The sequence below is a fragment of the uncultured Amphritea sp. genome (genome assembly GCF_937127095.1).
Classification (GTDB): Bacteria; Pseudomonadota; Gammaproteobacteria; order Pseudomonadales; family Balneatricaceae; genus Amphritea.
Genome location: NZ_CAKZLP010000077.1, coordinates 57,672 through 112,308 on the forward strand (window position 1 = coordinate 57,672; position 54,637 = coordinate 112,308).

General features: G+C 48.8%; 69 protein-coding genes and 4 tRNA genes (2 of these 73 only partly in view). 28 read left to right on the plus strand and 45 right to left on the minus strand.

The annotated features are described in order from the left end of the window. Positions 1 to 926 carry the 5' portion of an acetyl-CoA carboxylase biotin carboxylase subunit gene (locus Q0499_RS19630; RefSeq protein WP_299203233.1) on the minus strand. It extends 490 nt beyond the left edge of the window, so 926 of the gene's 1,416 nt are visible here — the first part of the coding sequence; the start codon lies at positions 924 to 926; the stop codon falls past the left edge of the window. Positions 927 to 1,064: 138 nt separating this feature from the next. Here Q0499_RS19630 and Q0499_RS19635 point away from each other — a divergent pair, with 138 nt between their 5' ends. The 3 genes from Q0499_RS19635 to Q0499_RS19645 all read left to right on the plus strand — a co-directional run bounded on the left by Q0499_RS19635 (position 1,065) and on the right by Q0499_RS19645 (position 4,559). Continuing rightward, positions 1,065 to 2,006 carry a LysR family transcriptional regulator gene (locus Q0499_RS19635; protein ID WP_299203236.1) on the plus strand — a complete coding sequence of 314 codons (942 nt, stop codon included), beginning with the start codon at positions 1,065 to 1,067 and terminating at the stop codon, positions 2,004 to 2,006. Between the two features lie 289 nt (positions 2,007 to 2,295). Then, positions 2,296 to 3,753 carry an ATP-binding protein gene (locus tag Q0499_RS19640; RefSeq protein ID WP_299203238.1) on the plus strand — a complete coding sequence of 486 codons (1,458 nt, stop codon included), beginning with the start codon at positions 2,296 to 2,298 and terminating at the stop codon, positions 3,751 to 3,753. Between the two features lie 29 nt (positions 3,754 to 3,782). Then, positions 3,783 to 4,559, plus strand: a complete 777-nt coding sequence (locus Q0499_RS19645) for a DUF3465 domain-containing protein (RefSeq protein WP_299203241.1) — start codon at positions 3,783 to 3,785, stop codon at positions 4,557 to 4,559. A gap of 360 nt (positions 4,560 to 4,919) precedes the next feature. Here Q0499_RS19645 and Q0499_RS19650 read toward each other — a convergent pair whose 3' ends face one another. After that, positions 4,920 to 5,960, minus strand: coding sequence for a hypothetical protein (locus Q0499_RS19650; protein ID WP_299203244.1), 1,041 nt, complete (start codon positions 5,958 to 5,960; stop codon positions 4,920 to 4,922). 414 nt (positions 5,961 to 6,374) lie between these two features. On the opposite strand from Q0499_RS19650, the gene Q0499_RS19655 reads away from it, so the two are divergent. From Q0499_RS19655 to Q0499_RS19665, 3 genes are all read left to right on the plus strand, one after another. Next, positions 6,375 to 8,018, plus strand: a complete 1,644-nt coding sequence (locus Q0499_RS19655) for a fatty acid--CoA ligase (RefSeq protein ID WP_299203246.1) — start codon at positions 6,375 to 6,377, stop codon at positions 8,016 to 8,018. 159 nt (positions 8,019 to 8,177) lie between these two features. Continuing rightward, positions 8,178 to 9,488, plus strand: a complete 1,311-nt coding sequence (locus Q0499_RS19660) for a sulfite oxidase (protein WP_299203249.1) — start codon at positions 8,178 to 8,180, stop codon at positions 9,486 to 9,488. A gap of 11 nt (positions 9,489 to 9,499) precedes the next feature. After that, the gene (locus Q0499_RS19665) at positions 9,500 to 10,138 is read left to right on the plus strand and encodes a c-type cytochrome (RefSeq protein WP_299203252.1); all 639 of its coding nucleotides are present in this window, start codon (positions 9,500 to 9,502) and stop codon (positions 10,136 to 10,138) included. 16 nt (positions 10,139 to 10,154) lie between these two features. On the opposite strand, the gene Q0499_RS19670 is transcribed toward Q0499_RS19665, so the two are convergent. After that, positions 10,155 to 10,637: a DUF1294 domain-containing protein gene (locus Q0499_RS19670; RefSeq protein WP_299203255.1), complete on the minus strand. Its 483-nt coding sequence runs from the start codon at positions 10,635 to 10,637 to the stop codon at positions 10,155 to 10,157. A gap of 214 nt (positions 10,638 to 10,851) precedes the next feature. Here Q0499_RS19670 and Q0499_RS19675 point away from each other — a divergent pair, with 214 nt between their 5' ends. Both Q0499_RS19675 and Q0499_RS19680 read left to right on the plus strand, forming a co-directional pair. After that, the gene (locus tag Q0499_RS19675; protein ID WP_299203257.1) at positions 10,852 to 11,277 is read left to right on the plus strand and encodes a hypothetical protein; all 426 of its coding nucleotides are present in this window, start codon (positions 10,852 to 10,854) and stop codon (positions 11,275 to 11,277) included. Beyond that, positions 11,267 to 11,848, plus strand: a complete 582-nt coding sequence (locus Q0499_RS19680; RefSeq protein WP_299203260.1) for an AAA family ATPase — start codon at positions 11,267 to 11,269, stop codon at positions 11,846 to 11,848. The genes Q0499_RS19675 and Q0499_RS19680 overlap by 11 nt, the downstream gene beginning before the upstream one ends. 33 nt (positions 11,849 to 11,881) lie before the next feature. Here Q0499_RS19680 and Q0499_RS19685 read toward each other — a convergent pair whose 3' ends face one another. Further along, positions 11,882 to 12,688: an ion transporter gene (locus Q0499_RS19685; RefSeq protein WP_299203263.1), complete on the minus strand. Its 807-nt coding sequence runs from the start codon at positions 12,686 to 12,688 to the stop codon at positions 11,882 to 11,884. Positions 12,689 to 13,195: 507 nt separating this feature from the next. Here Q0499_RS19685 and Q0499_RS19690 point away from each other — a divergent pair. The 6 genes from Q0499_RS19690 (at position 13,196) to Q0499_RS19715 (ending at position 19,798) form a co-directional block, all read left to right on the plus strand. After that, on the plus strand, positions 13,196 to 15,499 hold the full coding sequence (locus Q0499_RS19690) for a diguanylate cyclase (RefSeq protein WP_299203266.1): 2,304 nt from the start codon (positions 13,196 to 13,198) through the stop codon (positions 15,497 to 15,499). Between the two features lie 144 nt (positions 15,500 to 15,643). Continuing rightward, positions 15,644 to 17,929 (plus strand): EAL domain-containing protein, encoded by a 2,286-nt coding sequence (locus Q0499_RS19695; RefSeq protein WP_299203269.1) that lies wholly within the window; start codon positions 15,644 to 15,646, stop codon positions 17,927 to 17,929. 459 nt (positions 17,930 to 18,388) lie between these two features. Then, positions 18,389 to 18,607, plus strand: coding sequence for a hypothetical protein (locus Q0499_RS19700; RefSeq protein ID WP_299203272.1), 219 nt, complete (start codon positions 18,389 to 18,391; stop codon positions 18,605 to 18,607). Continuing rightward, the gene (locus tag Q0499_RS19705) at positions 18,600 to 18,848 is read left to right on the plus strand and encodes a hypothetical protein (RefSeq protein WP_299203275.1); all 249 of its coding nucleotides are present in this window, start codon (positions 18,600 to 18,602) and stop codon (positions 18,846 to 18,848) included. Before Q0499_RS19700 ends, Q0499_RS19705 begins: the two co-directional genes overlap by 8 nt. A gap of 262 nt (positions 18,849 to 19,110) precedes the next feature. Then, a complete protein-coding gene (locus Q0499_RS19710) occupies positions 19,111 to 19,497 on the plus strand; it encodes a type II toxin-antitoxin system RelE/ParE family toxin (RefSeq protein WP_299203278.1) in 387 nt (128 codons plus the stop codon). Further along, positions 19,490 to 19,798 carry a helix-turn-helix domain-containing protein gene (locus Q0499_RS19715; protein WP_299203281.1) on the plus strand — a complete coding sequence of 103 codons (309 nt, stop codon included), beginning with the start codon at positions 19,490 to 19,492 and terminating at the stop codon, positions 19,796 to 19,798. Before Q0499_RS19710 ends, Q0499_RS19715 begins: the two co-directional genes overlap by 8 nt. Before the next feature lie 67 nt (positions 19,799 to 19,865). Here the strand turns inward: Q0499_RS19715 and Q0499_RS19720 are convergent, their stop codons facing one another. Further along, positions 19,866 to 21,092 (minus strand): site-specific integrase, encoded by a 1,227-nt coding sequence (locus Q0499_RS19720; RefSeq protein ID WP_299203284.1) that lies wholly within the window; start codon positions 21,090 to 21,092, stop codon positions 19,866 to 19,868. 1,224 nt (positions 21,093 to 22,316) lie between these two features. On the opposite strand from Q0499_RS19720, the gene Q0499_RS19725 reads away from it, so the two are divergent. After that, on the plus strand, positions 22,317 to 22,850 hold the full coding sequence (locus Q0499_RS19725; protein WP_299203287.1) for a DUF3653 domain-containing protein: 534 nt from the start codon (positions 22,317 to 22,319) through the stop codon (positions 22,848 to 22,850). Positions 22,851 to 23,052: 202 nt separating this feature from the next. Here the strand turns inward: Q0499_RS19725 and Q0499_RS19730 are convergent, their stop codons facing one another. The 19 genes from Q0499_RS19730 to Q0499_RS19820 all read right to left on the minus strand — a co-directional run bounded on the left by Q0499_RS19730 (position 23,053) and on the right by Q0499_RS19820 (position 32,058). Beyond that, entirely contained in the window at positions 23,053 to 23,280 is a 228-nt protein-coding gene (locus Q0499_RS19730) for a hypothetical protein (protein WP_299203290.1), read from the minus strand. Beyond that, a complete protein-coding gene (locus tag Q0499_RS19735) occupies positions 23,277 to 23,615 on the minus strand; it encodes a hypothetical protein (RefSeq protein ID WP_299203292.1) in 339 nt (112 codons plus the stop codon). Before Q0499_RS19735 ends, Q0499_RS19730 begins: the two co-directional genes overlap by 4 nt. After that, positions 23,615 to 24,211 (minus strand): hypothetical protein, encoded by a 597-nt coding sequence (locus Q0499_RS19740; protein ID WP_299203295.1) that lies wholly within the window; start codon positions 24,209 to 24,211, stop codon positions 23,615 to 23,617. The genes Q0499_RS19735 and Q0499_RS19740 overlap by 1 nt, the downstream gene beginning before the upstream one ends. Continuing rightward, entirely contained in the window at positions 24,180 to 24,491 is a 312-nt protein-coding gene (locus Q0499_RS19745) for a hypothetical protein (protein ID WP_299203298.1), read from the minus strand. The genes Q0499_RS19740 and Q0499_RS19745 overlap by 32 nt, the downstream gene beginning before the upstream one ends. Continuing rightward, positions 24,488 to 25,195, minus strand: coding sequence for a hypothetical protein (locus Q0499_RS19750; RefSeq protein ID WP_299203301.1), 708 nt, complete (start codon positions 25,193 to 25,195; stop codon positions 24,488 to 24,490). The genes Q0499_RS19745 and Q0499_RS19750 overlap by 4 nt, the downstream gene beginning before the upstream one ends. Position 25,196: 1 nt before the next feature. Further along, positions 25,197 to 25,580 (minus strand): hypothetical protein, encoded by a 384-nt coding sequence (locus Q0499_RS19755; protein ID WP_299203304.1) that lies wholly within the window; start codon positions 25,578 to 25,580, stop codon positions 25,197 to 25,199. Next, positions 25,580 to 25,831 (minus strand): hypothetical protein, encoded by a 252-nt coding sequence (locus Q0499_RS19760; protein ID WP_299203307.1) that lies wholly within the window; start codon positions 25,829 to 25,831, stop codon positions 25,580 to 25,582. Before Q0499_RS19760 ends, Q0499_RS19755 begins: the two co-directional genes overlap by 1 nt. Positions 25,832 to 25,839: 8 nt before the next feature. Then, entirely contained in the window at positions 25,840 to 26,121 is a 282-nt protein-coding gene (locus Q0499_RS19765; RefSeq protein WP_299203310.1) for a hypothetical protein, read from the minus strand. 44 nt (positions 26,122 to 26,165) lie between these two features. Beyond that, positions 26,166 to 27,014 carry a major capsid protein P2 gene (locus Q0499_RS19770; protein ID WP_299203313.1) on the minus strand — a complete coding sequence of 283 codons (849 nt, stop codon included), beginning with the start codon at positions 27,012 to 27,014 and terminating at the stop codon, positions 26,166 to 26,168. Positions 27,015 to 27,025: 11 nt separating this feature from the next. After that, positions 27,026 to 27,193: a hypothetical protein gene (locus tag Q0499_RS19775; protein WP_299203316.1), complete on the minus strand. Its 168-nt coding sequence runs from the start codon at positions 27,191 to 27,193 to the stop codon at positions 27,026 to 27,028. A 117-nt stretch (positions 27,194 to 27,310) separates the two neighbouring features. Then, a complete protein-coding gene (locus tag Q0499_RS19780; protein ID WP_299203319.1) occupies positions 27,311 to 28,054 on the minus strand; it encodes a hypothetical protein in 744 nt (247 codons plus the stop codon). Next, a complete protein-coding gene (locus Q0499_RS19785; protein WP_299203322.1) occupies positions 28,044 to 28,529 on the minus strand; it encodes a hypothetical protein in 486 nt (161 codons plus the stop codon). Before Q0499_RS19785 ends, Q0499_RS19780 begins: the two co-directional genes overlap by 11 nt. Further along, positions 28,526 to 28,951: a hypothetical protein gene (locus Q0499_RS19790; protein WP_299203325.1), complete on the minus strand. Its 426-nt coding sequence runs from the start codon at positions 28,949 to 28,951 to the stop codon at positions 28,526 to 28,528. The genes Q0499_RS19785 and Q0499_RS19790 overlap by 4 nt, the downstream gene beginning before the upstream one ends. After that, the gene (locus tag Q0499_RS19795) at positions 28,935 to 29,117 is read right to left on the minus strand and encodes a hypothetical protein (protein WP_299203328.1); all 183 of its coding nucleotides are present in this window, start codon (positions 29,115 to 29,117) and stop codon (positions 28,935 to 28,937) included. Before Q0499_RS19795 ends, Q0499_RS19790 begins: the two co-directional genes overlap by 17 nt. After that, complete coding sequence (locus Q0499_RS19800; protein WP_299203331.1) at positions 29,089 to 30,840, minus strand: hypothetical protein; 1,752 nt, start codon at positions 30,838 to 30,840, stop codon at positions 29,089 to 29,091. The genes Q0499_RS19795 and Q0499_RS19800 overlap by 29 nt, the downstream gene beginning before the upstream one ends. Positions 30,841 to 30,993: 153 nt before the next feature. Further along, a complete protein-coding gene (locus Q0499_RS19805; RefSeq protein WP_299203334.1) occupies positions 30,994 to 31,341 on the minus strand; it encodes a hypothetical protein in 348 nt (115 codons plus the stop codon). Beyond that, positions 31,338 to 31,502 carry a hypothetical protein gene (locus tag Q0499_RS19810; protein WP_299203337.1) on the minus strand — a complete coding sequence of 55 codons (165 nt, stop codon included), beginning with the start codon at positions 31,500 to 31,502 and terminating at the stop codon, positions 31,338 to 31,340. The genes Q0499_RS19805 and Q0499_RS19810 overlap by 4 nt, the downstream gene beginning before the upstream one ends. Continuing rightward, complete coding sequence (locus Q0499_RS19815; RefSeq protein WP_299203341.1) at positions 31,499 to 31,747, minus strand: DUF2829 domain-containing protein; 249 nt, start codon at positions 31,745 to 31,747, stop codon at positions 31,499 to 31,501. The genes Q0499_RS19810 and Q0499_RS19815 overlap by 4 nt, the downstream gene beginning before the upstream one ends. Beyond that, entirely contained in the window at positions 31,744 to 32,058 is a 315-nt protein-coding gene (locus Q0499_RS19820) for a hypothetical protein (RefSeq protein WP_299203344.1), read from the minus strand. The genes Q0499_RS19815 and Q0499_RS19820 overlap by 4 nt, the downstream gene beginning before the upstream one ends. Before the next feature lie 262 nt (positions 32,059 to 32,320). Between Q0499_RS19820 and Q0499_RS19825 the strand changes: the two genes are divergently transcribed. After that, positions 32,321 to 32,653, plus strand: a complete 333-nt coding sequence (locus tag Q0499_RS19825; protein WP_299203347.1) for a hypothetical protein — start codon at positions 32,321 to 32,323, stop codon at positions 32,651 to 32,653. Positions 32,654 to 32,938: 285 nt separating this feature from the next. On the opposite strand, the gene Q0499_RS19830 is transcribed toward Q0499_RS19825, so the two are convergent. The 11 genes from Q0499_RS19830 to Q0499_RS19880 all read right to left on the minus strand — a co-directional run bounded on the left by Q0499_RS19830 (position 32,939) and on the right by Q0499_RS19880 (position 39,300). After that, the gene (locus tag Q0499_RS19830; RefSeq protein ID WP_299203350.1) at positions 32,939 to 33,217 is read right to left on the minus strand and encodes a hypothetical protein; all 279 of its coding nucleotides are present in this window, start codon (positions 33,215 to 33,217) and stop codon (positions 32,939 to 32,941) included. Positions 33,218 to 33,268: 51 nt separating this feature from the next. After that, on the minus strand, positions 33,269 to 33,934 hold the full coding sequence (locus Q0499_RS19835) for a response regulator transcription factor (RefSeq protein WP_299203353.1): 666 nt from the start codon (positions 33,932 to 33,934) through the stop codon (positions 33,269 to 33,271). A gap of 77 nt (positions 33,935 to 34,011) precedes the next feature. Beyond that, positions 34,012 to 34,467 carry a response regulator gene (locus Q0499_RS19840; protein ID WP_299203355.1) on the minus strand — a complete coding sequence of 152 codons (456 nt, stop codon included), beginning with the start codon at positions 34,465 to 34,467 and terminating at the stop codon, positions 34,012 to 34,014. A gap of 20 nt (positions 34,468 to 34,487) precedes the next feature. Continuing rightward, entirely contained in the window at positions 34,488 to 35,360 is an 873-nt protein-coding gene (locus Q0499_RS19845) for a DNA-binding protein (protein ID WP_299203358.1), read from the minus strand. Between the two features lie 487 nt (positions 35,361 to 35,847). Continuing rightward, positions 35,848 to 35,923, minus strand: a tRNA-Gly gene (locus Q0499_RS19850). Positions 35,924 to 35,963: 40 nt separating this feature from the next. Next, a tRNA-Leu gene (locus tag Q0499_RS19855) sits at positions 35,964 to 36,050 on the minus strand. A gap of 10 nt (positions 36,051 to 36,060) precedes the next feature. Continuing rightward, positions 36,061 to 36,134 (minus strand) — tRNA-Cys (locus tag Q0499_RS19860). A 57-nt stretch (positions 36,135 to 36,191) separates the two neighbouring features. Beyond that, a tRNA-Gly gene (locus Q0499_RS19865) sits at positions 36,192 to 36,267 on the minus strand. 112 nt (positions 36,268 to 36,379) lie between these two features. Further along, on the minus strand, positions 36,380 to 36,928 hold the full coding sequence (pgsA, locus tag Q0499_RS19870; protein WP_299203361.1) for a CDP-diacylglycerol--glycerol-3-phosphate 3-phosphatidyltransferase: 549 nt from the start codon (positions 36,926 to 36,928) through the stop codon (positions 36,380 to 36,382). A 55-nt stretch (positions 36,929 to 36,983) separates the two neighbouring features. After that, positions 36,984 to 38,960: an excinuclease ABC subunit UvrC gene (gene uvrC / locus Q0499_RS19875; RefSeq protein ID WP_299203364.1), complete on the minus strand. Its 1,977-nt coding sequence runs from the start codon at positions 38,958 to 38,960 to the stop codon at positions 36,984 to 36,986. Between the two features lie 25 nt (positions 38,961 to 38,985). Then, positions 38,986 to 39,300 (minus strand): excinuclease ABC subunit C, encoded by a 315-nt coding sequence (locus Q0499_RS19880; protein WP_299203367.1) that lies wholly within the window; start codon positions 39,298 to 39,300, stop codon positions 38,986 to 38,988. 83 nt (positions 39,301 to 39,383) lie between these two features. Here Q0499_RS19880 and Q0499_RS19885 point away from each other — a divergent pair, with 83 nt between their 5' ends. Next, a complete protein-coding gene (locus tag Q0499_RS19885) occupies positions 39,384 to 40,379 on the plus strand; it encodes a DUF1853 family protein (RefSeq protein ID WP_299203371.1) in 996 nt (331 codons plus the stop codon). Positions 40,380 to 40,471: 92 nt separating this feature from the next. On the opposite strand, the gene Q0499_RS19890 is transcribed toward Q0499_RS19885, so the two are convergent. Together Q0499_RS19890 and Q0499_RS19895 are read right to left on the minus strand one after the other, a co-directional pair. After that, a complete protein-coding gene (locus tag Q0499_RS19890; RefSeq protein WP_299203374.1) occupies positions 40,472 to 40,615 on the minus strand; it encodes a hypothetical protein in 144 nt (47 codons plus the stop codon). 203 nt (positions 40,616 to 40,818) lie between these two features. Then, positions 40,819 to 41,682: an NAD(P)-dependent oxidoreductase gene (locus Q0499_RS19895; protein ID WP_299203377.1), complete on the minus strand. Its 864-nt coding sequence runs from the start codon at positions 41,680 to 41,682 to the stop codon at positions 40,819 to 40,821. Between the two features lie 98 nt (positions 41,683 to 41,780). On the opposite strand from Q0499_RS19895, the gene Q0499_RS19900 reads away from it, so the two are divergent. After that, positions 41,781 to 42,311, plus strand: a complete 531-nt coding sequence (locus Q0499_RS19900; RefSeq protein ID WP_299203379.1) for a TlpA disulfide reductase family protein — start codon at positions 41,781 to 41,783, stop codon at positions 42,309 to 42,311. 77 nt (positions 42,312 to 42,388) lie between these two features. Here Q0499_RS19900 and Q0499_RS19905 read toward each other — a convergent pair whose 3' ends face one another. Together Q0499_RS19905 and mtnN are read right to left on the minus strand one after the other, a co-directional pair. Continuing rightward, entirely contained in the window at positions 42,389 to 43,570 is a 1,182-nt protein-coding gene (locus tag Q0499_RS19905) for an alanine--glyoxylate aminotransferase family protein (protein WP_299203381.1), read from the minus strand. Positions 43,571 to 43,628: 58 nt separating this feature from the next. After that, a complete protein-coding gene (mtnN, locus tag Q0499_RS19910) occupies positions 43,629 to 44,387 on the minus strand; it encodes a 5'-methylthioadenosine/S-adenosylhomocysteine nucleosidase (RefSeq protein WP_299203382.1) in 759 nt (252 codons plus the stop codon). A gap of 68 nt (positions 44,388 to 44,455) precedes the next feature. Between mtnN and Q0499_RS19915 the strand changes: the two genes are divergently transcribed. Further along, a complete protein-coding gene (locus Q0499_RS19915; protein WP_299203384.1) occupies positions 44,456 to 44,632 on the plus strand; it encodes a hypothetical protein in 177 nt (58 codons plus the stop codon). Here Q0499_RS19915 and Q0499_RS19920 read toward each other — a convergent pair. Then, positions 44,611 to 45,381 carry a pseudouridine synthase gene (locus Q0499_RS19920; RefSeq protein WP_299203386.1) on the minus strand — a complete coding sequence of 257 codons (771 nt, stop codon included), beginning with the start codon at positions 45,379 to 45,381 and terminating at the stop codon, positions 44,611 to 44,613. The two genes, Q0499_RS19915 and Q0499_RS19920, sit on opposite strands and share 22 nt — an antisense overlap. Positions 45,382 to 45,581: 200 nt before the next feature. On the opposite strand from Q0499_RS19920, the gene Q0499_RS19925 reads away from it, so the two are divergent. From Q0499_RS19925 to Q0499_RS19960, 8 genes are all read left to right on the plus strand, one after another. Beyond that, complete coding sequence (locus Q0499_RS19925) at positions 45,582 to 46,265, plus strand: Bax inhibitor-1/YccA family protein (protein WP_299203388.1); 684 nt, start codon at positions 45,582 to 45,584, stop codon at positions 46,263 to 46,265. 93 nt (positions 46,266 to 46,358) lie between these two features. Continuing rightward, entirely contained in the window at positions 46,359 to 46,751 is a 393-nt protein-coding gene (gene tusD, locus Q0499_RS19930; protein WP_299203391.1) for a sulfurtransferase complex subunit TusD, read from the plus strand. Between the two features lie 2 nt (positions 46,752 to 46,753). Beyond that, positions 46,754 to 47,122, plus strand: a complete 369-nt coding sequence (gene tusC, locus Q0499_RS19935; protein ID WP_299203393.1) for a sulfurtransferase complex subunit TusC — start codon at positions 46,754 to 46,756, stop codon at positions 47,120 to 47,122. A gap of 2 nt (positions 47,123 to 47,124) precedes the next feature. Beyond that, entirely contained in the window at positions 47,125 to 47,418 is a 294-nt protein-coding gene (tusB, locus tag Q0499_RS19940) for a sulfurtransferase complex subunit TusB (protein ID WP_299203395.1), read from the plus strand. A 1-nt stretch (position 47,419) separates the two neighbouring features. After that, positions 47,420 to 47,755 (plus strand): TusE/DsrC/DsvC family sulfur relay protein, encoded by a 336-nt coding sequence (locus tag Q0499_RS19945; protein WP_299203397.1) that lies wholly within the window; start codon positions 47,420 to 47,422, stop codon positions 47,753 to 47,755. A 13-nt stretch (positions 47,756 to 47,768) separates the two neighbouring features. Continuing rightward, positions 47,769 to 48,701: an NAD(P)-dependent oxidoreductase gene (locus Q0499_RS19950; RefSeq protein WP_299203399.1), complete on the plus strand. Its 933-nt coding sequence runs from the start codon at positions 47,769 to 47,771 to the stop codon at positions 48,699 to 48,701. A gap of 27 nt (positions 48,702 to 48,728) precedes the next feature. After that, positions 48,729 to 49,505, plus strand: coding sequence for a 2-oxo-tetronate isomerase (gene otnI / locus Q0499_RS19955; protein ID WP_299203401.1), 777 nt, complete (start codon positions 48,729 to 48,731; stop codon positions 49,503 to 49,505). Between the two features lie 11 nt (positions 49,506 to 49,516). After that, positions 49,517 to 50,074, plus strand: coding sequence for a chemotaxis protein CheW (locus Q0499_RS19960; protein ID WP_299203403.1), 558 nt, complete (start codon positions 49,517 to 49,519; stop codon positions 50,072 to 50,074). A 156-nt stretch (positions 50,075 to 50,230) separates the two neighbouring features. On the opposite strand, the gene Q0499_RS19965 is transcribed toward Q0499_RS19960, so the two are convergent. Next, positions 50,231 to 50,626, minus strand: coding sequence for a coiled coil domain-containing protein (locus Q0499_RS19965; protein ID WP_299203405.1), 396 nt, complete (start codon positions 50,624 to 50,626; stop codon positions 50,231 to 50,233). 14 nt (positions 50,627 to 50,640) lie between these two features. Continuing rightward, on the minus strand, positions 50,641 to 51,051 hold the full coding sequence (locus Q0499_RS19970; RefSeq protein WP_299203407.1) for a DUF302 domain-containing protein: 411 nt from the start codon (positions 51,049 to 51,051) through the stop codon (positions 50,641 to 50,643). A 373-nt stretch (positions 51,052 to 51,424) separates the two neighbouring features. Here Q0499_RS19970 and Q0499_RS19975 point away from each other — a divergent pair, with 373 nt between their 5' ends. Further along, positions 51,425 to 52,414, plus strand: a complete 990-nt coding sequence (locus Q0499_RS19975; protein WP_299203409.1) for a PHB depolymerase family esterase — start codon at positions 51,425 to 51,427, stop codon at positions 52,412 to 52,414. 54 nt (positions 52,415 to 52,468) lie between these two features. Here the strand turns inward: Q0499_RS19975 and Q0499_RS19980 are convergent, their stop codons facing one another. The 3 genes from Q0499_RS19980 to Q0499_RS19990 form a co-directional block, all read right to left on the minus strand. After that, positions 52,469 to 52,873: a secondary thiamine-phosphate synthase enzyme YjbQ gene (locus Q0499_RS19980; RefSeq protein WP_299203411.1), complete on the minus strand. Its 405-nt coding sequence runs from the start codon at positions 52,871 to 52,873 to the stop codon at positions 52,469 to 52,471. Between the two features lie 78 nt (positions 52,874 to 52,951). Further along, positions 52,952 to 54,052, minus strand: coding sequence for a malate dehydrogenase (locus Q0499_RS19985; protein WP_299203413.1), 1,101 nt, complete (start codon positions 54,050 to 54,052; stop codon positions 52,952 to 52,954). A gap of 324 nt (positions 54,053 to 54,376) precedes the next feature. Continuing rightward, positions 54,377 to 54,637, minus strand: the final stretch of a protein-coding gene (locus Q0499_RS19990; protein ID WP_299203415.1) for a radical SAM protein. It continues 648 nt past the right edge of the window; the window shows 261 of its 909 coding nt (coding positions 649–909); its start codon lies beyond the right edge, outside the window; it ends in the stop codon at positions 54,377 to 54,379.

A 54,637-nucleotide genomic window follows, 5' to 3' on the forward strand; every position in this document is an offset into this window, starting at 1 on the left:
TCACGGACAATATCCACGCCGGTGATCTGCTCGGTGATGGTGTGTTCCACCTGCACCCGGGTGTTCATCTCCATAAAGTAGACCTGATTGCCAGTCAGCAGAAACTCCACGGTACCGGCGTTTTCATAGCCGACGGCCTCAGCGGCTTTAACCGCCAGTCCACCGATATACTGACGTTGCTCCGGAGTTAATTGCGGGCTAGGAGCGATCTCAATCAATTTCTGATTGCGTCGTTGAATAGAACAGTCGCGCTCATACAGATGCACCACGTTGCCGTGAGTATCAGCCAGAATCTGCACTTCGATATGGCGTGGGTCAACAATGCACTTCTCCATAAACACTTCGGCAGAACCAAACGCCTTGGTTGCTTCAGAGATAACCCGTGGGTATTGGAGTTTCAGCTCTTGGGGTGTATCACAGCGACGAATACCACGGCCACCACCCCCTGAAGTTGCTTTAATCATGATCGGGTAACCGATCTCGTCCGCCAGGGTTAACGCCTCATCAACATCGGCAAGGTTGCCTTCGGAACCGGGCGTGATGGGTACGCCGGCAGCGCGCATCGAGTCACGCGCCTGAGTTTTATCTCCCATCTTATGGATGACATCGGACTTAGGCCCGATAAAAGCGATGCCCTGTTGTTCGCACTGGCGGGCAAATTCGGCATTCTCAGAGAGAAAGCCGTAACCTGGATGGATCGCATCACAACCGGTTTCCAGCGCCATATTGACGATACGGCGAGGGTCGAGATAGCCCGCCAGCGGATCATCACCCATTGAATAGGCTTCATCGGCACGCTTTACATGCAGCGCATAGCGGTCAGGTTCGGTATAAATCGCCACAGAGCGGATACCCATCTCGGCACACGCACGAACGATACGTACCGCAATCTCCCCCCGGTTGGCGATCAGTACTTTTTTGATCATGAAACTCTCCTCTGCCTCCGGCTTACTGCCGTAAGTGTGTAAACAGATCCTAGTCGCTATCTATGATAAGTAGAAATTGATATTTTTTAGTTTATCTATAAGGTATCACTTATAGATAAACACAGTGAGATCGGTTTAGTGCCACTTTCAATTCAAAAAATCATCGGCCGCCTGACATTCCGGCAGCTACAGGTGTTTAAAGCGGTCTACGAACTGCAAAGCTACAGTAAGGCCGGAGAGCTCCTGGGATTGACCCAGCCAGCGGTCAGCAGTCAGATTCGCCAGCTGGAACAGGCGCTGGATCAGCCATTATTCGAGTATGTTGGCAGACGATTGTTCTGTACGGCAGCGGGAGAGCGGCTGGCAGAGAGCATCGATAAAGTGTTTATTGAACTGTCTGAGTTACAGACCGATCTGGCTGCCCTGCAGGGCAATGTCGCAGGGGAATTAAGGCTAGTTGCCGTGAATACAGCGCAATATATGGTGCCTTATCTGCTACGGGCTTTTCTCGATCTGCATCCGCAGATCAGTGTGCGGGTGAAGGTGGTCAACCGGGCGACGGCGCTGGAGCGGCTGAATGAGAACAATGATGACCTGGTGATCATGGGCATGGTGCCAACCGATAAACCATTGGTGTCGCTGCCATTTCTAGATAATGAACTGGTGCCGGTTGTACCCCAAGAGCACCCGTTACTGCTGCAAGCAAATATCACGCCCCAGGCCTTTCTCGACAGCCTGTTACTGGCTAGAGAGCCGGGCTCGGGTAGTCGTCTGGCACTGGAGCAGCATTGCCAGCAACACCGCCTGCGTTTCTCCCCGAGTATGGAGATCGGCTCCAATGATGCGGTCAAGCATGCAGTAATTGCGGGGCTCGGGGTGGCGGTGCTGCCAAAGCTGAGTATTTTGTCTGAGCTGGAGCTGGGACGGTTGATAATCCCGACGATAGAGGGGTTTCCACTGCGTCGAAGCTTTTGTGTTGTGCATCCGCTGGCAAAACATCCGACTCCAGCGATGCAGGCGTTTCTCGATTACATTCAACAAAATCTTAAACAGTTTGAGCGGATGTTTTTGGGCCGTTAAACCCGCTTCCCGGTTCTTTATACGCAAAACCGTCAGCTCTCTGCACGGATCAGAGTCTTTATCGAATGGTTGGTCAGATGCTTTGAAACCGCTGAAAAAAGCGGATAATGGGCTGCGCTGAGAACACTTGTGTAAAAATAACGAAATCGACGCCAAATCCTATAGAATAGGCGAGATCAGGATCCGGGATCAGGCGATACAGGATAAATAGATCGTATCTATCGTCTGCCCTGTAAATATTATCATGACCGGATTTCCTCTTGGTCATCAGGATTAGTTAATTACATATATGATTAAACAAGCATTATTTGTACTTGCTCTGTGCCTGCAGAGCCCATGGGCTACTGCAGCTGTCGATTGGTTTAAAGATGAAAATGGCAAAACCAAGTGGCAACATCTGGCCAATTTCAGCAGCGGTACGCTGATCATTATACTGACGATAACAGCAATCTATCTGTTGATTTACAGTCGCCGTGCGCACAAAGCTAACCGTGAGCTGACCATCATTAAAAGTGAACTGGAACAACGCGTCCAGGAGCGTACCGCAGCAGTTGAAGAATCAAACCACAAGCTGCTGGAAAGTAACCATTTGCTGGAATCTGAAGTCGCACAACACGTTATCACCGCAAATCAGCTGCGCTCATCCGAGTCCTATATCAAGGATATCCTGACATCGATGCCACTGATGCTGGTGGGTCTGGACAAAGAGGGCCGGGTAACCCAGTGGAATCGGCGGGTGGAGGAGCTGTCGGGTGTCTCTGCAGAAAAAGCGCTGGGCAAAACCCTGTGGGAAGCCTATCCCACCATGACCGTAGTGCCGGAACATATTCAGCAGGCGATTGAGCAGAACAAAACCATCCATCTGAAACAGAGTCTGCGCAGCTTGTCCCATTTTGATATCACCATCTACCCCCTCAATGGCCCGGAGCCCGGCGTTGTTATTCTGGTTGATGATGTCTCCAAGGAAACCACCGCGGAAAACCTGCTGATCCACAATGATAAGATGTCATTTATGGGCGAACTGGCATCGTCAATGGCCCATGATATTAATATCCCGTTACAGGCTATTCTGATGGACCTGAAACGGTTTAAAAGTATCATGGCGGATAACCATCTGGCGCTGGAGCAGGGTGGTAACGATAAGACCGCACTACTGGAATCCATATACAGTGATATGTCGGATAAAGGCGATCAGGTTTCCAAGATTATTCATAACCTGCTGACCTTTGCCCGCAACCGTCATTCAGAAAAGCAGCTGGCGGATATCGTCGATGTCATGGAACATACGGTCAACCTGGGCAAAGAGGTTATTACGGTGTCCGACGGGTTGATGTTTAAACAGGTTAAGTTGGTGTGGCAGGTAGAGAAAGACCTGCCTCAGGTTCCCTGCTATATCACTGAACTACAGCAAGTCTTCCTCAGTCTGTTTCGTCATGCCTGTCTTGCACTGCAGAAAAAAGTCGGCGCAGATGAATTTGAACCCACCATAAAGATAATTCTTTCAGAGAGTTACGACAATATGTGGATTAAGATTCAACACAACGGCATTGGTCTGACCAGCGAAGAACAGATGCGGCTGTTTGAGCCGTATTTCAGCAACAGCGAGCAAGCTGACAGTTTTGATACAGGTGAACATCTGTCGTTCTCTTACTACATTATTACTGAGCAGCATCAGGGGCATATGGCAGTCACCTCCGATCCGGCTGTCGGCTCAACGTTTCATATGCAGATCCCCATTACCCGGTAATCTACTGACGCTTGAGGCAGGGATGTATTATGCAGCAGCACACCGGCACACTAAAAGCCTGGAAGGATGATAAAGGGTTTGGTTTTATCAAACCCTCAGATGGTGGCAAGGATCTGTTTGTTCACATACAGGATTTTGGCAATATTCCCCGAAAGCCCCGTGTTGGCGATACTATTCACTACCAGCCGATAAAAGATCGTGAAGGGCGGTTACGTGCCGCCGATGTGCAGATAGCGGGAGTCTCACGAAGCAGATCAGGCTCCCAGAAGTCGTCTCAGTCTCAGAAACCTCTCCAAACTTCGAGACATCAGACGTCAAATAACAGTGGCAGATCTAAGCAACTGTCGCTGGTTGTTTCAGCTATTATCTTCGTAATGATAGGGGCGATCGTTTATAACGGATTACCAGGGGGTTCGCCTCCAGTCCCAGCCCAGAATGGTTCAGCTGAGCATAGCGTTGCAGGGTTTCAAAACGATGACCAACGTATCCTGCAGGCGTACCGGAACCAACAGAGCAATCTACAGGTCAGTGGCACTGGCGAAGTGGTCAAACTCTTACCGGACGATCTGGAAGGTAGCCGTCATCAGCGCTTTATTCTGCAATTGTCGTCGGGCATCACTATTCTCATCGCTCATAATATCGATCTGGCGCCACGCCTGAACTCATTGAGAACAGGGGACAGTGTCAGCTTTAATGGCGAGTATGAGTGGAATAATAAAGGCGGTGTGGTTCACTGGACTCATCGGGACCCGAGAGGCCTCCATCAGCACGGCTGGCTTGAACACCGGGCAAAGCGATACCAGTAGGGGGTAAACCTGTGGCTATCAATCGTCGTAACTAAGAGGATAAGAACTGAGACGTAAGCGTCCGACAGCAGTAAAAGAGGCAGGCGTTTTGTTTGATAATAACCGTTGGTACGAGAGGAGAAAAAAAGGCAAGGGAGTTGTAGCATCCGTACTACGCCCCCTTAATCAGCAATCCATTTCCATGTAACCGTTGCATCCTGCATTCCTTCTGGCTACGTCGCTGAATTCCGCAATCAAATCCCTGATCACCCTGAACACGTTGGGCATATTAAAGTCTGTGCCGCGTCATGTATCTAGGACAAAGTCCTATTTTTTGTAATTATTATCAATAAGTTAAGAACGTTGATCTGAGTCAATAACTCAGTGCAGCATAACCGGAGCAAAGGAGAATACATTCTCACTGGCAGGGTCAACGGTCATCTCAATCCAGCTATTATCTTCTGCACCAAACACCTGAACGCGGGTGAAATTGGGGGTTAGCTGGCCGTTAGGGTTGTACATCGGCTTATCCATTTTGAAAAAGTGGGAATCACCGTTAATCAGCACAACCTGTCCATCATAGCTTTGCGTTTCGCTGATCAGCATTTTGAAGAAATCTGTAAAGCCGTTGTTCTCATCCAGATTCTTCATGAAGTCATCTTTATAGCCACCGTCAGAAAGCTCAAAAGGGAAGAAGATATCTGCCTGAATAATGATCGCTACACCGGCCAGCTTCTCTTGTTTCGCTTTAGCAAAAGACTGCTTCAGCCACTCGATGTTTTTCGCGTTACGCGCTTTATACTCTTCGCTCGCTGCTGCACAGTCCTCTGCAGTACGCTTCGACTTTTTAGTACACTGTTTTTCAGTGACGACCAGGTTGTTGTTACTTCCGGTCACCGCTAGCGCAACAAACTCAACATTGCTGGCAACAAAACGGCTGTTCTCGCTATAGGCTTCGCCCAGTGCGCCCTGACGTTCAACCGCAATTGGGTTTTTACCCTGTGTGGTGGCTTTGTTGAAGAAGGTTTTATGCAGGAATTCAAGCCGTTCAAGCGGGTTGTAGGCACCATTGTTAGTACGGTGACAATCGGTCCACTCATTATCACCGGGAGTGTAGAGTGTCGGGGCATTCAGGCGGTTATAAACGCTGATAATGTCTTCGCCGATAGCCTTATCGCTACATTCGCTGCTACCGTTTTTAGTGTCACCGGCATACATCGTAAAGTTCAACTTGTGGGCATTCATCGACTCGATGGTCTGACTGGCCCGCTGAGCTTTTTCGGCAGCATCTTTGCTATAAAACTGGTCGCCCCAAAGGCCGACTTTCAATGTTTCAGCACGATCTTGTGCCATCGCGAGAGGTGCATTTGCAGCCAGCAACAAGCAAGATCCGGATGCGGCTAACAGGAGTTTTTTCCACATAATACTTAAATCTCAGAAGTTCAGTTTAAAAGCCCACTTAGCTAGCAGCTACCCATATAGGCCCTTCATTAAGCCTTTTGCAGGCGAGCAAGAATCCTAATGAATGCCGGTGACAGCGCTGTGACGCATTTGTGACAGATATCTGAATACCCTGAACGCAAGGCTCCTGAGCCTGTTTTGCCGAAAGTCTGAACTTGCCTGTTCACTGACTATACTCTATCTTCAAAGAACCTATAAACAGGGCTTATAAAAACAGTTATAAATGTCTATCAATCAGAACCTTAGGAAGCATCATAAGGTTGCGTCACGGAGCGAGAAAGGTTCGGATCTTTGACGATGATGATGACGTAAAATGCAAAGCCTGCAATGGAGTCATGCGTCAGAAGGACGTATTTTTTAACCCAAGGAACAACAATGAAAACAAAAATAATTGAACCTGCTGTTAATGCCTACCAATACCCACTGTTAATCAAAAACCTGTTGCTATCGGGCAAGCGATATCAGCCTGAGCAGGAGATCGTCTACAGCGATCTGTTCCGCTATAACTATCGCACCCTCTATCAGCGCATCTGCAAACTGGCGAACGTTTTAACAAATGCCGGAGTGGAAGCGGGAGACACCGTGGCGTTAATGGATTGGGACAGCCATCGCTACCTGGAAGCCTACTTCGCCGTGCCGATGATTGGCGCTATTCTGCACCATGTCAATGTGCGTCTTAGCCCTGATCAGATCCATTACACCATGGACCATGCAGACGATAAGCTAGTGCTGGTTCATGATGATTTTGTCGCCATTGCCGAGCAATTATCCGCAGAGCTACCCAAAGTCAGTGGTTATATTCAGCTATCCGACGAAAAACAGCCGGTAACAACATCCCTGAACACTTTTGGTGAATATGAAGCGTTACTGCAAGACGCCAGCGACCAGTATGAATTCCCTGATTTCGATGAAAACTCAGTCGCGACACTGTTTTACACCACCGGTACCACCGGTAATCCCAAAGGGGTGTACTTCTCTCATCGCCAGTTGGTGTTGCATACCCTGAACGGTGCAGCGACCCTGGGACTTTATGATGGTCAGCCGATGCTGCGTTCTGATGATGTCTATATGCCGATGACACCGATGTTTCACGTGCACGCCTGGGGCGTGCCTTATATCGCGACGCTGTTGGGGGTTAAACAGGTTTATCCGGGACGTTATGAACCCAATAAACTGGTGAAGCTTTATCGTGAAGAGAAGGTCACCTTCTCACATGGAGTACCGACGGTATTACAGATGATTCTCAACTGTGAAGAGGCTAAAACCACTGATATGACTGGCTGGAAAATGGTCACTGGCGGCAGCGCCCCGACACTGGCCCTGGCACAGCAGATGGCCGAAAAAGGGATTCTCTTCCACACCGCCTATGGTATGTCCGAAACCTGCCCACTGTTAACCACAACCTATCTGCCTCCGACGGCTCGTGAGCTGGATATGATCGATCAGATGCCCCTGCGAATCAAAACGGGGATCCCTAACGCGATGGTGGATCTGCGCATCGTAGACCCTGCAGGAAACGATGTTGCCCATGATGGCGAAGCGGTGGGTGAGGTTGTGGTGCGCGCTCCCTGGCTGACCCAGGGCTATTACAAAGAGCCCGAAAAAGGGGCTGAACTCTGGCAAAACGGCTGGTTGCATACCGGTGATGTGGCGTCAATGGATCAGGATAACGTACTGGAGATTAAAGACCGAATTAAAGATGTCATCAAAACCGGCGGCGAATGGATCTCATCAATTGAATTGGAAAGCCTGATCAGTCAGCACCCACAGGTAGCAGAAGTCGCGGTGGTAGGTGTTCCCGATGAAAAATGGGGCGAGCGGGCATTTGCGCTGATTGTTCCGGTCTCCGGTGCAAAGGTTGATGCAGCATCGGTTCAGGCCCATCTAATGCAGTTTGTTGAGAGTGGTCGAATCAATAAATGGGCTATACCTGAAAAAGTCAGTTTCGTCACAGAGATACCGAAAACCAGTGTTGGTAAACTCAATAAAAAAGTGATTCGCCAGCAACACTCAGAGTAAATGAGCACGCTCTGAGGCTGATCTTTTCAGCGCTTTTTTGTCTGTCTGGTTTTTATTTCGGATGAGTTAGGTAATTGTGAAATTTTTAACTAAGCTATATTAGCTGTTATTAATATTAACAAAAACGCTCTTCTAAAATAAAAACCGGAGCAGGCAAAGATGAATGACAAAAATAAAAAAACCGTAGGCTTACACGCGTTATATGAAGATGATCCTGCCACTGCTGATCTGAAGGTATTCGGTCGTGTCGCTAATCAGGACCGACGGGGCTTTCTGCGCGGGGCAGGTCTCACCAGCATGGCCGCACTGCTGGGCGTCTCATTTATTCCCTATCACCGCAATATGCCTCAGGGCCTTATCCCTGCTGCAATGGCCGATGATACAACCCCGTTCTCTATTGAAGGGAAAGAGGGTCTGACTATTCTCAATGACCGGCCGGTTAATGCTGAGACTCCGGCTCATCTGCTGGACGATGCAATCACACCCACCAACCGTCATTTCATTCGTAACAACGGGGTCCCTCCGGTCGACGTGGATGCAGATAGCTGGCAGCTAACGATCGATGGCCTGGTTGATAAGCCGTTAACGCTGTCGATTAAAGATCTGCAGGATATGTTTGAGGTAGTTACCCGACCGGTGGTGGTCGAGTGCGGTGGTAATGGCCGTGCAGCATTCAACCCACCTGCTAGTGGAAATCAGTGGACCTACGGCGCGGTTGCCTGCGCCGAATGGACCGGAGTGCGTTTGGCCGATGTACTTAAGGCTGCTGGCGTCAAGCCTGGTGCTGTCTATACCGCCCACCACAGTGCCGATAAACACCTTTCTGGCAAAGAGGATAAAGAGGCGATCTCCCGTGGTGTTCCCATCGAAAAAGCGATGGACCCCAATAACCTGATCGCCTTTGCCATGAATGGTAAACCGATTCACCCGATGAATGGTGCGCCACTGCGGCTGATCGTTCCCGGATGGCCCGGTTCCTGCTCGCAGAAATGGCTGCAGCGCATCAATATTCGTGATCAGGTTCACGATGGCGCCAAAATGACGGGTACCGCTTACCGGGTACCAAAGCACCCTGTTGCGGCGGGAGAGAAGGTCGATAAAAAAGATTTTGTCATCATTGAGCGGATGCCGGTTAAATCCCTGATTACCTATCCGGCCACCGGTAGCATCATCAGTGACCGGTCGATGGAAGTTCGCGGTAATGCCTGGTCAGGCGAGCGCAAAATTACTCAGGTGGATATCTCCATCGATTTTGGCGCGACCTGGATTAAAGCAGAGCTTGGAGAGCAGCCTAACTTTGGCGCATGGCAGCGCTTCAAAGCACAGGTGAGCTTTCCGGAGTCCGGCTATTATGAGGTATGGGCAAGAGCGACCGATGAGATGGGTGTCAGTCAGCCATTTGGCATTGCCTGGAACCCCAAAGGCTATCTGAATAACAGTATGCATCGGGTTGCCGTCACCGTTAGCTGACAGGGCGCTATATGATCAGACGCATATCAACAGCACTGCTACTAAGCCTGCTGTCCGGGTTTATTGGGCTGCAATCAGCCGCCGCAGATCAGGCCAACCTTGCCGCAAAAGGCAAACAGTTGGTTCTGGTTTGCTCAGGTTGTCATAACTTCGCTAAAGGTGAACCTCATAAAATCGGCCCAACACTGTGGAATGTTGTAAACAGACAGGTCGGTTCCTCCGCCGGTTTTGAATACTCAGATGCGTTTAAGCAATTTGAAGGTAGTTGGACGCCAGATAACCTGAAACACTATCTGGCGTCTCCCGCCACCTTCATTCCTAATAACCATATGGCCTTTTCCGGGATCAGTGCAGAAGCCGATCGTAACGCAGTGGTTGCCTATCTGCAGACCCTGACGGCAGATGGCCCCACGGTTGGCGCGTCCAGCAGTTTTGACTATGGAGGACTCACAGAGGGCGCAGGCCGCGAAGATGTGTACTCGGTCTGCTCCCGCTGCCACTCCATTATGCTGGTTAAACAACAGGGCATGAGCCGGTCCCGCTGGACCGATATGCTGGTATGGATGGTTGAAGAGCAGGGCATGGATGAACTACCCGCCGATCAGCATGAGCGCATTGTTGATTATCTGGCAAAATATTACGGCGGATAATCGTTACAAGCAGGCATCAGGACATATAAAAGAGGATTGCATAGAAAAACACCAGGTTGAGGGCAAAAGCGCCCCATGTTTTTGCCCGAAACCCGGGTTTCACCGTTTTATGATGAAAGTGCTTCTGAGATAACAGCGCGCCGCCTGCGCCACAAAAAAATGACAGGCCGTGCAGCGCCGCTTCGGGAATGCGGCTAGCATCCTCAATGAATGATCTGCGCTTATCCAGCCAATATAAAAACGGCATAACCAGAAGATTCATCCCGATTATCTGACTGATCAGAATCCCCCGAAAATTCAGTTCGTCATATAAACTCAGTTCAGTTCCCAGGTTGGCAATAAGTATTGCTGCAATAGCTGAGAGAAGAAAGCCATTGGCCAGCCAGGTAGCAACCACACGGGTGGAGAACAAACGAATGATCAGCCAGAGGCTGATCCAGGATGCGGCTATTTGAATAGGGATAAGCTGGATGGATGTAGTAGAGAGAAAAGTGTCCATAAACATTCCTTGTCGCGTAATCACTATGCTTATCTGATGACAAATAACCGTTCTATTTCGGCTATTGATTGTTTGTTTTCACTGATGAGCCTTTTTCTGCCGGTCAGCCCTCAGGATTTTAACCCTTAGGCTGGGAATGCGAAACTCTGCTTAATTGGTATTTCTGTAGCAATCTGCTACAATTTTTTTATTAATCTATCTGGAGAAGATCACCATGGCGAAAGCACACTCTCCACTGCGCCTAGAAGCTCAGTTAGTTGAAAATGCCACGTTAGCCGGTAAGCAGCTGCATCGCTCAACCGCGGAACAGATTGAATATTGGGCGGACATAGGCCGCAGCGTTGCCAATGTCATCAGTCCCGATACGTTGCTGCAGGTGTGCGCAGGCCTTGCCCGGGTGCGTATTGAGCCGGTTATTGGACCGGCAGTTGACCCTGATGCGCTGTTTGAGGCGCTTGAGAATGATCGTACAAGTGGCCGTCTGACCGATGGTATAACCGGCGTATCGTTGCGCTATCAGGCATCAGCCAGCCATCCAGGGCTGCTGGAACAGATAAAAGCCGATGGAACGGTTTCGCTGGGGCAGTTCCTCAATGGCCAGTTTCAGATAAAAAAGGAATCAGATACAGGTGCAGCCTAAACAGCTTTGGATGCTGACAGGGGGAAACGGCGCCGGTAAAAGTACCTTTTATCGCAAGTTTCTGGAACCGCTGGGCATGCCTTTCGTCAATGCAGACATCCTGGCAAAACAACTGTTTCCGGATGACCCCGAAGGCAACAGCTATACCGCAGCTCAACTGGCGGCAAAGATGCGCGAACAGTTGTTACTGGAGGGGGCCAACTTCTGTTTCGAAACTGTTTTTTCTCACCCGTCAAAGATCGATTTCATCGCTAAAGCCAAAGCGCTGGGCTATCAGATCATTCTGGTACTGATTCATGTGCAGTCCACCTCGCTTAACCATGCACGTATCAGTCAGCGCGTAGAAGAGGGCGGTCACTTTGTACCCGAAGAAAAAGTAGAAGGCCGCATCCCCAGAACCTTAATCAATGTTCGCGCAGCCTTGCCGCTGTGTGATCAGGTGCGAATTCTGGATAACTCCAGTTATACCGATCCCTTTCGCCAGGTTGCCACCATCCGCCAGCAGGTTCTAACCCCGCATATTGATCCAATGCCTGACTGGGCGGCTGAACTGCTGGCTGACAGCAGTTAATCATCCCGCGGCAAGCCAAGCCCTAAACGACGACTACTTTACTTGTTGCTTCAGCAGTACCTTGATCTCCTCAAGTTGCTGCTGCAGATCGGCAATGGTTGGCTCATGGGCATCTATTGCTTCCTGCTTTCTAATTTTGGCATGCTCATCTTCTAAAACGTTTACCACGATGCCAATCACCATATTCAAAAACGCAAACGCGGTGAAGAATATAAAGGTCAGATAGTAGATCCAGCTGAGTTTGTAGACCTCCATCGTTTCATACATAACATCGGTCCAGTCCTCAAATGTCATCACCCGGAACAGTGTTAATAGTGAAATAGTAATATCGCCCCAAAGTACCGGATTGATATCTTCAAACAGCGTGCTACCGATCGCCGCATAGATATAAAAGATTATAAACATCAACAGGATAACATAGCCTAGTTGAGGCATCGCTTTAATCAGCGAGTTCAACAGTAAGCGCAGTTCGGGTATCACTGAGATCATCCGTAACACCCGGAAAACCCTTACCAGGCGCGCCACCAGCGCCATATCGGTGTTATCAATCGGAATCAGGCTAACAGTCACAATCAGAGTGTCAAAAATGTTCCAGGGGTTCTTAAAAAAGTCCTTTTTATGTTCCTCTCCCAGAAAGCGAATCGAAATCTCCAACAAAAAGAAAACCGTGATAAACCAGTCCATCCAGATAACAAGAGAGGAGGCTAAAGGGGACAGTTCATAGGTTTTGGCACCGACCAGCAACGCCGAACTGATAATGATCGCAACAACAAATAACTCAAAGACCTTGTTGCTACGAAGGGTGGTGAATTGTGACTGAAGCCGGGCAAAATCTATCATGCTCTAACGATTCCATAATGACCCATTACCGATGCATGGGTGAACGGGTAGAAAGGTAACTGAAGGCGTTATCGAAAGCGACATTTTAAATAGAGAAGTTAAGAAATTGAACGGTTTTGCGCAGTTCGATAGCAATTAAGCAAAGAGGAGAATTGCCATCAAGCAGCGTGATAAGGTTTTAACCTTTGTACGGCCTGATTTAGCCTTAACGTCTTTCGACAACCGATTCAGGCTGCTTGTATATATGCGATGCACAAAATGGTGAGTATAGATGATTCACCTCAACCATCTATACCGTAGAGAGTGACACAATGAGTTAAAATAAAGTCGAGCAACAAAAGCAGCGGTAGAGGAGAGGACTCACAGGGAAAGAGGTACAAACTAGCCTTGCTTTCCGTTGACCTTCAGGCATAGGCAAACGCTTACTGAAACCAGGCAATAATTTGTCTGCCGCGTTTGTGCATAATGAAAAAACCAATGCCTGGATGGCTTTAAGAGATATAACAGATGAACAAGATCCCGGCTGTCAGCTCCAGTGATTATTACCGCATCGAAGAACTGGTTGATATAACCAGCTTTGCAGAGCTTCTGGAAGGCTACTACAAGGCAACCGGTATTCCTAACGGTCTTGTTGGCCTGGATGGTGGACTTATTACCCAGGCTGGCTGGATTGATGCCTGCACCCATTTTCATCGTGGTAACGAAGAAACAAACCGTCGTTGCGTCGAAAGTAATTGCACCCTCCTCGAACAAGCCCACAACAAAAAGGTTAGCTACTCTCTCTGTAAAAACGGGCTTTATGACTACGCTACACCCATTATTATTGAGGGTAATCATATTGCCACCCTGTTTATGGGGCAACTGCTACATACGTCGCCTGATTTTAAACATTTTGAGCAACAGGCTGAAGAGTTTAACTACGACAAAGCGGCGTATATCTCTGCAATTAAACAGGTGCCGGTCATACCCAAGGATCAGATTGAAAAGCAACTGGATCATCTGGTTCAGGTGACAACGACTCTGGCAATGAGTGCTCTGAGTTCAATCAGAGAGCGGCACCTTCAACAGGCGCTGAAAGATAGCAAAAAACAACGCATTGAGATCAAAGACCTGCTTGATAACTCCCCGGTAGGCGTAAGCTGGTGTGATGACGCCGGTAATATAGAATATATTAATCACGCATTCACCCGCATGTTCGGCTACACCCTTGAGGATCTGCCGAACGTAATGACCTGGTTTACAAAAGCGTATCCGGATGCGATAAATCATGATGAAATTATCTCCCGCTGGGAAAATTGGGCAAACAGCGATCATAGACTCACAGAACCCTTTATCGATGAAAGGACTATTCGTTGCAAAGATGGCACAACCAGAAGAGTTGCTGGGCAGGTTTCGGCTATAAACAACAAAAGGCTGTATATCTGCACCGATGTCACGGAAAGATGGCGCAGTGAACAACGTAACCTGACAAGAAATAAAATGTTGGAACGGGTTGCAAAGGGTGATCAACTCAACACTATCATGCATCACCTGATAACCGATATTGAGTCAGAAAACCCCTCGATGTGTTGTAGCATTCTGTTGCTCGATGCAGAAGGAAAGCACCTTATAAGCTGCGCAGCACCCAGCTTGCCCGACTTTTATAATGAAGCGATCAACGGCGTTGAAATAGGCGTGGGGGTGGGTTCCTGCGGCACTGCGGCCTACCTGGGAGAGCGGGTCATCGTTGAAGATATTGCCACTCACCCGTACTGGACACCTTACCGTCAACTGGCTGCCAGCGCGGGTCTGGGGTCATGCTGGTCCGAACCTATTCTCGGGTCTGCAAACCAGGTTCTCGGCAGTTTTGCCATCTATCATGCAACGCCAAGCACGCCTGATAGCGGTGATATTGAACAGATCTCTTTTGCCGCAAACCTGGCGTCAATCGCGATAGAAAATGTTATCAACCATGAAGAGCTTATCAGAAGTGAACAGGCCTATCGCAGCCTGGCAGAAAACGCTCCGGATGCTATCGCACGATATGACCGGGAGGGAGAGCTGATCTACACCAATCCTAACTTTGAGGCGCTGTTCACCAATAACCGGTCTGAAAATGACAGCTACCTTGAACATTACCACTCTGTTATCAATAAAGTGATCAGCACAGGAATACCCCAGCAGGTAGAGATCAGCATACCGACAGCATCCGGGCACTGTTATCTGATGTTCAATATTGTCAGTGAAGAGAATGATGATGGCGCAGGGGCACTGGCGATCGGGCGGGATATAACACTGCACCGGGAGATGGAGCAAAAACTCGAGAAACAAGCCCGGACTGACTTCCTCACCCAGCTCATCAACCGGGGACACTTTTTTGAATTGGCAAATCGCGAGATTCTGGTTGCCAGCCGTTATAACAATCCACTGTCACTCATTATGTTCGATCTTGATCATTTTAAGCAGGTTAACGATACCTATGGCCACGCCATCGGAGACCTGGTGCTGCAGAAAATAGCGGATGTCAGCCAGATGACCATTCGTGCTGCTGACATTCTTGCCCGGCTGGGGGGGGAAGAGTTTGTCGTGCTACTGGTGCAGACAAATCACGACGCAGCGAAGCAGAGTGCCGAACGGCTGCGTCAGGCGATTGCCCGGGCAACCATCTCTCTTGGCAGTAATGAAACGATCGCTGTCACAGCATCCTTTGGTGTGACGACAATCTCCTTTGATAAAGGCATCAGCCACACCATCAACCATATGATCTCTGACGCCGATAAAGCGATGTATCGTGCTAAACAGGAGGGACGCAACCGGGTGGTATGTGTCTGATCGACAGTTCATTACCTTTTCCTATCTGCGAAAAATACATTTTGAGGCGGAAAATTCGCAGAATACAGAAAAGGCTTACATACTGGATAAGACTTACAATCAATGCGATTGGAAAAAGCTATAAATGCAAGGCGGTGAGTTCATATGAGGCTGTTTGAAAGAGATATCTGGTCTATATTTTATATTCTGACGGCCTTCTTCACCATGTCGTTGATCGCAGTTGCATATAGTGGCTGGCATACAATCTATAAACAATACCAAACATCGCAGGAAAACAGCCTCAAACTGATTGCCAACTCTACACACTCCCTCTACCAGACTAATGGGATAATGCTCGAGATTGTAGGCCATCGTTTTATTGAAGATGTGACTTACAAAGACAATACCAACTCGATGAAAATCCTTGATGCTGCACTTCTGGAAAGCCCTGCAATTACAGCGATCGCCATAGTCAACCCGCAGGGCCAGATGCTGTTTGCCACTAATGGCCTGGATGTGGCCAGATTTCCCAACCTGTTAAAACAGGAAGATAGTCGTGAATCCTTTTTGGCGGTTATGCAAAGCCATCACATGATGTTTGGCAGAACCTACTATTTTAAACCATTCAATGACTGGATTGTGCCTATCAGAAAGGCGATCAGAGACAACCAGGGCAACGTAAAGCTGGTTATCACGGCAGCCCTTCGGCTGGATGACTCCTTTGGGTTTATGATTAAAAATGTCGATCAGAATCACCAGTACGCCATCACCATTATTCGCGATGCCGACAAATATATTCAGTATGCAAGCAATGGCAGTGAAAACAACTACGAAATCTATCGTAAACCGCTTTCACAGGAGAGAATTGATGTCTTTGAGAAGAGTATAAAACTGGCTTATGGCGCTACCTTCGATGAACTAAAACGCACTGAGCACCTACTATCATTACCCTACAAAACCGAGGATGGCGTTGAGCAACTGGCCTCGTTGAAATATGACTCAACGTATAAGCTCTGGCTTATTTCCATGACAGAAATGGCCGTTATTAAATCAGCGTTTGCACAATTGTTAATGATCTATATCACTATATTTGTAGCCATTGAGATCATTCTTTATGCTTTAGTAAAAGTTATCTTTAATGCCGACAAGAAAAGAAATTCAGACCTGTTGTATCAGGCAACCCATGACCAACTGACAGGCATGCCAAACCGAAGTTACTTGCAAACCAATATCTACAACTGGATACATGACTCCAGCCAGCCATTCAGTATTTTATATTTAGATCTGGACCGTTTTAAAAGTATCAATGACAGCTTCGGACATCAGTGCGGCGATCAACTGCTGCTGGATCTTGCCAGACGACTGCAATTAATCATCCCCAGAGACTCAACCGTCATCCGGCATGGGGGCGATGAGTTTGTCGTGCTGACGCCTTTGGTTGAATCCCGCGAAGTGCTGGGTTTTGCCAAAACAATCATTGATACCATAACCAAACCGTACACTATCAATAATTTAAAGCTTCATATAGGCGCAAGTATCGGGATAGCACAATATCCGCTTCATGGAGAGAGTTTTGACACCTTGCTGCGGTCAGCCGATATTGCGATGTACGAATCAAAAAAAATTAAGAACAGTATTCACCTCTTTGAAAACAGTATGGCAGAGGGGTATCTGCAAAACGTAAAAATTGAGCAAGCCCTGAGAAACGCTATCTCTGACAATGAACTGTTTATGGTTTATCAACCTCAGGTTACCCCTCAGGGAGACTTTTATGGTGTTGAAGCGCTGGTGCGCTGGCAAAGTGGTGCATTAGGTCTTGTCGCGCCAGATTGTTTTATCCCGGTGGCAGAAACTTCAGGTCAGATGCCCGCTATCGGGCAGTTTATTGTTCAGCAAACCCTCAAGGATATTAAAGAGATTCAGTCTGCACTGGCGCGGTCATTTCAGACCTCTATCAATATCTCAGTGCGACAGCTGATGGAACCCGGCTTCACCGATGACTTCATCAACTGTATTAAAGACAATAATCTCGACAATATATCAATCACATTGGAAATCACTGAAAGCCTGTTCATTGAAGATATACATAGTATTCGCCCCCTGCTGGATGAGATTAAAGGTCACGGTCTGTCTATTTCAATGGATGATTTTGGTACCGGTTATTCGTCACTGAGTATCCTCAGAAACCTGCCCATTGATGAACTTAAAATCGATAAGAGTTTTATCGAATGTATGTTTATCGATGAGGCGTCTCAGAAAATGGTGAAAAACATCATCATGATCGGAAAAAATCTGGGTATGGATATCGTCGCCGAAGGGGTTGAAATGAAAGAGCAACTGGACATACTAAAGGTATTCGGCTGTGACAGAGTCCAGGGGTATTATTTTTCAAAACCGTTGAAAAAAGATCAACTGATTCAGTTTATACTGAACACAAAGCGCTCCATGTAAACGTCGTGTAGCGAGGCGTGCCCTCACGCCGATAATGCCAGCCCACTGCAGGCTTTATCGCGACGGGTACCCAGGGGCATGCTAGCGGCGCTTGCTACAGAATTGCGGAGTTTTTTACTTCTGCCCAATCAATTTCAAAGCGGTTGATTCTGTGATCGCACGGCTATAGCCTCAAAAGCCACGACACAGTGGTGTTCCTGTTGATGATAGTTTTGTAGCAAACCTGACCTGATGAATTGCCTAAGATCAAACTCTCGTAAGATCACAAGCGCCTTAAATCAGCTTATGTACGGCTCCGTACAGACGCAAACTCAGCCATCACTCAAACTGTGAGCTGAAAAAACCAACGGCTTACATTGCTAGTCCCAAAAAACTCAGAGTTAAAACAATATGACAGCATACAAAGGCACTCATAGTCATATGAAAGCCAGTTTAATTTCGCTCGCGGTGTCAGCTGCTATGGCGACATGGACTCCGATTATTGCGGCTGCTCCCCAGGCTGTTAACCTTCCAGGCAGCGTTAATGCGACAGGTGAGCTGGATGGTGTCATCACAACCGGTGATTCCTATCTGGACATCGGCGACGGGCAGAATATCAATACCAATGGCATTGAGGTCAATGGCTTCAGAACCAGTACCGGCGGCATTGATTCAAAAGGCACTCGATACGATGGGTGAGCTGTCTTTTGATACCGATTGCAGCCGCTCAGTTCAGGGCACGCTTCGATTGATGATTGATGGACTGGAGTCATACACCTGGGATGGCACTGACATTCTCGATCTTGGCACATATTCCTTGTCCAGAAGCCTCTGTGACCGTCCATGCACGGTTAAAGGTCAGAAAGAAGCCTTGTGGCCAGCCAGAGAGATGAGAACCCTGCTTGAAGCCCTTCCTGATCCGGACATAAACATTCACTAACCTCTCGATGTTTATGCCGACAAATACCCGGTTATTTTGTGTTAAGGCGTTAAAATTCGTATTTATGCGGAGTTACACCTGTAATTTTCACTATACCCATGATTTATACCCGTGAAATTCAGTTGTTATAAGAATAACCCTTTTAATAATTCACATAATCAGCTGGAAATTTTGAAAGCCAACAGAAATAGATTGCTACAAGACAGTGTTTGCTATTCTAAAACTATGGTAATGTATACCACAGTTAGGGAGATTAATATCAGTGAAGATATATGTTACCGATGACTTTGATGAATTCATGGTCAAAGCACAGCTTGACGATAAGATCGTTTTCAAAGTCGCTAATGAACTGAACAATGGTCTGCATGATGGCGATCTGGATATGGGGAGACTGTTCAAAAAAAGAATACCCTCGCCCAGGCAAAGTAAACGAGATTCTAACAGGAGCGTGGTAGATATCCGTAAGGATAATCTCCTTTTTTTCATTGATGGCTGGCGCAAGGCAGATGTCCCAAAAATAGGCAAAGAGATCCCCGATAAGCTACTGGAAACATACAGACTATTGGGTGATAGCTTCCTTAATTTTACAGCTAAACAGATCGGGCAAAACATAACAGCGGGTTTGCTGAGAGAGGTTAAAAATGGTTGATACACGTTTAGACAAAATGCACGCAATGGCAAAGCGTTTTAATGACAACGGTACTATCGATCAATTAACGATGCGTAAAATTGATGCATTAGCCATGAGCGCTAAAAATGAAGAGATGACAGCAGCTAGAATTAAATCGATAAGACAGCGAGAGCACATAAGCCAGGGTGTATTAGCGACCGTTCTTAACATGAGCAGTGAAAGTGTTAAAAAGTGGGAGCAAGGCAAAACCCAGCCTCAGGGAGCCGCTTTGCGCTTGCTCAATGTCATTGATAAAAAAGGGATTGAAGCGGTTATATAACGGCTCTCATAAAGATCAAATTAAGTCTTAGTTAGTACGTCTGAATGAGTACGTCTTAACCGTTACGTTAAACCTCCTGGCCCTTAGCACTCGAAGCCCGCTCCATATTATCGGAATCCACATAAAGTTCATCGGTGGTTCTGATGCTGCCGTGTCCCAGATCAGCCTGAACGTGTGCGAGATTGCGACCTGCAGCAACTTCCATTGAGGCCCCGGTATGCCTCAGCCAATGTGTGGTGGCGGCACGTAGCTCTGAGGCTTCGACATCAAAGCCATCGGTTATCAGGGAGTGACAGCCTTCATTCAACGCGACTTCGACAATGTTCCGCAGCTGGCGACTGCCTATACCTCGATTTTTAACCCGGGATTCGATAACCGGCTCGGCAGAGTCTTTAGAGGGAAGGGGAGTCAGGCCTCTGTGGATGCGGTAGCGCTGAAGAAAGCCGATATACTCGTTGGAGATTGAGACATCACGCTCTTTAGAGCCTTTACCATAGGCGCGGAACCACCAGTTGCCTTCGTGATCCCGATGAAAATGGGACATCACCGGCAACCAGTTGGGCCGCTCAGATAGCTCTGAGATACGCAGTTTAAGCGACTTGAGTGTGGCGATAACAAATAGCGTACGCTCATGCTGTGGATCTGCCATGGCCAGGGATTTAGCGGAACTGAGCAGATATTCCCATTGCAGCTCAGACAGCCGGCGGGCGGTATTGATGCCGGTTTCCTGTCTCAGATAGGGGCAGTTTTTCTTAACAATCGGAATCTGATTACCCGGCGCATAGTCTTCTGCCATCAGATAGTTAAAGAACACACTGAGATTGGAGAACAATCCCTGCCAGGATTTCGTGTTAAGGCGACCTTTGCCAGCGCCCGCAGCACGAAAAGGGCGCCAGTTTCTGTTTGGCTCACGTAGACCATTTACCGTCGCAAAACGCCTTTCTATGGTTTCAGTCTGCCAGTGCGGATTGGGGCTGGCGACAAAGTCTGTATATTCCTCAAGATCACGTCTGCGCAGCTCCACAATGGATTTCCTCTTGATTAACCAGGCCCAGAGCAGGAGTCGTTCAGCATCACCCCGGAACTTCTCGTAGGTGTCCTGGCTCTTCTTGCTGTAGCTACTGAGAAAGTCTTTGGTATAGCGGTAATCATCAAGCGCACCTTCAACAGCAATACTGAGCACAAACGCCTCAACAGCAGGCGCCTGATCAGGAAACACTGCATTTCGGGGTATCTGATTAAAGTGCTTAGCGGAATCGAATAGTGGCAGGCCAGGGAACTCTGTAGTCGACACGGACATTAAACCTTGAGTTAGTTGTCTGAAATAAGAACGCTATTGTATGAATTAGTAACCTCAATTACCAGTAGTGTCTACTACTGGTAATTGGATAGCCCTTGATATTAGCTACTTTGTACACTGTTTATCGTATTCAACGATGAGCTTTAAAACTAAAAAAATGTGCTCCTGGTCTTAGCCGTAAGGCTGAAACGCACTCAGAACAGTCAGATAACAATTCCGATTGACGCCTTTCAATATTCAGCGGCCCATCAGATGGATCATCTCGTCTCTAACTCACAAGCCAATTTATTCCTATCAATTCTCAGCTGTGCTGAAACACTGATCCAGAAATGTCTGTACGATAATGTGAATGTAGCTGGTGCGATTCGAAAAACGGTTAGCGCCGGGCAGCTTCTCAGAACAGAGCTTTTTAGTACAGAGCTTCAATTACACGGCGATTCAATTTCATACCTCAGCACATTAAAACAATTCTTGATCAATCCAAGCTTGATGAATCCAAGAACGATAGCTAACCGATGTAGAAAGCAGGAACCAGGACAGGAGGTTGCATGTGCGGCTAACTGACTAAGTAAACTTAAGTCTTCAGCGCTCTCTGCACGTAAACTAAAACGCTTACTTTTAAGCTTTCATAGGTGATTGGATCGGGCTCTTAATTAGGGCTCTTATTCAGGATTCGTAATCAGACCTGGAGCCGTTATGCTTTTACTTTGAGTGACATTCAGAGCGACTATGAATCTTAGCGCTTGAATCTAGCTCTTGAGTCGAAAAACGCATCAGATATTTACCGATGGAGCGTAGCGTGCGCTGCGTTATGTTTTGCCATACTTTACCCACGAAACAGAATTCTTCGACGCTCTCCGCACGAAACAGATTCCTTACATATCTCATCGATTTGCCAACAGTCACTGCTGACAGTAGTACGAATAACCGCATCCAGAGCAGTACCCATAATCCCGATTACGTTAAATAGCTCAGGGCAGGCCTGCACCCACCAGGGACCGACCTGTATCACCTCTATAATTATTATATTTAACATAATATACATTATGCGCAGTCAGATAATGAGACAGTACAGGCCACTCAGCGAGTGCAAGCGCTGACAAACTCGCTCATATGACACACTAAAACGGTTGATCTAAACGCCTTTTTTCCGCCATATTCCCGGCTTCAGTGGCCGCTGATTCTGTATGAATTATAAACATGGAAAACGGATTAAAGATGATTAAAAATCAGGATGAATTGACAGGGTTTTTTATGAAAAACAGCCGCCGCTACGTGCAGAGCAAAAAATTAAACCTTGAATCGTTGGGTCTGCCGGGTCGCTATCTGACCGCCTCCGAGGTGTCCGACCTCGGGCTAGTGAGTCGCGCCCACGCTTACAAGATCATTGCCGACCCTGAGCGCTTTCTCAGCGCCCAAGTAAAGGAACTTTTAATCATTAAGGTGTTAGGTCAGATCCCCGGCTGGCAACCTGGCTGGCGGTTTGACAGTGCGCAGCAACGCATTCACACGCCGGACGGTAAAAGCTTAAGCTGTGAAGAACTGGAGAACTTCGCCTTTGTTCAGCAGTTGCTCAGCTTATGGGAAGTTGAAAACCGCGACCAGGCGCAGCAATTGGAACGCCAGAAACAGCGGATTGAGGAGTTAGAAAACCGGCTTAAATTGCCGCCTAAACTTCGTTTATACGTGAATGATTCGCTTAAACAACGGCGCAAACTTGATATTGAACAACCGGCCCTTAAAGCTGTTTAACCCGACATAAAAAACCCGGCTCAGTGGCCGGGCTTTTTCTCGATGTTATCAATACGTTCATGCGCCCGGTGTACCGAGTGTTTAACTTCTAAAAGCCCCTGTTTTAACCACGCTACATCTGTACGCATACTAATTACCGTGACCAATCCGGTCATTAATCCAGACGCTATCGCAATAAAAACCGCCTCTGACAACTCCACTATTAAGACTCCCTGTCTGTGTCGGCCCTGTCTCGCTTGAATCGCTTCTCGACATCTTCGACAAATTGATCGTCAACATCATTTGTCGTCAGCGCTGCCGCTTTTTTCATCAGCGCTACAATCGTGTTTTCTAGCACTTTTGTTAATGCTGATTCGGTTAGCATCCGCGCAATGATGCCAAAAAATATTTTCGGCAACATCGCCAATAATTGAGTCAGTAAAAATGTCATAAGTCTGGCACCTGCGTAAATTCCTTATTATCACTGTAAGGACTACCCGCCGGGTCTTGTGCTACCGGCCCACTGAAGATTCCCGTTATATCGTCCACCTTGCCCTGAAACCATGCCTCAGTCCCGAAGGTTGAACCATCCCACTCAGGATCGTTAAACAAGCGCAACGGCGCATTCACTGCACCCCCGGTGGCCGTTGCCGCCTCACCGACCGCCTTGACCCCTGAATCAATCGCCTGCTCTGCCACCGCGCCAATTTTGCGCGATACATACCACAGTGCGACCGCGCCCAGGACGCCCACGCCTATAAATTGCTCATTCGTCAATATAGCCATCACGCAAACGCCCTTTCTATTCCAAGATACTCGCCCTCAATCCGCGACCACTGCGCCGGGTTGTCTGGGGTTCGATCTGGTCGCGTATCCAAGTGCATCATCGGGCGACTTGTATCAAGATATACCCCGATCCCACTAAACCCTGACTGCTTTGCCAGATCCCGCGCTATTTTTGCATTTTCTCGAGTTAGCCCTTCCGGGAATACGTCCACCGCCCGAACCTCTCCCCATCGATCAATATTATGTTGCGATAGCTCATTCGGCCCCATATGCCGCCCCAGCGCTGCCGCATTGCCGGACACTGTAACCGCCGCACCCCAGAGCTTCGCAAACCGATCAAGCGCCAACAACTGACCTAGCGCCATGTCATCGGCCCATTCTCTGAACTCAGACCGCTTGAATCTATCCAGTTCTGACCAGATATCATCCCCTGCCGCCGGTTTTGTCTGTACCTTCATTTGTGGCACCTCCTGATATTGAACCGGGTTACTTAATACCGGCTCATCAATAACAGACTGTCTGTTAAATGCCGCCCTCGCGAGCGGCGCAGCCATCAATAACGCACTACCCAACAGCAGCAATGATTTTCTGAACATTTACAATTTCCTGATCCAGCGTATCAATCCGCGCATTCCGGATCTCTTTTTGCTCATCCGCTGACCACTGCCGCCACGCCTGCCCCCATTCTGCCCGCTCATCTTTCAGCCGCTGCAAATGTTCATCCGGGTTATATTCCGGCACTTCTGGCGCGTTCATCTTATCAAGTTCTGCCTTCCAATCCCGACAAGCGGCAATCTTTTCAGCCTGAGTTTTCAGCAATTGCGCCTCTGGTGTTGCTAGAAATGCCGACAACTCAATTATTGATATACTCGTCATAAAAACCGCCCTTGAATTACGGCAACCTGCTCACCGCTCGACCATGCTTGAAAATATACACCCAAACCAGGTGGAATTTTAAAACCTGATTTGTGGCTTACTCCCTGATTAGTTGCAACAGTATTACTACCTACAATCATATTTGAACTGCACGCGATAATCGCCGACACAGAAACATCGATAACAGACGCAACCGCAGTAGCGTTAGCTGTAATTAAACCGCTGCCCCCCGCATGAGCCGCATCAATAATGCAACCCCCTACATTTTCAGCTGGCGTAATCAGCGTTTGTACCGTTGCTGTAACCGATCTAATATGCCGCGAAAAACCCACAGATAAATCGAAAGGCGCAATATCATCAATCATTGCAACACTCTGAACATCCACCGGTTGAACAATTCGCTCAACCTCATTTACAACCATATTTTTACCTGATTGACCGTCAGATACTGATAATGTAAACGTCGTGTTATCAGTTAATGCTGTTACCTTTACCGTCGTAAACGCACGTATATTAGCGCCGCTGAATTGATGATATCGATCATAGCTCCCCACCGCTGCGACCTCATCGCGCCGCAGAATCCGACCCTCTTTTATCGTTTCCACCTTCACCGGATTGTCACAAGCGATCAGCTCCCAGGCATTCCCCCCGTCGTACTCCCGAAACTCTCCAGCGTTTAATGTTTCTGTATTAGTTCCGCTCACTTCATCGCCCTCTTAACTTTCCCAGAAGATATAAACTTCCGAGTATTCCAACCGTCCAAGCCCCGGTTTTAACCAGATATTCAAGCGCCTGCGAATCCTGCGACCGACTTGCGCTAACCCCTTCAGAAAGCACATTTTCAGCGAACAAAGCGCTGGCCTCCTGCTGGTGTTGAGTCCACCCCATTGCTGTTGTATACGTCTGATCTACCAACGCCAGCGCATTATTTGCCAGCTCCACAGACTGCCCAAACGCGCCACCGTCCAGAATTTCAACTGTTCCACCACCGTTCACATTAACCGCATGTTCCTGCGCCTGCGCACTAGCGTTATTTGTTGTTGTGGTTGTATTTGATGTCGACTTATTGCCACCGCCGAAAAGCCCCATTATTTGCCCCCGGCCAGCTTTAACAGAAACATACCCATAACCACCGCACCCCCTAACATTACCGCGCCCGTTATTAGCTTCGTTGTTCTGTCACTGCTATTTAAACCATCGAATATTGATTTATTGACGCTGAAGTTACCACCAGAAAACCCGCCAACATTTACACTCGTTTTCAAGTCCTGTGATGTTTCATCCGAAAAAGAGAATCCACCGCCCCCCATAGCAGAGGTGGACATACCAGAGCCAGCCATAACGCCCCCTAACCCTTAACAGCCAACACGACCAACACCAACGCGCCCACACCCGCCGCAATTAGCATCGCATTATCTGCACCTACCGCACTCAAACCACCCGGTTTACCCTGTGCCATGTTCTGCCCGGTAATCTGCGATTGCTCTTGCGCTGGCGCACTTTGTACGGGTTGCGCTACTACTCCGACCGGCTGACGGCTCACCTTCGCCATCTCAACGTCAGCCCACAATCCCAGACCCGTTTTAAAAATGTCTGTTATTGAGTTTCCCGATTCTTGCACTGTACTCATAAAACACCTCAGAGCGGGATTCCCCGCTCATCGTTTAACTGCTTTTAAACGTGCTGCAACACAGAGATAACCTCGGAGATCATCACTACGTTATCCGCACCGCTGAAGGTTCCCAGGAATTTAAACGCCGCTGGCTTGCCGTTGTCGCGTAGGGTTTTCAGATTTTTAGACTGATTACCATCAAACGCTGGCGCATAGGTAAACATACCGGCCTGTTTGGTCATCCGGTCTTCACCGTAAATGAACTCCATCACTGTGCGGTCGCCCTCGTCCTGAATATCCAGACCATCGCGCTTCACATCAATCTGAGTACATGTGTCGTTTTCACCGATAAGGTGCATCGAATGCAACAGAACGCCCTCATCTGATCCAAGCGGTACATCCAACGCATAGGTTTTTGCCGCCGGATAGGTTTGTTCACCCCGCAGATACGAACGGAAAAGCAGGTGATAGCCTTGGTCATCGCGCATTTTCGGCGGGCTTTTCAGCATCCAGCAATCCAGCACCGGATCTACCGCCGCCGCGTTAATTTTCACTTCGATTGAAAACGAGGAATAACCAACACTGGTATCAATCGCGCCAATTTGCTGACCTACAATAGTACGCGCCTGCGGATCAGAGAAATGGAGCACTAGCAGACTATCGCTAGTATTGCGGTTTTTCTCTTTGTTGATTTTTTCGATCTCAGCACCGGTCAGCTCTGCAATGGTTTTATTACCCAAGCGAACTTTGATCAGATCAATGTGAGCGGCAACGGTAAAACCAGGAGCCGTGCCACCTTGCAAACGCAACACCAGCGCGTCGCATGTCTCACCCTGATCCAAACGGGAAATAATGGCCGTAGAACCCGCTACAACGTTATTAAACGGTGGCTGCTTAACTGGAATAGACATAGCTCAGCCCCTTATTTAATTTCGTTAGCGACATTTTTAACCGGGTTCGTCACTGCATTGTTCGGCAGTTTACGAATCCCCCACATCACAACGCCGAAAAGCGCCATGCCCGCAACTACACTACCCGCAGTAGCCCAATTGATATTTGTGGCCTGTTTGGCCGCTGTTAACGCTTTCATATTTTTTTTACCTTCGCTGATATTTGCTTGATTTTCTTAACAAGTAAGCGAAGGTTAGAGGTAGCTTTGGCCCCCGTTCCAAATGGGTTTTGGTGGGGGCTTCGGTGATGGGTTCGGCTATGCTTTGGCCGTTTTTGGTGTTTTCTTTGCTCGCATCGGCGGCAATTTCAGCTTTCCTGTTTCAATATTGCCCAAACCGGGCTTTTTCAGCACATATTCTATCTCTCTTAATCGCTCAATCTCTGCCCGATCAATGCCGCACATATCCGACATTCGTTTTACATCCGCCGGAAAGTCCTGCATCCCCACCCATTTAAACGGCGATTGACTTAACACTGTGTTAGGCGTCTCAGCGGCCCGCTGTGCGGTCGAATGCACTACGATATAAAACTTACGGCCCCCGGTGAGTAACTGACCGTATATGCTTCGCTCCCGGCCCGCTGTTTCACATACCACAGCGACCTCTTCACAGACAACATCTAACCGCCGGTTACCGTCCCCAATCGCCCAGGCTATCGAGCAGAACCACAGAAAATCCTCACGCGACACCGGAATAGTTAGCGCAATTCTGAATTTCTTCCCGGATTTATCTGCCGCTATTACCGCCTTCAGAAAGGCTTTCTTAGCACCGGCCACGCTGCCGCATTTATTGACATCAAAGTGAACAACTTTTAGACCCCGAAAACCGCGCCGGTCAGGATCACCCGCAATATATCTATAATCTTCGTACGGGTCCCAGAGCAACAAATGGTCTGTTTCACACTTCCCCAGGTACTGAACGGCTTTTGACTTACCGCTGCCGGTTGTCCCGCAGTAGTACCCATGTAACGGCTTTAAATTGTTGTCCGGATTACGCGCCATTCTGTTCACCCCCGACCGCTACAGCAGGCACCCTGTACCGAGGTTTTTCCGGCTTTGCCTCTTCGCTTGCTGGTTCTTCCGCTGCCGGTTGTTCGGCTTTTCTGGCTTGTAAATACGCCCCAAGCAGCACACCGCCGACAAACATACCCAGCTCTATCTCTTCCGACCATTTCTCCATCCACGGCGGCGCTTTCATATCGTATTTATCAACTACCGCCTGTAGCTTGACCGCGCCCGCCAGTTTTCGCTGATCGTCAAACTCAACCGCCGGGTGGGCTCCTGCGACTAAGTTACAGAATTTTTCAGACGCGCCCAGGCAAAACCCGCTTACCCTGATAGTCTTCTCTTTTGCCTCACCTTCGCCCGCTTCGGCCTGCGCTTCGGCTTGCTGTTCCTCTTCCATGTCGTTTAGCATCGACTGAAGGTCTATATTTTCGGTCACTTCGCTGTTTTCGATCTCTTCAACTTCCATCATTTCACCGCCTTCATATTCGACATTGCACCCGAAACGCCCATGACCGTTAGACCCAGCGCCAAACCACCCAAAAGCACTTTTGCCAACAGCGGCACTTTTGCCGCTTGCACCGCTTCAGGCTCCGTTTCCAGCGCTTCAGGGTCAAACAGGTCAATCTCTGTTTCGCTTGTTTCGGCTTCGATCTTTGCCGCCGCTTCGATCAGGTTAGGCGGTGATACTTCCGGCTCACCGTCTAACCATTCTGTATGATTCCACAGATAGGTCTGAAGAATTGCGCCTGTACTCTGATCGACTTTGCAGGCCGGGCAGACTGAATAAAGATAATGATTCCGGCCTTTGATCATCGTTCTTGTTTCTGCTTTCTTGTCGCACCCCTGCCGCCCGCACGGGTGAAATCCGATTGTTTTAGGATTCGTTTGCATTGCTTGCCGCCTCCAGCGCTTCCAGTTTTGCCAACATGCCGACCAACAGACGCGCCGACATATCTACTGCTTTTTCTGCCTCTGCTGCTTTGCCCAGCATACCCGCCTCTTTTGTGGTTTTGATCTGCTGAATTAGCTCAGCCGCCTGTTTTTTCAATGCTTTCACTTTCTAGCCCCCCGTATTGAACCCAACTATTGAAAATCTCGTACTGCTCTTGCTCCCGATCCCCGACCAACTCTATGCACTGCCGGTAAACTGAAAGCGGCATACCCCAGAACCGGCGCGCTGCCCGTTTTGCGAACATGCGAAACTGAAATTCTTTAAACCAATTCGAATCAGGTCGCGGGTTTTCCGGGCTCCAAGCGTCCCCCTCAGCCTTTGGCGGTAACCAAGTATTACCCGGTTGCATTTCCTGACTTGTCGCCCACGCTTTGAACTCCTCGAAACGTTCCTTACCCTTGATCATTAACTGATATTTGCTGGCGATTGCTGGCAACCTGTTTAACGCCTTTCGCACTTTCCCGAGTGTTTGACCGATTTTAAACCGCTGTTTTTTGTTAGCCTTCGGTGTTGCGTCTAATGCTTTTTTAAGCTGCGCCCGCTTTGCAAAATGTCCACCGTACAGCGCAGAAAAATAATCATGTGTATCCGCAATAAGACTTCCCATAATCCCCATTTCATAACGACCCACTTGCACCCACTCCGGCGCCCTTGAATCCCGGCTGATACCGTAACGATTCCCCTTTACCGGCCCTTGGTCGCTTTCGCCGTTAGCCTTGCTCAGATACCCCGCCGCTTTCGCCAGATAAGCTCCGGCGTTCTCTGTGTCCTTCATCTTTTCCAGTGTTGCGAACCCATGCCCCCACACCTTTTCAACTCGCTTCGCCCAGGCATCGAAAATGCAACCTATCCCGGCGCTGTTTTTTGGCCCATACGGGACGCCCCAATCCATCAGCACATGAATATGCGGATTGCGTTCTCCGTCCTGATTCAATGGGTTTTCTACTACCCAGCAATAGAGAATGTTTCGCCCTACCACTCCCTTGATTCTTCGCTTAACGCCACCCGGGGCAGTGTATAAAAAACCACGCTGGCGTATTTTGTTCATTGCATCCCAAAACCTGCCGATCTCTTTCTGGATTGTTATCTCTCCCGACTCCAGCTTTTTGCGCTGCTCTGGTTCAACAGTCAACGTCAAAAACGTCTTATATCCGCCTTTTTTAAGGTGCATGTATTGGCACGAATCCGCGATTTTAGTCGCCCCGCCCATGCTCAGAGTATTGGTTATGCGCTCCCCCTCCTGCTCAGGTGGTATCGCGTGACACTGGTCAACCTGAGTTCTGATTCTGTACTCCTCTGACCAGTCCCGGTGCGTTATCACTGTATACGCCTGTCCTGCTGTTCCTTCGCTTTTTCGTTCAACCGGCACTAACTCCCCGGTTGTCATTAGGTCGTCTAACTGAACATTGCACCCGCCGAAATTAACCACCTCTCCGAAGTTATCCGGCAGTAAATCCCGCTTTTTACTGATTACGTCATCAACGCCCAGCAATTGCGCCAATTGCTGCGCCTCGCTTGTCTTACGGTTTTGCTCCTTCCGTGCGGCCCTGAATACCTCTAATTTGGCCATTTCCTCCGGAGTCGGACATTTGGCCGCCTCGACTAGCCTATTACGCTCAGCTTCGCTGATCGCAGAGCGAAACGGCGCAGCAACTGGATTATTAATCGAATCCATCACAGCCCAAAGCCGGGAAAATGCCTCTTTATCAATAGACGATTTAACGCGATCACTCGACCAGGGCACATAACGCGGATTAGTTTGATCCTGAGAGGACAAAGAAAAACCCGACACAGGCCGGGTTATTGGTATTTCTAAATTAACAGGCATTTTTCAACACCCTTTTGTCAAGCTCTGGCCGGTATGGGATATATTGATCGCAGACCTTACATGTCCAACCCGCCCCGCGCTCCCAGCCACGGCCAAAGATTGAACATTCAACGGCGTTATGAATTTTCATTTTCCCGTAGCACTTTTCGCAGTTCATCGCAGCACCGTTACAGGAACACGTGAAAATTCAGCGTATCCCAAAGAGCATTTGACATCTTTGAACTCTTCAGAGTAGATAAAACAACGTACTCTCTGTGTCTTCTTTTGATGCACAGGCACTACACACTTACCAAGCTCTGCTTGCGGCAAGTCATACCCTTTCATCAACCACCGAATATCATCTACTGTCGATCTAATGTGATCCTTACCATCAATTTCAATCGTAATTTCATCATCACCATTGACACCATCAATCAACAAAAACCGGATACCCATACCCGCGCAGAATATAAACTCAGCCCTTTGTCCAGCTCCACACTGACCATCACCATAAATAATCATACTTTCTGCGCCTCTTTCAGCACTTCAGCCGCTGACTTGAAATGCCCGGTATTCATCCAGCTAAGCGCCGACCCGTTAAGCTCTTTCATCTTGTAAAAACGGGCATTGGCGGCGCGTAGCTGTTTCTCTAACAGCCGGATTCTTTCCATAGCAGGGCTCATGCTGAAACCTCCCAATCTTCAGCAAGCATATCCGTCTGACTCGACAACCACGGAACAAGCCCGTTATCCGCTGTTTTCATACAGATAAAAGGCAACGTTGCAAACTCGTTAACCCCAGGCGTATCTGTTACAAAATCCCACTCAAAACCAAATACCTTAAACAGAAACATTCCCTTACCATTCCAACCGGCCCGCTGAACCTTTCCGCCAGCTTCCATATGCTTAATAGCTTCTCCGATATTCATGCTGAAACCTCCCCGAGCGCTTCAACCTGCATAATCAGAGCGCGAATTTTTCCCGCCGCACCAGCCCCCTTTAAACTTACATTAATAGACTTCCCCGAATACCCTGACACCCACCCATCATAAAAAAATCGGCAACATATGCTGTCAACGTGTGCTGAGTAATCAATAAAAATATCTGGCCTGCTGGTCATTGACACCCGAACACAGGCGCTCATTAGCTCACCGGCCAGCGCCGCTACAATATCTCTATCAGTTGGGTATTCATTCGACCCGGACAGGTCTGGAATTTGTACTGCACTTGCGTTTTTCATGTTCAATTTCTCCTAGTCGCTCCCTCCCGTTGCAGATTAAAGCGGGGGCTGGCCAGCCCCCTTGCAACAGGAGAATTGCTCGAAATGGGTAGAGGCATACCTTCACAGATAAAAATCTCCAGCAGCCCCGTGGTTGTCGCTTCTCAGGTCGACTGAGCAACAATACATTAAGCCAGCCTAAATATTCAAGCCAGCTTAATGACTGGCATTATCATTTTGCGACTACTACTATTTAAGCTCGGTTGAACTTCTCAGGTGATCTATGAACTACGCACAAAAGCTATTGACACGGCTAAAAGCCAACCATGACGGGTGCTCAGACTACCGCGCCGCCCAAATTCTCGAAATATCCCCAGCCTCCATATCTCTGGTCAAACAGGGACGTAACGGCTTTAGCGACCAAACCATAAACAAAATCGCTCAGCTACTGGGTGAAAACCCTATGAAAGTGATAGGACAGTATCATTTAGAGACTCAGGATTTCCCCAGCATGAACAACGTATGGGAAGCCATGGTTGAATGGGGATTCAAAGAAGAAATGAAACAATATCAACGAGTTACAGAAGATGGAATTGGCAAGGTTTCCGGGCTTTGACCGGCAAAACACGACCGTTTTCTATTTACATTTGTATACATTATGCGTAGTCGTATATTTATAGTTAGATGCGCTATCTAGGGCCATCAAGGCTAGCTAAGGCTTACTTCGATAATTATAAAATTTGGTTTATATATCGTGCGCTACGTGAAAAATCCGGAGGTTTTGGCGGTAAACACCACCGCAGGCGACGCTCAGCATGAAAAAAAACAGGTGATCATCGATCACCTGCTCTGGATGTTTGTTACGAAATTTGGGGATACGTTGTGCGGAAAATGAGGCTGATCAGGAGATCAAAACTGGATGCTCAGGAGACTCGTAGCTGCATACCAGATAGGGAGAAACAGACACCAACTCTCGTGTTTGGTATGACTGCACAATCAGCTCCTGGGCGCCGCAAAGCTTATCTATTTTTGCCAGCACCTGGTAAGGCGCACCCCGGCAAAGTAGCCGCCGGTTACTGCTGTAAAAGTCTGCATCGAGGTAGATATCATCACCGACATGTATTTCACGCCAGAGAAAATCGGCCTCTAGAATAAGCTCGGACTGATCCTGATCGTACATTGATTACGCCTCAAATTGGCACGCGTTAATAGTGCGTCCTGAATGAAATATTCAGGCTTCTACAATACTATGACGTATTGCAATATGTACAAGTTCAGAATTGTTGTTGATACCCAGTTTGCGCAGGATATTGGCGCGATGGGCGTGGACGGTTTTAGGACTTAGAAACATCTTTTCAGCGATCTGAGCCGCAGATTGCCCCTGCGCGAGACAGGAAAAGATCTGAAATTCACGCTTAGTGAGCTTATTAAAGGGAGAGCCACTGTCTGCAGCGCCTGGAGAAAGCATTTCACGAATGCTTTCTGCGTAGTACGTACGCCCTTCTGAGACCTCATATACGGCCTTGAGAAGCTCATCAGGGGCACAGCGCTTAGTCAGATAGCCTGAGGCGCCAGCCTGAACCACATGGGCTGGAAACGGCTCGCTCTCCATGACGGTCAGAACCAGAACTTTCGCATCAGGGTCTTTGGCGCGGATAACCCGTATCGCTTCAAGGCCACCAAAGATCTGTATACCATCGCCTTCAGACGCATCCGCAGGCATAGACAGATCCATAATGACAACATCAGGACGGGTTGCAAAATACTTCTCTACCGCTTCCTGGCCACTGCTGGCCTCAGCAATGATATCGATTCCGCTGTCATTATCCAGCAACCGCTGAAAACCCGCTCTTACAACCGGATGATCATCAACCAATAAAACCTTGATAGCACTCATGTATAGTTCAGATCCATTTGAATATTCCATCGACCGGCTAATTATACCGATCGCTGAACAGGAATGTAGTGGCAAAATCAGTCGTTGTTATCGTTTCCAATAACACTGTCGGCTCCGCGGTAGACACCATGTGTATCGATATCAAGAGCGACCGCGGGAGACACATCATCAGAACGAACTACCACCGGCATTGCAACCAGCTCATCGCTATAACCAATCAGCTTGATGCCCTCTTTCTTGCAATGCATCAGCACCTTCTCAAGCGCTCTGATGACGGCCGCCTGGCGTGTGCTGAGGTGGCGGTCACTTGGCTGGTCATCGGATGGTTTTTTACTGGTGACCTGTCGGGTAGCATACCCCTGTTCATCAACCAGTTGTAGCGTGATGCCTGCCAGCTTTTCTTTAACCAGCACCACCTTAGCCAGGTTGAAAACAGCTTCATCCGTACAGCAAACTGCTCCGTCAGGATCACAATTCTTAATCCCCTCAAGAATCTCTGCGTACGCTGAGCCTTTATCCAGATATGTATCCATAGTCTCTAATATTCAAGTGGTTATGACTTTAACTTAAAGTTTTCAAGCAATGAATGAAGACGTTCAACTTCACTCTCTTTTTCCTTCAGGCGAGCCTCAAGCAGCGCATCATCACTGCCCGTTTTCAAGCGCTGCTCCATCTCACGATAGCGCAGATCCTGCTGACTAATAACCTGCTCCAGTTGATGTTTCTCTTTGATGCTTTGCCGCTCAATATCAAGCAAAGAGCCTCTGAGCTGACGGTTTTCGTCCTGCAGAATCATTAACTGTTTTTCCAGCCTTGAAGACTCTCCTTCAAGGTACTGATTTTTATGCTGGTATTCCAGCAGTTCCTGTTGCTGATTACCACCACTATTGCGCTCAAGCTGCTCCAGTGTGATCTCAAACTCTTTAATCTGCCGTCTGAAATCACGATTTTCGGATTCAAGGCGCATCTCGCGCTCATCCTGGGCCAGCTGTTTTTTATGCTGCTCAGCAATGGTTTCAAGGCTGCGCTGATTCTCGCTCAGGAGCTTATCAGACAGATCCTGCAGGCGTCGAAGATCGTCACGACTCTCTATGCTGCGCCCTTCCAGCTCCGCTTTCAGCTCCAGATAGCGCTGCTCAAGCTGCTCCCGCTGGTCCGATAGCTGATGTTCAGCATACGCCAGAGCCTGCTGCCACAAAGTGTTAGCGCTGGTAAAGACAGGCTCAGGGATGTCCGGACGGGCATTCTGCTCAATCAACCGCTTGCCCAGCCCCTGCCACCAGTCATTCAGCGCTTTATTAATCGTGGTGAGACTGCCAGAGCCCAGCTCGTTGCGCACCATCTGTTGCGTAGGCTTGCGGCCCTGCGCCAGCAGGTTATCTGCGATTTCAAATACTTTTTCGTAGGTCTTTGGAGTCATAGTCATGATATTAAAAATACACAATACATATTAGATATTTATCTTATCTCACTAACCCAAACGTCACCAGCTAAATCAACCGCCGCAAAAAAGACAGAATAGCGAGCCAATGACTAGCAACTCCTGTCAGAACATTGATTTGCGCCATTATCGTCTTATGCAGACACAAAACCAAGACAACAAAAGATCACCGCATCACAATCGATCTACTCCATCAATATCTTTTGATTTCAGTCATCTCTGTAGCAAGCATTTTGCTATCGCTCATTCTTATATCGCTCCGCAGACGAATGTCTGCATCTGTACGCAAATAGCTAATAGCAAACAGATTCTCTTTGAGTAAGCTGAATACAGCACCGCAGCGAATCAGACATTGATATTGCTGAAATAAAAACGAAGACTTTTAAGCGATAGTGAGTAATTGGAAACTAAAAAATAATGAGTCTGATTTAGATGGGATTTTTGAGAGGGAGTAGATAGGATAATGTGAAGATGGAGCGGAATATCGGGCTCGAACCGACGACCTGAACCTTGGCAAGGTTCCGCTCTACCAACTGAGCTAATTCCGCTTCACATACCTTTTAAACAACAGATACTGCTATCTGCAAATGGTGCCCGGAGCCGGACTTGAACCGGCACGACCTTTCAGTCGGGAGATTTTAAGTCTCCTATGTCTACCGATTCCATCATCCGGGCTAAGCAAATATGGAGGCGCGGGTCGGAATCGAACCGGCGTTCACGGAGTTGCAGTCCGCTGCATGACCACTCTGCCACCGCGCCTAAAGGTAAACCATAATTACCAAACAATCTTATTAAGCGGTTAGGCTGGCATAAGATTGGAGCGGAATATCGGGCTCGAACCGACGACCTGAACCTTGGCAAGGTTCCGCTCTACCAACTGAGCTAATTCCGCATGCTTCCTAAGAAGTGGTGCGTATTATAGACAGCTCACCTTTTATGTCAACAACTTTTCAGTCAGAGAAAAGTGCAATCAGATTAATAAGTTAGAACTGTATAACGATTGATCAGATATCGTCTGTCAGGTCTGGCCAGGCGGCTTTCAGGTAAACATACATCGACCAGAGCGTCAGTACTGACGCCACATACAGCGCGCCGATACCAATCCAGGAGAACAGCGTAAAAGGCACCGCACCCAGCATGATAAAAATCGACAACATCTGTAATGTTGTTTTTAATTTACCCACATAAGATACGGCAATATTTGCCCGTTTCCCAAGTTCAGCCATCCACTCTCGCAGTGCGGAGATCACAATCTCGCGGCTGATTATGACTATCGCAGGCGCAGTAATCCAGAAAACTGAATAGGTATCAACCAATAGCACCAACGCAGTCGCTACCATCAACTTATCGGCAACTGGATCAAGAAACGCGCCAAACGGTGAGGTTTGATCCAGCTTCCGCGCCAGATAACCATCAAACCAATCAGTGACAGCCGCCAGCGCAAAGACCAGGGCTGCAGCCATCGGCCCCCACGCATACGGGAGATAATAGATCAATACAAAGACAGGAATCAGAACAATGCGTAGCAGTGTCAGGATATTAGGTATTTTCATCGACGCTCGGGTTTCCTGTTACGAGGGGACAAAGTTGGCAGAACGGCCACTGCCATTAAGGGTCAGGATGCAGGGTAGCATAAATATCTTCGGCAATTTTGCGGCTTATAGTAGAGACTTTTCCAATTTCTTCAATACTTGCGGTTTCAATCGATTGTACGCTGCCAAAATGTTTCAGCAATTCACGCCGCCGTTTCGGGCCGACACCCGGGATACCCTCCAGGGATGATTTGCGCCGGGCTTTGCCGCGTCTTGCCCGGTGACCGGTGATGGCAAAACGGTGGGCTTCATCCCGTATATGCTGAATCAGGTGCAGCGCAGGCGAGTCTGACCGTAATGCAACCTCAGCCCCGCAATCACCCATGATCAGCGTTTCCAGCCCAGCTTTACGGTCACTCCCTTTCGCCACACCGACAATCAGCACCTCTTCTATCTGCAGTTCAGCCAGCACCTCAACCGCCTGAGCAACCTGCCCTTTACCCCCATCAATCAGCAGTATATCCGGCAACTTGCCCTCGCCTTTTTTCAGTCGGGTATAGCGCCGCGTAAGTGCCTGATGCATCGCGGCATAATCATCACCACCGGTAATGCCTTCAATATTAAAATGGCGATAGTCCGACTTCAACGGGCCATTTCGATCAAAGACAACACAGGACGCAACGGTAGCCTCACCGGAACTGTGGCTGATATCAAAACATTCCATCCGCTGCGGTATCGCATCCAGCTGCAATGCGTCCTGCAGCGCCAGGTAGCGATTATAGACATTCTGCTTGCTGGCCAGATGACTTTGCAGATTCTGTTCTGCATTGGTCTGCGCCAGCCGTTGCCAGCCTGCTTTGTCGGAGCGCACTTTGTGCACCAGAGTGACTTTACGACCGCTGCGCTGACTCAGGGCTTCTTCCAGCACCTCCCGGTCAGCCGCTTCTTCAATGGTTATCAGTACTGGCGGGATCTCCCGACCACTCGCCAGATACCACTGGGCAATAAATGCGGATAGCAACTCTTGCGGGGTTTCTTCGATACTGAAACGCGGATGATAGACTTTACTGCCGATGATCCGGCCACCGCGAACAAACAGCATATGCATACAGACAGCACCGGATTGCTGAGCGCAACCGATAACATCCGCATCGCCACTCTGACCACTAACATGCTGTTGCTCCTGCACCTGCTGCAAGCTGGATATCTGGTCCCGATAGATCACAGCATCTTCAAAGTTAAGCGCCTGAGATGCCTGATCCATCTGCTCTGCCAGCTCATCCATGATGGTGCTGTTTTTTCCTTCCAGAAACATCATCGCATGGCGGATATCGGTTTGATAAACCTCAGGCGTAGGTATGCCAACACAGGGGGCGCTGCAACGTTTTATCTGATATTGCAGACAGGGGCGTGAGCGGTTTTTGAAAAAACTCTCTTCACACTGACGAATACGAAACACTTTCTGCATGATCGTCAGACTGTCGCGCACCGCTCCGCTGCTGGGAAATGGACCGAAATAACGCCCCTTTTGCCGCTTGGCACCCCGGTGAAAACGTACTGCAGGGTACTCCTGTTCGGTGGAGACAAAGATGTAAGGGTAGGATTTATCGTCGCGCAGCAGGATATTATAGGGCGGGCGATTGGTTTTTATCAGATTTTGTTCCAGCAACAGCGCTTCTGTTTCGCTGTTGGTCACCGTCACCTGTATATCCGCTATACGACTGACCAGCGCCTGAGTCTTAATGTTAAGCCCCGTGGGGCGGAAATAACTGCTGACCCGGTTTTTCAGGTTTTTAGCCTTGCCAACATAGAGAATTTCGCCGCTGCTGTTAAACATCTGATAGATGCCGGGCCTGCGGGTCAGACGGGAGAGAAAGCTCTTACTGTCAAATGCAGAGGCGCTATTCTGCTGCTCCTGCTTGTTCAGCGCAGCCAGAGAATCCTGGCTATTAGCATCGGGTTGCTGAGCATCAAGCTCCTGAGTATCAAGCTCACGGGCATCCTGATGCTGCGCTTCGCAGCTGGAAAGATCATTATTCTGAGTATCATTCATGCGCCTATTCTAACTGTGCGCCCTTCTAATCCTCAAGGATATTCAATAGCTTATTGGCATCCATATGGTAGTGAGTCGCTTCTGAATGAATTTTCTCCAGCTGTTTACGGGTGCCGTCTGAGATGCCCGCACCACGGGAAAGGCTAACTTCCAGATAAACGCTGATCTCGGCGTAATAATAGAGTCTGGCATTGAAACTCAATGCACGCTTGAGTTTAGACAGCGAGATCATGGCACCATTAAGCATGATGGTATTGATGTCAGAATCGCTCATTAGCGGGTGACGGTCTTTCTCATTAGCTGAAAGGTGAAGTTCATTCGCGCGGGTATTTGGTGCCATGAGACATCCTGGTAAAAGTAGAGTAGAGTTAAAAATTACCTATTACTTTATGAGCTTTTCACATTAATGTGAATATATGATTTATGAGCAGAACGATCAGCCATAATTCAGAGCACCTTTCCGACCCGGATGCTGCTCAGACAGAGACATCTGAATCCGGGAACCTTGTACCTGAAAGCCTTGAGTCAGGCATGATTTATGATGAGGAGATTGTCCGGGATCTGCACTGGCTGATCTATAGCCCCTCGCTAATGTCCCTGTCAGAAAGTGAATCTTCCGACTGGCTTTTCAGTGCCTCAATGATCGATCAGCGTCTCGCCAAACTGGACAAAAAACCACAGATTTTAATCAGTGATTTGCGTCAACAGGCACAGTTCAGACTCGGATATTACTTCGAAGACTTGGTTAGACTCTATATTAATATATTCATACAACCAGTTGATTTTAAATACAACATTCAGGTTTCAAGGGATAAGACTACCGTCGGCGAATATGACTTTCTTATGGCGCTGAACGATGGCATAAAGATCCATCTCGAAGCTGCAGTGAAGTTTTATCTGTGCACATCAGAGGACCCTAATCACTGTTCACTCGATAGTTTTATCGGCCCTAATCGCTCCGACAGACTGAGTCGAAAATGGCAGCGCCTCACCGAACATCAGCTACGGCTATCAAAAACCGATGCCGGTAAAGCGCAGGCGATGGCCCTCGGTTTGCTGCCGGATCAACACTCGCTGCTGTTACGCGGTTATCTGTTTTACCCCTTCAGAGCATGGCAAGATTATCAGCCCCCTGCTCCCATTAATGCCGACCATCTGCGGGGATGGTGGATCAGAGTTGCTGAGGCTGAGTCACTGGGAACTCACTATCAGTATGTTGTACTCATGAAACCACGCTGGCTGGCTCTGGCACGCTGCTGTTTTCAGGAAACCCTTTCCGCCGCTGAACTGATTGAGGCAACCGACAGTATAACCACGCCGATGCTGATTGCGCGGCTCTCATTGAATGAAATAACCGGCGCCTGGTGCGAATGCGACCGGGGCTTTATCGTACCGGATAACTGGAACGTACACACCTGAACATCCCCGGCTTTGCCCACTGAACGCCAGCTAGCCCGGACAGCGGGCACAAAAAAAGCAGCTCAGGGCTGCTCTTTCAGAAAAGATGCTTATCACTCAGCGCGCTGAGCTGCTTTAGCTGCGTCTTTTGCTATGCACTTACGCAGGTAGTGAATTGCTACGAAGGTACCAACAACCATCGCGGCAACAATTATCATGCTGGGTGCAAAAGAGATCATAGTGTATTTATCGGCCATAGAACTGTCCTCATTTGTAACCGTAATGCTTAAATACGGATAATTTATGTGGTTATATCTGTTTTAGTTATAAGGCGCGATTATAGAGCATCCATCCGCAGGCACAATAGCCTAAAAGATGTATTAGAAAATTTCAGGCAGGCTCCGGGGTTCGCAAAGCCTGCTTTTGAAAAGCAGTCGCCAGAGCCTGTTGTCAGTGCGGACTAAGAATCGAGTCGTTTAACCAGACTGGAGGTATCCCAGCGATTGCCGCCCATCTTCTGCACTTCAGCATAGAACTGATCAACCAGCGCTGTTACCGGAAGCTGAGCACCGTTACTGCGTGCTTCATCAAGAGTAATTTTAAGGTCTTTGCGCATCCAGTCGACGGCAAAACCAAAATCAAACTGTTCATCAATCATTGTCTGGTGGCGATTAATCATCTGCCATGACCCGGCAGCACCGTGTTGAATAACGTCAAACACAGCGGCAGCATCCAGCCCGGCCTGCTTGGCAAAATGAACGCCCTCTGCCAACCCCTGAACCAATCCGGCAATACAGATCTGATTCACCATTTTTGCCAACTGGCCACTGCCAGCCGGCCCCAGCAGTTTGGCGGATTTGGCATAGCAATCAATCACCGGTGCGGCTTTGTCAAACACCGCCTCATCACCACCAATCATGATGCTGAGAACACCATTCTCGGCACCCGCCTGCCCCCCTGATACCGGCGCATCCAGAAAGCAAAGGCCTTTATCGGCTGCGATTACTGCGAGTTCACGGGCCACCTCTGCAGAGGCAGTGGTGTGATCAACCAGAGTCGCTCCCTGAGCCATGCTGCTGAAAACACCCTGGGTGCCTGTTACAACCTGACGCAGGTCGTCATCGTTGCCGACGCAGCTAAACACAATCTCAGCATTACGCGCGGCTTCAGCGGGAGTGATCGCCCGGGCTCCCTTATATTCCTGGCACCATTTATCAGCTTTAGCTGTAGTACGGTTATATACAGTGACATCATGTCCGGCGTTTGCCAGATGGCCTGCCATCGGATAGCCCATCACTCCCAGGCCGATAAATGCAACTTTCATAGGTTTTCTTCTCCACCCTAAGGCTGACTATTGTTATGATCAGATTATTCTATGCTAATGATATATATTCAAACACCTCTATTTTTCAGGGTTATATAATGCAATCTGTTAAAACCACTCAGGGACCAGCAAAACTTTTTATCCAATTACTGCTGGTGCTGCTGTGCAGTTTTTCAACCGCTGCCCTGGCATCAGACTCGCTCTATGAAAAACTTCAGGTGACTGATCTTGAGGGTAATAGTGTCGATCTGAGCCAATATAAGGGGGGAATGGTGCTGCTAAACTTCTGGGCAACCTGGTGCCCTCCCTGCGTCAAGGAGATGCCTTCGCTGCAACGTTTGCAACAGCAGTTCGACCCAAACGAGTTCAGGGTAGTCTTGATCAACCTGGGTCAGCAAGCGTCAACGGTTAACGGTTTTTTAGAGGAGCAAACCTTCGGCTTTAACCTGCCCGTCTACCTTGATGACAAAGGTAAAGCGTTTACAGAGCTGGGGATTGATGGCATGCCTTCAAGCTATCTGTTGAATAGTGAAGGCTATCCGATTGAAGTTATTAAGGGGTCCCGTGAGTGGGATCACCCTGGAAATATCGAAGCGGTAGAGCAGTTGATTAACCGTCCGAAAACCTGACACTAAAACAACAGCTTGCCCGCTGTTTCTAACCACGGGCAAGCGCAGCATCCGGCCCCCGGACTTCTGCTTTTACATCACGCCGCGTTATAGACAGCTTCCGCTGCAGCAATCGCTTTACCGGTAGCGATATTTGCCCCCATAGCAGAGAGTGTATTTTCCAATGCACTGAGACAGAACAGGACATTCTTCTTGTTGCAAGCCGCCCCCATCAGACCGATACGCCAGACTTTGCCTGCCAGCGCGCCAAGACCCGCGCCGATCTCGAGACTGTAGTCGGCCAGCAAACGGTTACGCACTTCAGCTTCATCAATGCCTTCAGGAACAAACACCGAATTAAGCTGCGGTAACCGATAAGGCTCTTCTACCAGAAAGCCGATACCCATCGCTTCCAGACCATCCCGCAGTGCGTTGTGATGATGGCGGTGACGCGCCCAGGCATTCTCAAGGCCCTCCTCTTCCAGCATCACCAGCGATTCATGGAAGGCATACAGGGCGTTGACTGGCGCGGTATGGTGGTAGGCACGCTTAGCACCGCCACCCCAGTAACCCATCACCAGTTTCTGATCAAGGAACCAGCTGGGTGTGCGACTTTCACGCTTCTCAATTACCTCAATCGCCCGCTTATTAAAGCTGATCGGCGAGATGCCCGGTGGGCAGGAAAGACACTTCTGCGTGCCGGAATAAACGGCATCAATACCCCAGCCATCAACATCCAGCTCACTGCCACCCAGTGATGTGACAGTATCAACTATCGTCAGCGCGCCATATTTCTGAGCGATCTGGCACAGGATTTTAGCATCAGACAGCACCCCGGTTGAGGTTTCCGCATGAACAAACGCCAGCAGTTTAATCCCGTCATTCTCAGCAAAAGCCGCTTCTACTTTGGCGGGATCAACCGGCTTACCCCAGTCGTCCTCAACCATAATGGCGATACCACCGAAGCGTTCGACATTTTCTTTCATCCGCCCGCCGAAGACGCCGTTCTGACAGACAATCACTTTGTCGCCTGGCTCAACCAGGTTAACGAAGCAGGCTTCCATACCCGCAGAACCCGGTGCAGAGATCGGCATGGTCAGCGGGCTTTGAGTTTTGAACGCGGACTGTAGCATCTGTTTGATCTCGTCCATCATACGGATAAACTCAGGATCAAGGTGGCCGATAGTCGGCCGGGACAGTGCCGCCAGAACCCGTGGGTTAACATCGGAAGGGCCCGGCCCCATCAGCGTTCGCTGTGGTGGATAAAAAGATGTCGTCATTTTCTTTCCGTTGATCTTTATCGTTATAATTACTGAATCTGAATACTGTGCGGGCTAATCAGGCCGCTTCATCAGCGATGGTTTGTACAATCGCCATCACCATCTCAGCGGAGTGTTTAGCTGCCACCACCAGAAACTGATCAAATGATAGATTGGATTCTTTGCCGGCGATATCAGACAGCGCCCGGATAACAATGAATGGCACATCAAACTGATAACAGGTTTGCGCAATGGCGGCGGCTTCCATCTCAACTGCTTTCATCGTTGGAAAATGTTCACGGGTTTTGGCAACCCGCTCAGGACAGTTCATAAAGGAATCACCGGTGGCAATCAGCCCTTTTACCGTTTTGATCCCCTCCATGCGAGAGACGCAGCGCTGCGCCACGTCCCCAAGAAAGTTGTCAGGTATGAAGGCAGCAGGCAAGCCAGGCACCTGGCCATGCTCATAACCAAACACGGTGACATCCACATCGTGATGACGGACTTCAGTAGAGATCACTACATCCCCTACTTCAAGTTCAGTGGCAAAACCGCCAGCAGACCCGGTATTGATCACACAGGTAGGCTGAAACTCCTGCAGCATCAGCGTAGTGCCGATGGCAGCATTCACTTTACCAATACCGGATTTCAGCAGTACAACCTGTACTCCATGCATCGTTCCGGTGTAGAGGCTATAGCCGGCAATCGTGTGCTCCTGACGCTCCTCCATAGATTGTTTCAGCAGTTCGACCTCTTCATCCATGGCGCCGATAATACCGATTTTAAGCTGATCAGACTGAGCGCTCAGGCGCTCAGCAAAGGAGGTGTTGTTGGTCATTCAGGTGATTCCATCACGGCTAGAGTAAAGTTATTTCGTTGACCGTTAAGGATACGGAAATTACACCGGTGGACAATAGTAAAAAGGCAGAAAAAGACAATAAAACCATCAGTTTTATTCGAGATGAACGGCGTGCAGGCTACCTGGCAGATGATTTAGCCCATATAACGAAAATATGGGCAGGCTATCGACTATTGACAGATTACTGGAAGGATCAAGTGATTCAGTCCGAACGGCCTGGCTGAACCTCATCGATCGCTTCTGCTGCAGGATAAAGCCCCTGCCAGCCGAACTCTGCAAACAACTGGTCAACCCAGGGTGAAACCGGGGCATTGATCTCAATCGGCTGTTCAGTAAAAGGGTGAATAAATTCCAGCTTAGTCGCCATCAGCAGCAGACGGTCCAGGCCAAAATGGCCTCTGAACAGTGAGTTATGCTTGCCATCGCCGTGTTGAGTATCGCCTACGAGGGGGTGAAATATATGTTTCAGGTGACGACGAATCTGATGTTTGCGTCCAGTCTTAGGTTTTACTTCTACCAGAGAGTAGCGGGCTGCAGGATATTTACCCACCGGGATTGGCAGCTCAACAGTACCCAGTCGACGGTATTCGCTAACAGCGTCTTTTGCGGGCTTATTCGGGTTTGCGTTTTTATCTGCGACTTTATCGATAATCTCTTTCAGCGGGTAATCAATCACCCCCTGCTCTTCTGTATATCCACGACAGACACAAAGATAGGTTTTCTGCACCCGGCGCTCAGCAAAACAGATATTGAGTTTGTTTGCGGCTTCAGAGGTTTTAGCAAAGATCAGCACCCCGGACGTGGGCCGGTCAAGACGATGCACTGTATAGGCTTTAATCCCCATCTGCTCGCGAATCAACGCAATTGCATTGGTCGCACGACGCTCTATCGGGCTTGGATGTACTAATAATCCGGCCGGTTTGTCGATAGCGAAATAGTATTCATCTTCAAAAAGAATATTGATGGGGTACATCGTTGCGGTTTACCTGGGTCATTTAAGCCGCGCAGCTTACCAATAAATCCTCTGATTGCCTATGAACCTAACTAAGATGATCCGGTCATACTTATTAAGACGTAATACCTGTATGGTTGAAATGCTGATAAAAACCTATATATATAGGGTATCCGATAAACTTAAATGGCACCTAACGCCTTAATTTCCAGAGGGATAAGATGCGTAATATCGACACAATGACGGCGACGCGTTCAGAGCAATCTGTACTATCGACCAATAAGGTGATTCGTAACACCTATATGCTACTTGCGATGACACTGGTATTCAGTGCGGTAACCGCTGGTATCTCCATGGCGATTAACCCACCGTTCATCGTCTACTTAGGCAGTATTATTGTCAGTTTTGTGATGATATTTATCCTCAATAAGATGCAAAACAGCGTCTGGGCTCTGCCAATGACCTTCGCCTTTACCGGTTTGATGGGTTTTGGTCTTGGCCCTATTCTGAACCACTACCTGGCAATGGCCAATGGTGGACAGATCGTCATGACAGCAATGGGTATGACCGCAGCGACCTTTCTCGGTTTATCTGCTTATGTACTGACTAGCAAAAAAGACTTCAGCTTTATGGGCGGCTTCCTTGCGGCAGGCTCCATGGTTCTGCTGATCGCAATGGTTGCTCTGTTTGTTCTGCCGATGATGGGCGTTAATATCGGTGCGATGCATCTGGCATTCTCTGCTGGCGTTGTGTTGCTGATGTCTGGTTTTATTCTCTACGACACCAGTAATATTGTTAACGGCACCTACACCAACTACATCATGGCGACTGTTAGCCTTTACCTGAACATCTACAACCTTCTGATACACCTGCTAAGCCTGGTAGGCTTCCTTAACGAAGACTAAGGATTTTAGTTTTCACCTACTGAAAACAACACACAAAGCCCTGCAATCCTGATAAGATTGCAGGGCTTTTTAGTTTACAGAAATCAATACATTATGATTTTTTCAATCGTTGTTACCGGAGCCCCCTATAGCTCCCAGGCTTCTGCCAGCGCGCTGCAATTTAGCAGAAGCGTGTTAAAACTCGGACACACGATTCATCGGGTGTTTTTTTATGCGGATGGAGTCCACAGCGGTTCGGCTCTGGCAGCTCCACCTCAGGATGAGGCCAATATTCCGTCGGAATGGACTGCGCTCGCCTGCGAGCACGACCTGGATCTGGTGGTCTGTATCGCTGCAGCCGTGAGACGTGGGGTTCTGGACGAAAATGAGGCCCGTCGTTATGAGAAAAGCGGCCACAATCTAAGCCCCGACTTTACCCTTTCAGGGCTGGGACAGCTGGTTGAAGCAGGCATCCTCTCTGACCGTGTTGTGACCTTTGGAGCCTGATAATGAGTGATACAAAAAAATCATTTCTGATTATCAACCGCAAAGCGCCCTACGGTAGCAGTGCCGCCCGGGACGCCCTTGATGTTGCCCTGACGATCTCCGTGTTTGAGCAGCCGCTCAGCCTGCTATTTATGGATGATGCGGTACTGCAGCTATTACCTGCGCACAACGCTGCTGCGATTGGCCAGAAGAACCTGTCGGCAAACCTGTCTATGCTGGAGATGTATGATATCGACCAGCTCTATGTCTGCCAGCGTGCACTTGAACAGCGCGGTATCCGACCCGACGATATCGAATTAAATATTATTCTGCTGGACCAGAGTGGCATCGCCGCGCTGATCAAAAAGCAGGACCAGGTTTTGAGCTTCTGATTATGACACTTCACCTGATTAACAAAACCCCGTCAGAGAGCAGCGCTCTGCGTGACAGCCTCTCCGCTGTCAGCAATGGTGATGCCCTGCTGCTGATCGAAAACGGCGTATACGCGGCAATGCCAGCCTATGCAGAACTGTTTACCCGGCTTCCCGGTAGCGTGCAGTGTTACCTGCTCGAAGATGATGCAATTGCCCGTGGGCTGAAAGATCTCAATCAGGATTTTCGTGCCATCGGTTATGACGGTTTTGTCGAGTTAAGTTGCCGCTACGGTAAAGTGGTGAGCTGGTTCTGAGATGGATAATCTAACGGTAAATGGTGTAATAATTCCCGTTGATAACGAAGGTTACCTGCGCAACCTTGATGACTGGGCCCCTGCTGTTGCTGAGCAACTGGCGCAGCAGGAAGGTATTCAGCTAAGCGATGCTCACTGGGAAATTCTGGCGGTGCTGCGGCAGTTCTACCAGCAGTTTGAGATGTCTCCGGCGATGCGCCCGCTGATTAAAGCGATCACCGCCGAACTGGGCGCCGACAAAGGTAAGAGTATCTATCTGATGTCCCTGTTCCCCGGCAGCCCGGCCAAGCTCGCCAGTAAAATTGCAGGCCTGCCTAAACCCACCAACTGCTTGTAACGGAGTATTTTCGATGAAAATCGCTTTTCTCGGAATAGGTCTGATGGGCCGTCCAATGGCCGTTAACCTGCTCAATGCCGGTTATCATTTGACGCTGTGGAACCGCACCCTCAGCAAAGCGCAAACGCTTTCCGATAATGGCGCCAGGGTTGCGCCGACACCCGCTGAAGCGATTGCGGATGCCGACATCATCATCACCATGCTGGAAAATGGTCCGATTGTTGACCAGGTGCTGTTCAGTAAGGATACGCCTGTCCGATATAAGACCGGCAGTACCGTCATTGATATGAGTTCTGTTCCTCCCGGGCTGGCCAAACAACACTACGCCCGCTTTAAGAATATCGGTGTAGACTATCTGGATGCACCGGTATCCGGTGGAACGGTGGGTGCTGAGCAGCGATCACTGGCAATTATGGCCGGTGGCGACAAAGCGGTATTTGACCGCTGCCAGACACTGTTCAGTGCACTTGGCAAAGCAACCTATATCGGCCCTGCGGGGTCGGGCCAGTTAGCAAAATGCGCCAATCAGGCAATTGTAGGCATCACTATCGGCGCGGTTGCAGAAGCCCTGTTGCTGGCAGCTGAGGGCGGTGCTGACCCTGCCGCCGTGCGTGAAGCGCTGCTGGGCGGCTTTGCCAGCAGCCGGATTCTTGAGTTGCACGGTCAGCGGATGATTGATCGTGAATTTAACCCCGGCGCAACTGCCCGTGTTCAGCTGAAAGACCTGAGGACCATTCTGGATACCGCGAAGGCGGAACAGCTTAGTCTGCCACTGGTACAGCAAACCTGTGACCAGTATCAGCAGCTGGTGAACAAAGGCTTTGAAGAGGTTGATCACAGCGGCTTATTGTTGCAACTGGAGATGCTTAACCATAATCGTACACTGAACGATAAACCGACCGCCTCTCCCTACGAGCTGTCTGACGTGCTATCTGATCACTCATAATCAAGATCATTAACCAGGAGGCACGCCATGCCTGATTTTGCCGTTAATCTGAGTATGCTGTTCACCGAGGTGCCATTACCGGAGCGCTTTGCCGCCGCTGCAGAGCATGGGTTTAGCAAGGTCGAAATTCAGTTTCCCTACGAACTGCCCGCCGCCCAGATTGCTAGCCTGCTGACAGAGAATCAACAGCAACTGGTACTTCTGAATGCCCCTGCTGGCAACTGGCAATCCGGCGACCGTGGTATCGCCTGCCATCCGCATCGAGTTGATGAGTTTCGTCAGGGAGTCGCGCTCGCAATCGAATATGCAAAAATACTAAACTGCAATAATATCAATATATTGTCAGGTATACTTCCTGAAGATTGTGACTATGATTTGGCTGAAAAAACCTTTATCGATAATCTGCGATTCTGTGCTAAAGCATGCGCAAAAGCCGATATTCAACTGCTGGCGGAAGCGATCAATACCCAGGATATTCCGGGTTTTTTCCTCAATAACAGCGCCCAGGCGTTTGCGCTCTTTAAGGCCGTCGCTCACCCCAATATTAAGCTGCAATACGATATCTATCATATGCAGATCATGGAGGGTAACCTGATTCAAACGCTAAGAAATCATCTGGATAACATTGGCCATATACAGTTTGCCGATGTCCCCGGAAGACATGAACCACAAACTGGGGAGCTAAACTTCAGCAATATTTTTAAAGCCCTGGATGATATGGGATACTCCGGTATAACAAGTCTTGAATATAACCCCTCCGTCAGCACGACTGAAAGTCTTCGCTGGCTGAAACAGATAGCATAAGAGAGCAACCTATGGGTCTTGAAGACGCAGCTAAACAACTACAGCAGATTCAGGCAGAGCTTAGCTCGAATGTTTACGAGCAGCATAAAAAAAGTGGCGAAACTCAGGAGGCTTACCGAAAATGGGCGACCTTTTCGATTGCAGATGAGCTATACGCTATCGATGTTATGCAAGTTAAAGAGGTTCTGCGTTTTACCGATATAACGCCGGTCCCCGGCGCACCGGATGGTATTCTCGGAATCATTAACCTGCGCGGTAGTGTCGTGACGGTTGTCAGCTCCCGTACGCTGTTTAAGCTGGAAGATACTGAGATCGACCATAACACCCGTATCGTCGTGGTTGAGTTTGATGACCAGGAAGTGCTCGGCATTCTGGTTGACGGTGTTGATGAGGTGCTTAACCTGCCGGAAAGTGAGACAGAAAGAGCGCCGGGCGTTATGCGCGAAGATAGCCAACGGCAGTTTGTTCAGGGTGTTTGTTACCGCGAAGAGCAGCTTATTATTCTGCTCGATCTTGACCGAATGCTGGCGGGTTTTAAAAATTCACTGTTAGAACAACAGCAGTCCTGAGACGCTCAGTGCTGGCCATACAAGGCTGTCATCCCCTCCATCAGGCACCCTGTGTCTGCAGCGTTAATGCTGCAGACATTGTGTTTAAATAGCCGGCTTATCGATTCAGAACATACACTTGCGGCCTTAGTCAAAGGTTTCACAGTTTACAAGCGCTTATTTAAATCGTGAGCTGGCTGACTTCAGCGCAGTGCTAATCGAACCCCACGCACTGTCCATACCTGTTTTAAGATCCTCCCATGCATCGTCACCCGCATTCTTAAGCTCATCAAGCTTATTTCTGGCTGAGGCTTGCATTGTTTTCAACTCTTCAAGCTGCTTATAGTATTCAAGCTGAACATCGGCACCTGCGTTATCTGCTTTTGCCTTTAGCTTGTTAATATCGGCGCTCATTTCATCCAGATGCGCCTGTAATTTCTGCTGATAAAGTTCTTTCTTACTCATTACCTTTCCCCATTTTTGATATTGATTGATATTCAGAATGATTGTCAGCGGAATAGCCTTATGAGATTTATCATCAGCGGCCAGAGCTGCGTAGTTAGCTTTGTCCACTGAACAAAGCAGACTCAGGCCGGCAATTGCTCATTCTCTACTTTGAGGCTCGCACAGACATTCTGCAGTAAACCTAACACCTCATTGCCCAGTGCATGTACTTCCGGCTTGTCGACCAGCTGCAACACCGCCGATGGATTCATAAACGCGATCGTTACGCTGCCATCTTCATCTTCGCGCACAACCACGTTACAGGGCAGAAGCAAACCGACATCAGGTTCAGCTTCTATCGCTTGATGAGCAAGCGCGGGATTGCAGGCACCGAGTATTCGATAGGGTCGATGATCAATATTGAGCTTTTCTTTTAAGGTCGCCTGAACGTCGATATCGCTGAGCACACCAAAGCCCTCTTTTTTTAAAGCCCCGATGACTTTGCTGACGGCAGTATCAAAGGGTAGCTCTAGCTGTATACTGAATCCGTACATAAATAAACTCCTTTCACGGGACAACATGGAATCCGTTACAGGTGATAAGCACCTTCCCAGTGGGATTAGACTGATCAATGGCTTGTCCATTATTTATACATCCCGCTTTTTTCAGTGTCTGTGCGCAATCGCACAAAGCCTGTTTATCGCACGGTTCATTTCTAACCAAAATGCCCCAGGCCTGAGCACCTCTGTTCGTTAACGAACAGAATTTATACTTTATATACCGTATGATCATCAGAGGGATTTTATAATGCCCACTGTTATAGATTTATGAGGGCTGATCAGCGTCTCGGGCTTTCGCCGCATGCCTGAGAAAATAAGAACCTTAACACTCGGTTTTTCGGGATAATGCCTGCCACAAAAGGACCACATGATAACCACTATAATGAATCCATTTACCTCTATGACAGAGAGTAAACCTTCAATAGATAGCCTGTCGGAGCTGATCGGATTCGGAGCCAATCCGGGGGCTTTGCGGGGGTGGACCTACATACCGGAGGAGTTGCCTGAGAATGCACCTCTGGTCGTTGTGCTACATGGCTGCTACCAGACTGCGGCGGAGTATAACCACGGGTCAGGCTGGTCAGAGCTTGCCGACCGGCATGGGTTTGCAGTGCTGTTCCCCGAGCAGCAACGTTCGAATAATTGGTTACTCAGTTTCAACTGGTTTGAGCCGGGTGACAACAGTCGCGGCGTGGGTGAGCCGCTCTCCATCCTGAATATGATTGAGCAGGTTGTCAGCGATCATACCATCGATCGACAGCGCATCTTTATCACCGGCTTGTCTGCGGGCGGCGCCATGACCTCAATCATGCTTGCAACCTGCCCGGATGTGTTTGCCGGAGGGGCCATCATTGCCGGAATGCCATACGGTTGTGCTGACACATTTCCAGCAGCCTATAGCAGCATGCAGGGCTGGCCCGGCGGCCCAACATCACAGCAGCTTGCAGCCAGGCTGCAGGAAGCCTCAGACTATGACGGTCGCTGGCCAACAGTATCAATCTGGCACGGCAGCAACGATAGCACTGTAGACCCCTTGAACGCCGAAGCGATCCTTAAACAGTGGCTTAGCCTTTACAACCTGCCGGATGAGCCAAGCCTCACTGATGTCATCGATGGGTATCCCCGACGGGTCTGGAACGATGCCGCCGGTCATGAGCAGGTAGAGGAATACAGCATTACCGGGATGGGCCATGGTACCCCGATTAAAACGGGCGGCGACTACGGCTGTGGCGCGAGTGGCGAGTATATGCTCGATGTCGATATCTCCTCTACCCGCCATATTGCAGCCTTCTGGGGTTTGACCACGCGCGCCAGTGAAGCTGATGATAGCGAAGAACCAATACAGGTCGATGGATAACCCTGAGCAGATCACACCGCTAGATCTGTTTACATCGTTTTAGTCCGAAAGCACCTAAGCGATATGTACGGCAATTGATCTTACCTGGCGACTGTGACGATGTTCCCAGCAATAGATCCCCTGCCAGGTTCCTAGCATCAAGCTGCCATTTTTAACCGGTATCGACAACGTGGTTGCGGTCAGCGCTGCTTTGATATGTGCTGGCATGTCATCCCGGCCTTCAAACGTATGGGTATAGAGCGGGTCGCCTTCGGGTACCAGCCGATTAAGCCAGTTTTCCAGATCATGCTGAGCACTGGGATCAGCATTTTCCTGAATCGTCAAACTGGCACTGGTATGCTGAATCAGCAAACTGCACAGGCCTTCCTGCACAGCACTTATATCAAGCAAGCGTCTGACTTTATCCGTAAATTCATATAACCCCTGGCCACGGGTGTTAACGGTAATTATCTCCACCATCGATATTTGTCCATCATAAAAAAGCCCCGCCGGGATAACTCAGGCAGGGCTTTAATTGTTTGTGTCAAAACTCTGCGATCAGAGTACCCGGTTGTTATTCAGGAACTTACTTTCCTGACTTGGCCCTGTGCCATCCGCATACAGAGTCACGCCGGACTTCAGGCAGATAGTCAGATTCATATGCGATTCCTCAGTCTCTTTCGGCAGAAGGTGTTCAACAACCGCTTTCTCTTCAAGTAACTCGAGTTCAGTAGCGGTGAGCTGCTTACGGCTGAAATCACTGATATCAAGACCATGAACGATCTGATAGCGACCATAGTTACAGCGCACCGGAAAGGAGAAGAAAACCCCCTTCTCGATACCATAGCTGCCATCACTCAATATACCCATACTGACAATCTCACCCGGATCAGTACCCTGTGTCCAGTTGTGCATCTGATCAACAATCGCCTGAGCCGCTGATGCAGCACTGGATAAGCCTCGTGCTTTAATAATTTCACTGCCCCGCTCCTGTACCCGGGGAATAAACTCATCCCGATACCAGGCGGTATCGATCTGCCCCATCGCAGGCTGTCCAAACACTGTGGCATGGTGCAGGTCAGGATATTGGGTTGGAGAGTGGTTACCCCAGATAATAATATTCTGAATATCCCGGGCAGTAACACCACACTGGCTGGCCAGCATACCTTTGGCACGGTTATGATCCAGCCGTGTCAGACAGGTAAACTGCGATGGGCTCAGTTTTGGCGCATTACGACTGGCGATCAGTGCATTGGTATTGGCAGGGTTACCGGTAATGAGTACTTTAACATCACGGTTGGCAAAATCATTCAGTGCCTTACCCTGACGGGCGAAAATCTCCGCGTTGACTTCCAACAGATCGCTACGTTCCATACCCGGCCCGCGGGGACGGGCACCGACCAGCAACGCATAATGACAGTTGCTAAAGCCATCTTCGACGTTATCGTGCAGGGTGATCGTGTGCAACAACGGGTAAGCACAATCTTCGAGTTCCATCGCGACACCGCGAAGTGCTTCCATTGCTTCAGGAATTTCAATCAACTGAAGAATAACCGGCTGATCACGACCCATCATCTCACCGGCTGCAATTTTAAATAGCAGATTATAACTAATCGCCCCCGCTGCCCCAGTGACAGCAATCCGTACAGGTCTTCTCATGACTTATTACCTTTTGTTGTATTCTTATGAGAGATAACATCTTAGACAAAAGTATAAAGCAAAGAATTTCTGATGTAACTACTACTCAATGAGGATGGGTGATAACAGATAAGTATAGGGTTAGATGAGGTCGCAGCCTGGATATCAGATCACTTATGCCAACCACTGACTGAGATATAAAACGGCTAAAGCGATACATAATCTTCAGGTAACGACTGGTTTTCGAATGCGAACGATATGTAAACTTTTCGCATGATTTAATACCGCTAAGACAGTTGTAGAGGTATTTGAAAGTTCGCGTGAATGACCGATACGGAAAGCGCTTTACAGACCGCGCTGATAGTCCTGCCGCAGAAACACTCTGTCCGGCGTCTCTATCGCGGTACGCAACTGCTGCAGCATCGATTCCAGATCACGGTTAAGTACGCCTTTTAAAACTAAAAAGTTTGAAGCATGATCGCTGCGAAAAAGGGTCTTCTCCAGGGTCAGATTTGACAGAAATAGCTCCATCTCCTGAAATAACTGGCGCTGGTTCAACGGGATAAAATCACCACCGAACCCTCCAGCGACCCGGGTATTGCCCCG

Coding starts and splice junctions, on each gene's coding strand:
- Q0499_RS19970 (WP_299203407.1), bottom strand. CDS start 51,051: ATGTACGGATTCAGTATACAGCTAGAGCTACCCTTTGATACTGCCGTC.
- Q0499_RS19810 (WP_299203337.1), bottom strand. CDS start 31,502: ATGAGCCCTGCTATGGAAAGAATCCGGCTGTTAGAGAAACAGCTACGC.
- Q0499_RS19820 (WP_299203344.1), bottom strand. CDS start 32,058: ATGAAAAACGCAAGTGCAGTACAAATTCCAGACCTGTCCGGGTCGAAT.
- Q0499_RS19760 (WP_299203307.1), bottom strand. CDS start 25,831: ATGGCTGGCTCTGGTATGTCCACCTCTGCTATGGGGGGCGGTGGATTC.
- Q0499_RS19805 (WP_299203334.1), bottom strand. CDS start 31,341: ATGATTATTTATGGTGATGGTCAGTGTGGAGCTGGACAAAGGGCTGAG.
- Q0499_RS19640 (WP_299203238.1), top strand. CDS start 2,296: ATGATTAAACAAGCATTATTTGTACTTGCTCTGTGCCTGCAGAGCCCA.
- tusC (WP_299203393.1), top strand. CDS start 46,754: ATGAGTGATACAAAAAAATCATTTCTGATTATCAACCGCAAAGCGCCC.
- Q0499_RS19765 (WP_299203310.1), bottom strand. CDS start 26,121: ATGAGTACAGTGCAAGAATCGGGAAACTCAATAACAGACATTTTTAAA.
- Q0499_RS19675 (WP_299203257.1), top strand. CDS start 10,852: ATGGCGAAAGCACACTCTCCACTGCGCCTAGAAGCTCAGTTAGTTGAA.
- Q0499_RS19645 (WP_299203241.1), top strand. CDS start 3,783: ATGCAGCAGCACACCGGCACACTAAAAGCCTGGAAGGATGATAAAGGG.
- Q0499_RS19925 (WP_299203388.1), top strand. CDS start 45,582: ATGCGTAATATCGACACAATGACGGCGACGCGTTCAGAGCAATCTGTA.
- Q0499_RS19830 (WP_299203350.1), bottom strand. CDS start 33,217: ATGTACGATCAGGATCAGTCCGAGCTTATTCTAGAGGCCGATTTTCTC.
- Q0499_RS19695 (WP_299203269.1), top strand. CDS start 15,644: ATGAGGCTGTTTGAAAGAGATATCTGGTCTATATTTTATATTCTGACG.
- Q0499_RS19885 (WP_299203371.1), top strand. CDS start 39,384: ATGAGCAGAACGATCAGCCATAATTCAGAGCACCTTTCCGACCCGGAT.
- Q0499_RS19700 (WP_299203272.1), top strand. CDS start 18,389: ATGGCGACATGGACTCCGATTATTGCGGCTGCTCCCCAGGCTGTTAAC.
- uvrC (WP_299203364.1), bottom strand. CDS start 38,960: ATGAATGATACTCAGAATAATGATCTTTCCAGCTGCGAAGCGCAGCAT.
- Q0499_RS19660 (WP_299203249.1), top strand. CDS start 8,178: ATGAATGACAAAAATAAAAAAACCGTAGGCTTACACGCGTTATATGAA.
- pgsA (WP_299203361.1), bottom strand. CDS start 36,928: ATGAAAATACCTAATATCCTGACACTGCTACGCATTGTTCTGATTCCT.
- Q0499_RS19775 (WP_299203316.1), bottom strand. CDS start 27,193: ATGAAAGCGTTAACAGCGGCCAAACAGGCCACAAATATCAATTGGGCT.
- Q0499_RS19685 (WP_299203263.1), bottom strand. CDS start 12,688: ATGATAGATTTTGCCCGGCTTCAGTCACAATTCACCACCCTTCGTAGC.
- Q0499_RS19905 (WP_299203381.1), bottom strand. CDS start 43,570: ATGACGACATCTTTTTATCCACCACAGCGAACGCTGATGGGGCCGGGC.
- Q0499_RS19815 (WP_299203341.1), bottom strand. CDS start 31,747: ATGAATATCGGAGAAGCTATTAAGCATATGGAAGCTGGCGGAAAGGTT.
- Q0499_RS19900 (WP_299203379.1), top strand. CDS start 41,781: ATGCAATCTGTTAAAACCACTCAGGGACCAGCAAAACTTTTTATCCAA.
- Q0499_RS19740 (WP_299203295.1), bottom strand. CDS start 24,211: ATGTTCAGAAAATCATTGCTGCTGTTGGGTAGTGCGTTATTGATGGCT.
- Q0499_RS19895 (WP_299203377.1), bottom strand. CDS start 41,682: ATGAAAGTTGCATTTATCGGCCTGGGAGTGATGGGCTATCCGATGGCA.
- Q0499_RS19920 (WP_299203386.1), bottom strand. CDS start 45,381: ATGTACCCCATCAATATTCTTTTTGAAGATGAATACTATTTCGCTATC.
- Q0499_RS19665 (WP_299203252.1), top strand. CDS start 9,500: ATGATCAGACGCATATCAACAGCACTGCTACTAAGCCTGCTGTCCGGG.
- Q0499_RS19770 (WP_299203313.1), bottom strand. CDS start 27,014: ATGTCTATTCCAGTTAAGCAGCCACCGTTTAATAACGTTGTAGCGGGT.
- mtnN (WP_299203382.1), bottom strand. CDS start 44,387: ATGACCAACAACACCTCCTTTGCTGAGCGCCTGAGCGCTCAGTCTGAT.
- Q0499_RS19840 (WP_299203355.1), bottom strand. CDS start 34,467: ATGGATACATATCTGGATAAAGGCTCAGCGTACGCAGAGATTCTTGAG.
- Q0499_RS19975 (WP_299203409.1), top strand. CDS start 51,425: ATGATAACCACTATAATGAATCCATTTACCTCTATGACAGAGAGTAAA.
- Q0499_RS19800 (WP_299203331.1), bottom strand. CDS start 30,840: ATGCCTGTTAATTTAGAAATACCAATAACCCGGCCTGTGTCGGGTTTT.
- Q0499_RS19670 (WP_299203255.1), bottom strand. CDS start 10,637: ATGGACACTTTTCTCTCTACTACATCCATCCAGCTTATCCCTATTCAA.
- Q0499_RS19715 (WP_299203281.1), top strand. CDS start 19,490: ATGGTTGATACACGTTTAGACAAAATGCACGCAATGGCAAAGCGTTTT.
- Q0499_RS19845 (WP_299203358.1), bottom strand. CDS start 35,360: ATGACTATGACTCCAAAGACCTACGAAAAAGTATTTGAAATCGCAGAT.
- Q0499_RS19825 (WP_299203347.1), top strand. CDS start 32,321: ATGAACTACGCACAAAAGCTATTGACACGGCTAAAAGCCAACCATGAC.
- otnI (WP_299203401.1), top strand. CDS start 48,729: ATGCCTGATTTTGCCGTTAATCTGAGTATGCTGTTCACCGAGGTGCCA.
- Q0499_RS19960 (WP_299203403.1), top strand. CDS start 49,517: ATGGGTCTTGAAGACGCAGCTAAACAACTACAGCAGATTCAGGCAGAG.
- Q0499_RS19690 (WP_299203266.1), top strand. CDS start 13,196: ATGAACAAGATCCCGGCTGTCAGCTCCAGTGATTATTACCGCATCGAA.
- Q0499_RS19735 (WP_299203292.1), bottom strand. CDS start 23,615: ATGGCTATATTGACGAATGAGCAATTTATAGGCGTGGGCGTCCTGGGC.
- Q0499_RS19705 (WP_299203275.1), top strand. CDS start 18,600: ATGGGTGAGCTGTCTTTTGATACCGATTGCAGCCGCTCAGTTCAGGGC.
- Q0499_RS19785 (WP_299203322.1), bottom strand. CDS start 28,529: ATGATGGAAGTTGAAGAGATCGAAAACAGCGAAGTGACCGAAAATATA.
- Q0499_RS19725 (WP_299203287.1), top strand. CDS start 22,317: ATGATTAAAAATCAGGATGAATTGACAGGGTTTTTTATGAAAAACAGC.
- Q0499_RS19945 (WP_299203397.1), top strand. CDS start 47,420: ATGGATAATCTAACGGTAAATGGTGTAATAATTCCCGTTGATAACGAA.
- Q0499_RS19880 (WP_299203367.1), bottom strand. CDS start 39,300: ATGGCACCAAATACCCGCGCGAATGAACTTCACCTTTCAGCTAATGAG.
- Q0499_RS19650 (WP_299203244.1), bottom strand. CDS start 5,960: ATGTGGAAAAAACTCCTGTTAGCCGCATCCGGATCTTGCTTGTTGCTG.
- Q0499_RS19730 (WP_299203290.1), bottom strand. CDS start 23,280: ATGACATTTTTACTGACTCAATTATTGGCGATGTTGCCGAAAATATTT.
- tusD (WP_299203391.1), top strand. CDS start 46,359: ATGATTTTTTCAATCGTTGTTACCGGAGCCCCCTATAGCTCCCAGGCT.
- Q0499_RS19835 (WP_299203353.1), bottom strand. CDS start 33,934: ATGAGTGCTATCAAGGTTTTATTGGTTGATGATCATCCGGTTGTAAGA.
- Q0499_RS19655 (WP_299203246.1), top strand. CDS start 6,375: ATGAAAACAAAAATAATTGAACCTGCTGTTAATGCCTACCAATACCCA.
- Q0499_RS19745 (WP_299203298.1), bottom strand. CDS start 24,491: ATGACGAGTATATCAATAATTGAGTTGTCGGCATTTCTAGCAACACCA.
- Q0499_RS19790 (WP_299203325.1), bottom strand. CDS start 28,951: ATGCAAACGAATCCTAAAACAATCGGATTTCACCCGTGCGGGCGGCAG.
- Q0499_RS19985 (WP_299203413.1), bottom strand. CDS start 54,052: ATGAGAAGACCTGTACGGATTGCTGTCACTGGGGCAGCGGGGGCGATT.
- Q0499_RS19780 (WP_299203319.1), bottom strand. CDS start 28,054: ATGGCGCGTAATCCGGACAACAATTTAAAGCCGTTACATGGGTACTAC.
- Q0499_RS19980 (WP_299203411.1), bottom strand. CDS start 52,873: ATGGTGGAGATAATTACCGTTAACACCCGTGGCCAGGGGTTATATGAA.
- tusB (WP_299203395.1), top strand. CDS start 47,125: ATGACACTTCACCTGATTAACAAAACCCCGTCAGAGAGCAGCGCTCTG.
- Q0499_RS19755 (WP_299203304.1), bottom strand. CDS start 25,580: ATGGGGCTTTTCGGCGGTGGCAATAAGTCGACATCAAATACAACCACA.
- Q0499_RS19950 (WP_299203399.1), top strand. CDS start 47,769: ATGAAAATCGCTTTTCTCGGAATAGGTCTGATGGGCCGTCCAATGGCC.
- Q0499_RS19890 (WP_299203374.1), bottom strand. CDS start 40,615: ATGGCCGATAAATACACTATGATCTCTTTTGCACCCAGCATGATAATT.